Origin of the sequence: Mesorhizobium sp. M1403, assembly GCF_040317695.1 — a bacterium.
Lineage (GTDB): Bacteria > Pseudomonadota > Alphaproteobacteria > Rhizobiales > Rhizobiaceae > Mesorhizobium.
This window is the reverse complement of record NZ_JAMYKY010000028.1, coordinates 1-57,536: the sequence shown is the minus strand read 5'-3', so window position 1 is coordinate 57,536 and position 57,536 is coordinate 1. Positions and strand designations below refer to the sequence as shown.

Annotated in this window: 52 protein-coding genes (1 of these 52 running past the window's edge); 28 read left to right on the top strand and 24 right to left on the bottom strand. The window is 63.1% G+C overall.

Going from position 1 to position 57,536, the window contains the following annotated elements; translation table 11 throughout:
* The 7 genes from NKH01_RS29440 to puuE all read right to left on the bottom strand — a co-directional run.
* Positions 1-487, bottom strand: partial view of an ABC transporter permease gene (locus NKH01_RS29440; RefSeq protein ID WP_353023706.1) — the 5' portion only. Its footprint begins 473 nt before the window's first position; 487 of the gene's 960 nt are visible here — the first part of the coding sequence; the start codon lies at positions 485-487; its stop codon lies off the left edge, out of view.
* A 16-nt stretch (positions 488-503) separates the two neighbouring features.
* Positions 504-2,093 (bottom strand): ABC transporter substrate-binding protein, encoded by a 1,590-nt coding sequence (locus tag NKH01_RS29435; protein ID WP_353023704.1) that lies wholly within the window; start codon positions 2,091-2,093, stop codon positions 504-506.
* A gap of 155 nt (positions 2,094-2,248) precedes the next feature.
* Entirely contained in the window at positions 2,249-4,231 is a 1,983-nt protein-coding gene (locus NKH01_RS29430; protein WP_353023703.1) for a CocE/NonD family hydrolase, read from the bottom strand.
* A gap of 85 nt (positions 4,232-4,316) precedes the next feature.
* The gene (locus tag NKH01_RS29425) at positions 4,317-4,910 is read right to left on the bottom strand and encodes a nucleoside deaminase (RefSeq protein ID WP_023718083.1); all 594 of its coding nucleotides are present in this window, start codon (positions 4,908-4,910) and stop codon (positions 4,317-4,319) included.
* Positions 4,910-5,413 carry an ureidoglycolate lyase gene (locus tag NKH01_RS29420; RefSeq protein WP_023718082.1) on the bottom strand — a complete coding sequence of 168 codons (504 nt, stop codon included), beginning with the start codon at positions 5,411-5,413 and terminating at the stop codon, positions 4,910-4,912. Before NKH01_RS29420 ends, NKH01_RS29425 begins: the two co-directional genes overlap by 1 nt.
* The gene (locus NKH01_RS29415) at positions 5,410-6,258 is read right to left on the bottom strand and encodes a bifunctional allantoicase/(S)-ureidoglycine aminohydrolase (protein WP_502912691.1); all 849 of its coding nucleotides are present in this window, start codon (positions 6,256-6,258) and stop codon (positions 5,410-5,412) included. Before NKH01_RS29415 ends, NKH01_RS29420 begins: the two co-directional genes overlap by 4 nt.
* Positions 6,259-6,321: 63 nt before the next feature.
* Positions 6,322-7,755, bottom strand: coding sequence for an allantoinase PuuE (gene puuE / locus NKH01_RS29410; RefSeq protein ID WP_023718080.1), 1,434 nt, complete (start codon positions 7,753-7,755; stop codon positions 6,322-6,324).
* A 173-nt stretch (positions 7,756-7,928) separates the two neighbouring features.
* Here puuE and uraH point away from each other — a divergent pair, with 173 nt between their 5' ends.
* The 4 genes from uraH to xdhC all read left to right on the top strand — a co-directional run bounded on the left by uraH (position 7,929) and on the right by xdhC (position 13,162).
* Positions 7,929-8,303 carry a hydroxyisourate hydrolase gene (gene uraH, locus NKH01_RS29405; RefSeq protein WP_023676223.1) on the top strand — a complete coding sequence of 125 codons (375 nt, stop codon included), beginning with the start codon at positions 7,929-7,931 and terminating at the stop codon, positions 8,301-8,303.
* Position 8,304: 1 nt separating this feature from the next.
* Positions 8,305-9,786 carry a xanthine dehydrogenase small subunit gene (gene xdhA, locus NKH01_RS29400; RefSeq protein WP_353023700.1) on the top strand — a complete coding sequence of 494 codons (1,482 nt, stop codon included), beginning with the start codon at positions 8,305-8,307 and terminating at the stop codon, positions 9,784-9,786.
* A complete protein-coding gene (xdhB, locus tag NKH01_RS29395; RefSeq protein ID WP_353023699.1) occupies positions 9,786-12,137 on the top strand; it encodes a xanthine dehydrogenase molybdopterin binding subunit in 2,352 nt (783 codons plus the stop codon). The genes xdhA and xdhB overlap by 1 nt, the downstream gene beginning before the upstream one ends.
* 62 nt (positions 12,138-12,199) lie before the next feature.
* Positions 12,200-13,162, top strand: a complete 963-nt coding sequence (gene xdhC, locus NKH01_RS29390; RefSeq protein ID WP_353023697.1) for a xanthine dehydrogenase accessory protein XdhC — start codon at positions 12,200-12,202, stop codon at positions 13,160-13,162.
* Between the two features lie 9 nt (positions 13,163-13,171).
* On the opposite strand, the gene dps is transcribed toward xdhC, so the two are convergent.
* From dps to NKH01_RS29370, 4 genes are all read right to left on the bottom strand, one after another.
* Positions 13,172-13,660 (bottom strand): DNA starvation/stationary phase protection protein Dps, encoded by a 489-nt coding sequence (gene dps / locus NKH01_RS29385; RefSeq protein ID WP_023718076.1) that lies wholly within the window; start codon positions 13,658-13,660, stop codon positions 13,172-13,174.
* A gap of 144 nt (positions 13,661-13,804) precedes the next feature.
* Entirely contained in the window at positions 13,805-15,058 is a 1,254-nt protein-coding gene (locus tag NKH01_RS29380) for an LLM class flavin-dependent oxidoreductase (RefSeq protein WP_023718075.1), read from the bottom strand.
* A complete protein-coding gene (locus tag NKH01_RS29375; RefSeq protein WP_031193704.1) occupies positions 15,055-16,062 on the bottom strand; it encodes an LLM class flavin-dependent oxidoreductase in 1,008 nt (335 codons plus the stop codon). Before NKH01_RS29375 ends, NKH01_RS29380 begins: the two co-directional genes overlap by 4 nt.
* A 76-nt stretch (positions 16,063-16,138) precedes the next feature.
* Positions 16,139-17,059, bottom strand: a complete 921-nt coding sequence (locus NKH01_RS29370) for a LysR family transcriptional regulator (RefSeq protein ID WP_023718073.1) — start codon at positions 17,057-17,059, stop codon at positions 16,139-16,141.
* A gap of 139 nt (positions 17,060-17,198) precedes the next feature.
* On the opposite strand from NKH01_RS29370, the gene NKH01_RS29365 reads away from it, so the two are divergent.
* The 4 genes from NKH01_RS29365 (at position 17,199) to NKH01_RS29350 (ending at position 21,749) form a co-directional block, all read left to right on the top strand.
* On the top strand, positions 17,199-18,416 hold the full coding sequence (locus NKH01_RS29365; RefSeq protein ID WP_023718072.1) for a urate hydroxylase PuuD: 1,218 nt from the start codon (positions 17,199-17,201) through the stop codon (positions 18,414-18,416).
* Complete coding sequence (gene guaD / locus NKH01_RS29360) at positions 18,413-19,726, top strand: guanine deaminase (protein ID WP_353023693.1); 1,314 nt, start codon at positions 18,413-18,415, stop codon at positions 19,724-19,726. The genes NKH01_RS29365 and guaD overlap by 4 nt, the downstream gene beginning before the upstream one ends.
* A gap of 75 nt (positions 19,727-19,801) precedes the next feature.
* Positions 19,802-20,308 carry a heme-degrading domain-containing protein gene (locus NKH01_RS29355; RefSeq protein ID WP_352484371.1) on the top strand — a complete coding sequence of 169 codons (507 nt, stop codon included), beginning with the start codon at positions 19,802-19,804 and terminating at the stop codon, positions 20,306-20,308.
* 175 nt (positions 20,309-20,483) lie between these two features.
* Positions 20,484-21,749, top strand: coding sequence for a glycerate kinase type-2 family protein (locus tag NKH01_RS29350; protein ID WP_352591821.1), 1,266 nt, complete (start codon positions 20,484-20,486; stop codon positions 21,747-21,749).
* A gap of 1 nt (position 21,750) precedes the next feature.
* Here the strand turns inward: NKH01_RS29350 and NKH01_RS29345 are convergent, their stop codons facing one another.
* From NKH01_RS29345 to NKH01_RS29335, 3 genes are all read right to left on the bottom strand, one after another.
* The gene (locus tag NKH01_RS29345; protein WP_353023721.1) at positions 21,751-22,473 is read right to left on the bottom strand and encodes a UdgX family uracil-DNA binding protein; all 723 of its coding nucleotides are present in this window, start codon (positions 22,471-22,473) and stop codon (positions 21,751-21,753) included.
* 86 nt (positions 22,474-22,559) lie between these two features.
* Positions 22,560-23,981, bottom strand: coding sequence for a glutamine synthetase family protein (locus tag NKH01_RS29340; RefSeq protein WP_352547943.1), 1,422 nt, complete (start codon positions 23,979-23,981; stop codon positions 22,560-22,562).
* A 14-nt stretch (positions 23,982-23,995) separates the two neighbouring features.
* Complete coding sequence (locus tag NKH01_RS29335; RefSeq protein ID WP_353023690.1) at positions 23,996-25,378, bottom strand: aspartate aminotransferase family protein; 1,383 nt, start codon at positions 25,376-25,378, stop codon at positions 23,996-23,998.
* Positions 25,379-25,469: 91 nt separating this feature from the next.
* On the opposite strand from NKH01_RS29335, the gene NKH01_RS29330 reads away from it, so the two are divergent.
* Positions 25,470-25,991, top strand: coding sequence for a hypothetical protein (locus tag NKH01_RS29330; RefSeq protein ID WP_353023688.1), 522 nt, complete (start codon positions 25,470-25,472; stop codon positions 25,989-25,991).
* Between the two features lie 4 nt (positions 25,992-25,995).
* On the opposite strand, the gene NKH01_RS29325 is transcribed toward NKH01_RS29330, so the two are convergent.
* Both NKH01_RS29325 and NKH01_RS29320 read right to left on the bottom strand, forming a co-directional pair.
* Entirely contained in the window at positions 25,996-26,970 is a 975-nt protein-coding gene (locus NKH01_RS29325) for a WD40 repeat domain-containing protein (protein WP_353023686.1), read from the bottom strand.
* Positions 26,971-27,122: 152 nt separating this feature from the next.
* Complete coding sequence (locus NKH01_RS29320) at positions 27,123-28,184, bottom strand: CobW family GTP-binding protein (RefSeq protein WP_352591810.1); 1,062 nt, start codon at positions 28,182-28,184, stop codon at positions 27,123-27,125.
* 186 nt (positions 28,185-28,370) lie between these two features.
* Between NKH01_RS29320 and NKH01_RS29315 the strand changes: the two genes are divergently transcribed.
* Together NKH01_RS29315 and NKH01_RS29310 are read left to right on the top strand one after the other, a co-directional pair.
* On the top strand, positions 28,371-29,093 hold the full coding sequence (locus tag NKH01_RS29315; RefSeq protein WP_352591807.1) for an intradiol ring-cleavage dioxygenase: 723 nt from the start codon (positions 28,371-28,373) through the stop codon (positions 29,091-29,093).
* A 203-nt stretch (positions 29,094-29,296) separates the two neighbouring features.
* On the top strand, positions 29,297-29,779 hold the full coding sequence (locus tag NKH01_RS29310; protein WP_023718061.1) for a MarR family winged helix-turn-helix transcriptional regulator: 483 nt from the start codon (positions 29,297-29,299) through the stop codon (positions 29,777-29,779).
* Between the two features lies 1 nt (position 29,780).
* Here the strand turns inward: NKH01_RS29310 and NKH01_RS29305 are convergent, their stop codons facing one another.
* Entirely contained in the window at positions 29,781-30,653 is an 873-nt protein-coding gene (locus NKH01_RS29305) for an AraC family transcriptional regulator (protein WP_023718060.1), read from the bottom strand.
* A 51-nt stretch (positions 30,654-30,704) separates the two neighbouring features.
* On the opposite strand from NKH01_RS29305, the gene NKH01_RS29300 reads away from it, so the two are divergent.
* The 5 genes from NKH01_RS29300 (at position 30,705) to NKH01_RS29280 (ending at position 34,800) form a co-directional block, all read left to right on the top strand.
* Positions 30,705-31,112: a DUF2000 family protein gene (locus tag NKH01_RS29300; protein WP_023718059.1), complete on the top strand. Its 408-nt coding sequence runs from the start codon at positions 30,705-30,707 to the stop codon at positions 31,110-31,112.
* A 185-nt stretch (positions 31,113-31,297) separates the two neighbouring features.
* Positions 31,298-32,182, top strand: coding sequence for a DMT family transporter (locus tag NKH01_RS29295; RefSeq protein ID WP_352484377.1), 885 nt, complete (start codon positions 31,298-31,300; stop codon positions 32,180-32,182).
* A 68-nt stretch (positions 32,183-32,250) separates the two neighbouring features.
* Positions 32,251-33,273, top strand: a complete 1,023-nt coding sequence (locus NKH01_RS29290; RefSeq protein ID WP_023676245.1) for a LacI family DNA-binding transcriptional regulator — start codon at positions 32,251-32,253, stop codon at positions 33,271-33,273.
* Entirely contained in the window at positions 33,270-34,250 is a 981-nt protein-coding gene (locus NKH01_RS29285; RefSeq protein WP_353023682.1) for a 2-hydroxyacid dehydrogenase, read from the top strand. The genes NKH01_RS29290 and NKH01_RS29285 overlap by 4 nt, the downstream gene beginning before the upstream one ends.
* A 154-nt stretch (positions 34,251-34,404) precedes the next feature.
* The gene (locus NKH01_RS29280; protein ID WP_352484378.1) at positions 34,405-34,800 is read left to right on the top strand and encodes a hypothetical protein; all 396 of its coding nucleotides are present in this window, start codon (positions 34,405-34,407) and stop codon (positions 34,798-34,800) included.
* A 6-nt stretch (positions 34,801-34,806) separates the two neighbouring features.
* Here the strand turns inward: NKH01_RS29280 and NKH01_RS29275 are convergent, their stop codons facing one another.
* Complete coding sequence (locus NKH01_RS29275; RefSeq protein ID WP_352484379.1) at positions 34,807-35,580, bottom strand: gamma-glutamyl-gamma-aminobutyrate hydrolase family protein; 774 nt, start codon at positions 35,578-35,580, stop codon at positions 34,807-34,809.
* Between the two features lie 285 nt (positions 35,581-35,865).
* Between NKH01_RS29275 and NKH01_RS29270 the strand changes: the two genes are divergently transcribed.
* Positions 35,866-36,975, top strand: a complete 1,110-nt coding sequence (locus NKH01_RS29270; protein WP_353023680.1) for a TRAP transporter substrate-binding protein — start codon at positions 35,866-35,868, stop codon at positions 36,973-36,975.
* Positions 36,976-37,125: 150 nt separating this feature from the next.
* Here the strand turns inward: NKH01_RS29270 and NKH01_RS29265 are convergent, their stop codons facing one another.
* The 5 genes from NKH01_RS29265 to NKH01_RS29245 all read right to left on the bottom strand — a co-directional run bounded on the left by NKH01_RS29265 (position 37,126) and on the right by NKH01_RS29245 (position 42,283).
* Positions 37,126-37,500, bottom strand: a complete 375-nt coding sequence (locus tag NKH01_RS29265; protein ID WP_353023678.1) for a VOC family protein — start codon at positions 37,498-37,500, stop codon at positions 37,126-37,128.
* Positions 37,501-37,774: 274 nt separating this feature from the next.
* Entirely contained in the window at positions 37,775-38,800 is a 1,026-nt protein-coding gene (locus NKH01_RS29260) for a zinc-dependent alcohol dehydrogenase family protein (protein WP_023718053.1), read from the bottom strand.
* A 16-nt stretch (positions 38,801-38,816) separates the two neighbouring features.
* Positions 38,817-40,589, bottom strand: coding sequence for a TRAP transporter large permease (locus tag NKH01_RS29255; RefSeq protein WP_031193698.1), 1,773 nt, complete (start codon positions 40,587-40,589; stop codon positions 38,817-38,819).
* Entirely contained in the window at positions 40,589-41,173 is a 585-nt protein-coding gene (locus NKH01_RS29250) for a TRAP transporter small permease subunit (RefSeq protein WP_023718051.1), read from the bottom strand. Before NKH01_RS29250 ends, NKH01_RS29255 begins: the two co-directional genes overlap by 1 nt.
* Before the next feature lie 204 nt (positions 41,174-41,377).
* The gene (locus NKH01_RS29245; RefSeq protein WP_023718050.1) at positions 41,378-42,283 is read right to left on the bottom strand and encodes a branched-chain amino acid ABC transporter permease; all 906 of its coding nucleotides are present in this window, start codon (positions 42,281-42,283) and stop codon (positions 41,378-41,380) included.
* A 160-nt stretch (positions 42,284-42,443) separates the two neighbouring features.
* Here NKH01_RS29245 and NKH01_RS29240 point away from each other — a divergent pair, with 160 nt between their 5' ends.
* From NKH01_RS29240 to NKH01_RS29190, 11 genes are all read left to right on the top strand, one after another.
* Entirely contained in the window at positions 42,444-43,067 is a 624-nt protein-coding gene (locus NKH01_RS29240; RefSeq protein WP_353023675.1) for a CGNR zinc finger domain-containing protein, read from the top strand.
* Positions 43,060-43,605, top strand: coding sequence for a hypothetical protein (locus NKH01_RS29235; RefSeq protein ID WP_352859854.1), 546 nt, complete (start codon positions 43,060-43,062; stop codon positions 43,603-43,605). Before NKH01_RS29240 ends, NKH01_RS29235 begins: the two co-directional genes overlap by 8 nt.
* A gap of 225 nt (positions 43,606-43,830) precedes the next feature.
* The gene (locus NKH01_RS29230) at positions 43,831-47,310 is read left to right on the top strand and encodes an indolepyruvate ferredoxin oxidoreductase family protein (protein WP_353023673.1); all 3,480 of its coding nucleotides are present in this window, start codon (positions 43,831-43,833) and stop codon (positions 47,308-47,310) included.
* A gap of 152 nt (positions 47,311-47,462) precedes the next feature.
* Entirely contained in the window at positions 47,463-49,775 is a 2,313-nt protein-coding gene (locus NKH01_RS29225) for a putative bifunctional diguanylate cyclase/phosphodiesterase (protein ID WP_353023671.1), read from the top strand.
* A 152-nt stretch (positions 49,776-49,927) separates the two neighbouring features.
* Positions 49,928-50,707 carry an N-acyl amino acid synthase FeeM domain-containing protein gene (locus NKH01_RS29220; RefSeq protein ID WP_353023669.1) on the top strand — a complete coding sequence of 260 codons (780 nt, stop codon included), beginning with the start codon at positions 49,928-49,930 and terminating at the stop codon, positions 50,705-50,707.
* Positions 50,708-50,832: 125 nt separating this feature from the next.
* Positions 50,833-50,982, top strand: a complete 150-nt coding sequence (locus tag NKH01_RS29215; RefSeq protein ID WP_023718043.1) for a DUF3096 domain-containing protein — start codon at positions 50,833-50,835, stop codon at positions 50,980-50,982.
* 236 nt (positions 50,983-51,218) lie between these two features.
* Complete coding sequence (locus NKH01_RS29210; RefSeq protein WP_023718042.1) at positions 51,219-51,443, top strand: aa3-type cytochrome c oxidase subunit IV; 225 nt, start codon at positions 51,219-51,221, stop codon at positions 51,441-51,443.
* Positions 51,444-51,524: 81 nt separating this feature from the next.
* Positions 51,525-52,799: a Re/Si-specific NAD(P)(+) transhydrogenase subunit alpha gene (locus NKH01_RS29205; RefSeq protein WP_352484384.1), complete on the top strand. Its 1,275-nt coding sequence runs from the start codon at positions 51,525-51,527 to the stop codon at positions 52,797-52,799.
* Positions 52,799-53,221 carry an NAD(P) transhydrogenase subunit alpha part 2 gene (locus tag NKH01_RS29200; RefSeq protein WP_036244434.1) on the top strand — a complete coding sequence of 141 codons (423 nt, stop codon included), beginning with the start codon at positions 52,799-52,801 and terminating at the stop codon, positions 53,219-53,221. Before NKH01_RS29205 ends, NKH01_RS29200 begins: the two co-directional genes overlap by 1 nt.
* Before the next feature lie 6 nt (positions 53,222-53,227).
* On the top strand, positions 53,228-54,625 hold the full coding sequence (locus NKH01_RS29195) for an NAD(P)(+) transhydrogenase (Re/Si-specific) subunit beta (protein WP_353023666.1): 1,398 nt from the start codon (positions 53,228-53,230) through the stop codon (positions 54,623-54,625).
* 141 nt (positions 54,626-54,766) lie between these two features.
* A complete protein-coding gene (locus NKH01_RS29190; protein WP_036244458.1) occupies positions 54,767-56,233 on the top strand; it encodes a hypothetical protein in 1,467 nt (488 codons plus the stop codon).
* 102 nt (positions 56,234-56,335) lie between these two features.
* On the opposite strand, the gene NKH01_RS29185 is transcribed toward NKH01_RS29190, so the two are convergent.
* Entirely contained in the window at positions 56,336-57,253 is a 918-nt protein-coding gene (locus NKH01_RS29185) for a hypothetical protein (RefSeq protein WP_353023664.1), read from the bottom strand.
* Positions 57,254-57,536: the final 283 nt, after the last annotated feature.

Sequence of the window (57,536 nt, the reverse complement as noted above, 5' to 3'; positions counted from 1 at the left end):
ATTTCACGGCAAAGAAATAAACGAGCACATAGCCGATGAAGAATTCCGGAAACGATGTCGAGGCGAGCGCCAGTCCGGAGATCAGTTTGTCGACCCAGCCATTGCGATAACGCACCGCGATCAGCCCGAGGATAATCGCGAGCGGCACCGCCACGACCGCCGCCCAGAAGGCGAGGAACAGCGTGTTCCACAACCGCCCCTTGATCGAGGTCGCAATATCCTGACCGCTCGACATCGCGGTGCCGAGATTGCCAGTCAGCACGCCGCCGAGCCAGCGAAAATACCTGATAAAGGCCGGGTCGTTGAGACCGAGCTGCTCGCGCAGATTGGCGAGCGACTCCGGCGTCGCCGATTGTCCGAGGATGGCTTGCGCGACGTCGCCGGGCAGGATCTGGGTGCCGGCGAAGATCAGGACCGATACGGCCAACAGCAGGAGAATGCCCAGCGCAATGCGCTGGGCCACCAGTTTCACGATGGGTGAGGACATATCCGCAAGGCCGGGCTCAGGCTTCGAGCCAGCACTTTGCCAGAGCGTATCCGTTCATCAGCTCCTGATGCGGATCGTCCACCCAGCCGGCAACCTTGGCGCCCGTCGCGTCGATGAACTGGTTGAACATCGGCAGGATGAGGCCGCCCTCGTCGCGAACGAGCATCGCCATGTCGCGATACATCGCCTTGCGCTTGGTGTTGTCGAGCTCGGCGCGTGCCGCCAGCACCATCTTGTCGAAATCCGGACGCTTGAACCGTGTGTCGTTCCAGTCGGCCGTCGACAGGTAGGCGGTCGAATACATCTGGTCCTGGGTCGAGCGTCCGCCCCAGTAGGAAGCGCAGAAGGGCTGCTTGTTCCAGACTTCGTTCCAGTAGCCGTCGCCCGGCTCGCGCTTGATCTCCAGCGTGATGCCGGCCTTGGCCGCGCTCTGCTGATAGAGCTGCGCGGCGTCGACGGCGCCCGGGAAGGCGACGTCCGATGTTCTGAGTAAGATTGAGCCGTCATGGCCCGACTTCTTGAAGTGGAACTTTGCCTTGTCGGGATCGTATTTGCGCTGCTCGATATCGTCGGAAAACAGCGGGTATGCCGCATTGATCGGGAAGTCGTTGCCCAGCGTGCCATAGCCTCTGAGGATCTTGTCGAGCATCTCCTCGCGGTCGATCGCCAGCTTCAGCGCCATGCGCAGATCGTTGTTGTCGAACGGGGCCGTGTTGCAGTGCATGATGAAGACGTAGTGGCCAGGGCCGGCATGGTTGCGGATGGTGACGCCGGGTAGACGCTTGATCAGGTCGACGATCTTCGGCTCGACGCGGTTGATCATGTTGACCTGGCCGCCCTGCAGGGCGGCCGTTCGCGCCGTGGCGTCGTTGATGACGATGACCTCGACCTGGTCGGCATGGCCCATCTTGTCGCCCTGCCAGTAGTTGGCGAAACGCTCGCCGCCATGACGCACGCCGGGCTCGTTGGTGGTGATCTTGTAAGGCCCGGCCGAGATGCCGGCGTCGGCCTTGTCCTTGCCGCCATTGGGCTGGACGATCAGATGGTAGTCGCTGAGCAGATAGGGAAGGTCGGCATTGGCTTCCTTCAGCGTCAGCACCACTTCCTTGCCGCTGGCCTTGATGCTCTCGATGCCCTTCATGTAACCGAGCGCGCCCGACTTCGACTTCTCGTCCGAATGGCGTTCGAGGGTGGCGGCCACGTCCTCGGCGGTCACCGTCTTGCCATTGTGGAATTCGACGCCGTCGCGGATCTTCAGCGTCCAGGTCTTGGCGTCGTCCGACGAGCCGATCTCCTCGGCAATGCGGTTCTCGAGCTTGCCTTCGGGAGACAGCTCGACGATCAGTTCGCCCCACATCTTGCCGAAGGCGAACGGCACCTGGGTCATGAACAGCGCCGGATCGAGGCTGTCGGCTGAAGAGCCGCCGACGAGGCCGGCCTTGAGCGTGCCGCCCTTGACCGGACCCGCCGCGCGGGAAGCGCTGGAAAGCAGCGAATTGGCGAAGGTTGCGGTGACGCCGAGCGCTGCCGCCCGGCCGAGAAAATCGCGACGGCTCAGCTTGCCGGACGCAACGCGCCGGCTCAGATATTCCAGTTCGTTCGACATGTTGAGTTCCTCACTCTGTTGGTCCGACCTTATGGTCGTTTTTTCTCATTTCAATCGGGAGAATAATGACCGTAAGGGAAAGCAGTAAGCAAGACCGAATGCGACATGCCGTGGCGTAAATCGTGCGTCGCAATTGGACCAATCGCTATAAGCGCTCAAAGCAGTACCCGCGGGATTTTCTCCTCGAAGTTGCGCTCGAAGACCAGCTTCTCGCCGTCATAGGCTTCAATTCTGGCGCTAACCATGAAGCTTTGCGCGTCGGAGCGCATTTCGCCGAAGGTTTCGGTGCGCACCGACCATTCATTTCGCGACAGCGTCTGGGTCCAATGCGTCTTGCCCAAGGCTGACAGCGGATTGTCAGGATGGATCGCCCATGTCTCTCTGGCGATGCTCCCGTGGACGAGGCCATGCTCCAGGTCGCGCACCTCACCAAAATCGTCGACGATAGAAAGCGTGATCATTCCGGTCTTTTCGTCGCGATCGACATGACGCTCGGAATTGGCGGCGCGGACCGTTTCGGTTGCCCAGGGCGTGGCGCCCACGGGAGCGGGGAAGACCACTTCGTCACCTGGCGCCAGCGGGCGCAGCGGCAGCATCAATGTCGCGGCCGACAATTCCAGCCGGACCGGCTCCGGCGACGGCCAGATCATCGGCCAATAGCTGTTGGAAATGGCCACACGCAAGCGGTGACCGGCCGGCACGCGATAGGCGCATTGGTCGAGCACCACCCGGGCGTTGACGATTTCGCCGGGCACCAGCGCTTCGGGAAATTCGTGCGAGTTGCGATGCGTCAGGTTGAGCACGCCGTAGGAGATCAGCTCCGACGCTCCGTCCGGATGGACGTCGCACAGCCGAACCGCGATGTTCGCCTGGCGCCGGTCCGCCGAGACCCTGACCGCAACTTCGGGAGCACCGACGATGTCGATCGCTTCGTTCAGCACCGGCTGGTCGAAACACACCGACAGCGCATCGTCGGGGCGCTGGTCACCCGGCAGTTCCGGTCCAAAGGTGAAGGGGAAATATTCGCCACCGGCAAGGCCGCAGTTTTGCGGCGAAGCGACGATAGCGTGGTTGCCTTCAGCCATAAGCTCAACCTCTTGCGTCTTGATGTTGGGTGACGGCCATTCCGATTCAGCGACCCAGCGGCCGGGCCGCTCGGGATGCCAGCGCGCCGGACGCACGCTGTCCATCACATAGGCTCGGTAGGCCGGGTCGGCCTCTACGCCGGTGTCGAGGTCCTTCAGCCAGCGGTCCCACCAGCGCAACGCCTCCTGCAGGAAGCCGATGCGCGGTTCGGGCGTGGCGTAGTGCGGGTATTTGTGGATCCACGGGCCGACGATGCCCTTGACCGGCGCCTCGATATTGGCGGCGAGATGGGAAATCGTATTGCGATAACCATCATGCCAGCCGCCGATCGACAGCACCGCGGCATGGATGGCCGGATAGTCCTCGCAGATCGAGCCGCGCTTCCAATAGGCGTCGCGATGCTGGTGCTTCAACCACAGCGGCGCCAGGAAGGGCTGGTTCTCCAGCCGGGTCAGCCACAGGTCGCGCCATCTGTTGTCGCCGGCCAGCAACGGATCCGGCGGCCGCGACGAATAGGACAGCATGGTCGAAGCCCAGCCGAAATTCTCGATCAGCAGGCAGCCGCCCTTGTAGTGGATGTCGTCGGCGTAGCGGTCGACTGTCGAACAGAGACTGATGACTGCCTTCAGCGCCGCCGGCTGCTTGGCTGCTACCTGCAGGCAGTTGAAGCCGCCCCACGAAATGCCCATCATGCCGACATTGCCGTTGCACCAGGGCTGCGCCGCCGCCCAGGCGATGACGTCGCAAGCGTCCTGCAATTCCTGCTCGGAATATTCGTCGTCCATCAGCCCTTCGGAATCGCCATTGCCGCGCATGTCGACGCGGATCGAGGCGTAGCCGTGGCCTGCGAAATAGGGATGCGTCAGCTGATCACGATAGATCGTGCCGTCGCGCTTGCGATAGGGGAGATGTTCGAGGATTGCCGGCACCGGATCGTCGGCGGCATCGGCCGGCATCCACACCCGCGCCGACAGCCGGCAGCCGTCCGGCATGACGATCCCCATATCCGGAAATTCGACGATCTTTCGTGGGAATTCAGTGACGATTTTCATGCCGGCAGACTCCAGGAGCGCCAGATGATGGAGTCCGCAGGATGTCGTCGTGGGCCAGCCAACGAATTCGGCTGGTCAATCCGCGTCAATTCAACGGGATGTCGTTTTCGGCCTTGCTCGCCTGGTAAGCGCCGGACAGTTCGTCGTAGATTGCCGAGATGGCGCTGATCCGCGCCTCCAGCCGCTCGCGCTCAGGCCCCGACAGCGATCGTACCAGTCTGCGGATCGAAAAGCTCTTCCAATAGGCATTCTCGGCATTGTAGCCGCCGGGATCGAGGGTGAAGACCTCTTTCAGGATCTTCAAATCGTGCGGGATAGCGAAACTGTCGCGCGAATCCTCGTGGCTGAACAGATAGTAGAAATTGTCGAAGCCGGTCCAGGTGATCGCCGACAGGCAGAGCGAGCAAGGTTCGTGCGTGGCGAGAAAGATGGCATCCGCGGTGTCGACGCGCTCGGCCTTCGGCATTTCGTAGAAGCGCTTCAGGCAATGCACCTCGCCGTGCCACAGCGGGTTTTCCGTCTCATTGTTGGTTTCGGCAAGCACCAGCGAGCTGTCGTCCTTGCGCAGGATCGCCGCGCCGAACAGCTTGTTGCCATGCGCGACACCCTTCGCCGTCTTCGGCACGATGTCGTGCTCGATGACGTCGAGCAGGCGGTCGATCAGCGAAATGTCAGCCATCACCGGCTCCCGTCGGGAAGATGAATCTCATAGGCGTGCGAGAAGTGGCACTCTTCGAGGTTGGAGCCGTCGCCGCCCCGGTCGACGACCAGGAAGTCCTGGGGCTCGCCGATCGGCGTCAGCACGCCGTGCCACAAATTGCGCGGATAGTTGACGCCTTGCCCGGGCGCGGTGATGAACGCATGCGGCTCGCCCGGGCCTTCCTCGCCGTCATGGCAGACGATGACCAGGAACGGCCGTGGTGACAGCGGAATGAAGGCCTGGCTGCCAAACGGATGGCGCTCGACCATGGTAAGCTTCAACGGCAGCTCATAGGGCGTGCCACGCACCATCGAGATCAGCACGTGCGCATTCGGCCCTCGTGCTTCAGCGGTGGCGAGATCGTGATAGCGCTCGGCCTTGCCGCCATTGATCGGATAATGGTTGTCGCCGCCCATATCGATGACGTCGCCGAATTCGGCGAAATTCTCGCGGGTCAGCGGCCGCGCGACGATGCGGATCACCGCGCGCGACCCTCGATGCCCACACCGCCGAGCTTGGCGTGGCGGTTCACGTCCTTGTAGAGGAGGTAGCGGAATTTGCCTGGCCCGCCGGCATAACAAGCCTGCGGGCAGAAGGCGCGCAGCCACATATAGTCGCCGGCCTCGACTTCGACCCAGTCCTGGTTGAGACGGTAGACCGCCTTGCCCTCCAGCACATAAAGCCCGTGCTCCATGACATGCGTCTCGGCGAAGGGAATGACCGCGCCAGGCTCGAGCGTCACGATGGTGACATGCATGTCGTGGCGGATGTCTTCAGGATCGACGAAGCGCGTTGTTGCCCAGCGGCCTTCGGTACCTGGCATCGGCGTCGGTACGATATCCTGTTCGTTGGCGAAGAACGCTTGCGGCAGCTCGATGCCGTCGACCGCATCGTAACCCTTTCGGATCCAGTGGAAGCGGACGGCAGCGCCGCTTTCGTTGCGCACCGTCCACCCGCTCGCTGGCGGCAGAAACGCGAACCCGCCCGGCCTGAGCACATGCTTCTTTCCGGCTAGCGACACGCTCAGCTCGCCTTCAACCACGAATATCGCGCCCTCGGCATCATCATCCGGTTCTGGCCGGTCGCTGCCGCCGCCGGGCGCGAGCTCGACGATGTATTGCGAAAACGTCTCGGCAAAACCCGACAGCGGCCGCGACAGCACCCAGACCCGTGTCCCATCCCAGAACGGCAAGGCGCTGGTGACGATGTCCTGCATCACGCCTTTGGGGATTACGGCATAGGCCTGTGTGAACACGGCGCGTCCGGTCAGCAATTCACTCTGGCCGGGATGTCCGCCCTGCGGCGCATAATAGGTTCGCTCGGCCATTTTCATCATATCCATAAATTCAAGCCTGTTGCGGAAGCCAGGGCCCATCGCGGCAGCCAAAGCCTATTGTGGAAGCATGTCCTTGAGACGAAGCAGCGCGATGCGCTCGACCTGTCTGCAGGCGGTTTCGAATTCGACATCGCGGCTGTTGCCGATACGCGTTTCGAACTCGGCCAGGATGTCCTCCTTGGTCTTGCCCTTCACTGCAATGATGAACGGGAAACCGAAACCGGTGACGTAGGCGGCATTGAGCTTTGCGAACAGCTCGCGCTCGTTGTCGGTCAGCGCGTCTAGCCCGGCCGAAGCCTGTTCCCTGGAGGATTCCGCGGTTAGCCGCTTGGCCTGCGCCAGTTTTCCGGCAAGGTCGGGGTGGGCATTGAGCACGGAAAGCCGCTCGGCCTCGCTGGCCGCGCGAAAGACGCGGCAGAGCGCGTTGTGCAGGCCGCCGGCACTGTCATGCGCCGGGCCGAGTTCCAACTCGTAGGCGCGCTCGGCAATCCACGGCGAATGTTCGAAGACGCCGCCGAATGCGTGGACGAAGGCCTCGAATTCCATTTTCGACGGGCGCAATGCCGGCAACCGGAACGGATGCGTCTCCTGCCAATGTTTTGCAATGTCGATGCGCCGTGCCAGCCAGACCTTGTCGTGTGATTTGACGTAGTCGATGAAGCGCTTCAGTGCCGCGACCCGGCCCGGCCGCCCAACCAGGCGGCAGTGCAGGCCGATATTCATCATGCGCGGCCGCCCTGCCTTGCCCTCGGCATAGAGCGTGTCGAAACTATCCCTGAGATAGGCAAAGAACTGGTCGCCGGAGTTGAAGCCCTGCGGCGTGGCAAAGCGCATGTCGTTGGCGTCGAGCGTATAGGGGATGACCAGCTGCGGCTTCGCCGACCCGTTCGGTGTCACATGCTCGAACCAGTAGGGCAGTTCGTCGTCATAGGTGTCCGACACATAGTCGAAGCCGCCTTCTTCCGCCGCCAGACGCACCGTGTTGATCGACGTGCGGCCGGTGTACCAGCCGGTCGGCCGCGCGCCTGTCACCTCATAATGCAGCCGTATCGCCGCTTCCATGTCGCGGCGCTCGTCTTCTGGCGCGTGGTCGCGGTAGTCGATCCATTTCAGCCCGTGCGAGGCGATCTCCCAGCCGGCCTCCTGCATCGCTGCGACCTGGTCGGGCGAGCGCGCCAGGGCCGTGGCGACGCCGTAGCAGGTGACCGGCACCTGTGCCGCGCTGAACAGGCGCAGCAATCGCCAGAAGCCGGCGCGGGCGCCGTATTCGTAGATCGATTCCATGTTCCAGTGGCGCTGGCCGGGCCAGGGCGCGGCGCCGACGATCTCCGACAGGAAAGCCTCCGAGGCCTTGTCGCCGTGCAGGACGCAATTCTCGCCGCCCTCTTCGTAATTGACGACGAACTGGACCGCGACATGCGCCCCGCCGGGCCATTTCGGATCCGGCGGATTGGCTCCGTAGCCGCGCATGTCTCGTTCGTAACGCATTCTCGCTCCTGCCGGAAATTGTGATCAGGATAGTCGAAAGGAGTGCCTGCGCATTCCCCCGAAATTTTTGAAAGTGTTTTTGTCGCGCTCCGCTCGACCGGGACTTATGCATCGCCTTTAATTGGCGCACAATTCATGAATAGTGTTCGACTGTGCAGGGAATGGAGCAGCCAGTGGCGGAAACGTCGAAAGCCGAAGGCGGGCGCCTGACGACCCATGTCCTCGACACCGCGGCCGGCAAACCGGCGGCCGGTCTGTCGATTGAGCTCTATCATCTTGACGGCCAGGCCCGGACGCATCTGAAAACGGTCGTCACCAATGATGACGGCCGTTGCGATGCTCCGTTGCTTGCCGGCGCGGAGTTCCGTACCGGCGAATACGAATTGGTCTTTGCGGCCGGCGATTATCTGCGCCGGCAGGGGACAAAACTGCCGGAACCGGCCTTCCTCGACCATGTGCCCATCCGCTTCGGTATGGCCGAGCCGATGCACTATCATGTGCCGCTGCTTCTGTCGCCGTACGGCTATTCGACCTACCGGGGAAGCTGAGATGGCCGGGATCAAGACACGCAACGAAATCCGGTTCATCCTCAATGGCGAGGACGTCGCGCTCGGCACGGTTGCACCCGACCAGACACTGCTCGACTGGCTGCGGCTCGACCGCTCGCTGCGCGGCACCAAGGAAGGTTGCGCCGAGGGCGACTGCGGCGCCTGCACGGTGCTGGTCGGCAGGCTCTCCGGTGGAACACTGGTCTATGAAAGCGTCAATGCCTGTATCCGCTTCCTTGGCTCGCTAGACGGCACGCATGTCGTGACCATCGAGCATCTGCGCGGCGACGCAGGAAAACTGCACCCCGTGCAGCAGGCGATGATCGATTTCCACGGCTCGCAATGCGGCTTCTGCACGCCGGGTTTCGTCATGTCGCTTTATGCGCTGTGGATGCGGTCGCCGGAGCCGTCGGACGCCGCCATCGAAAAGGCACTGCAAGGCAATCTCTGCCGCTGCACCGGCTACGAGGCGATCATGCGCGCCGCACGTGCCATCTCCAGCTACGGCAAGGCGGCAAAGGATCCGTTGGTGGCGGAGCGCAAGGCAGTCACGGCCAAGCTAGAAGCGATGAAGGACGGTTCGCGCATCGAGATCGGCTCCGGCAACAAGCGGCTGATCGTGCCGGCCAATGCCGACGATCTGGCCAGCGTGCTGGTCAAGGAGCCGGGCGCCACTATCGTCGCCGGTTCGACCGATGTCGGCCTTTGGGTGACCAAGCACATGCGCGATATTGCGCCGGCGGTTTTCATCGGCAATCTCGGTGGATTGTGCGAGATGTCCGAGGACAAGGGCGTCATCTCGATCGGCGCCGGTGTCACCTATAGCGAAGCCTTCTCGATGCTGGCGAAACGCATCCCGGCGCTAGGCCCGCTGTTCGACCGCATCGGCGGCGACCAGGTGCGCAACATGGGCACCATCGGCGGCAATATCGCCAACGGTTCGCCGATCGGCGACACGCCGCCGCCGCTGATCGCACTCGGTGCCCGCCTGACGCTGCGCCGCGGCGACAAGCGGCGGACGATCCCGCTCGAGGATTTTTTCATTGCTTATGGCCGACAGGACCGGCAGCCCGGCGAATTCGTCGAGGCCGTGCATGTTCCGCTGCCGGGCAGCGAGACGAAATTTGCCGTCTACAAGATCACCAAGCGCCGCGACGAAGACATCACCGCAGCGCTAGGCGCGTTTTTCCTGACGCTGGCCGCGGACGGCACGGTGGCGGAGATACGCATCGCCTATGGCGGCATGGCGGCAACGCCGAAGCGCGCCTTTGGCGTAGAAAAGGCATTGCTTGGCAAGCCCTGGACGGAAGCGACGGTCGAGGCGGCGATGGCCGCGTACGCCGGCGATTTCACCCCGCTGACCGACATGCGGGCAAGCGCCGAATACCGGGCGCTGGCGGCGCGCAACCTGCTGCTGCGCTTCTTTGCCGAAACCATGGGCACCCGGGCGCCGATCCAGGTATCACGGCACGAGGCGGCATGATGAACAAGCACGCCACTCCGAACTTGAAGGCGCAAAAAATCGCCGGCGGCGTCGCCACCGATCAGCGCCATGATTCCGCGCACAAGCATGTCAGTGGCACGGCCGTCTATATCGACGACATGCCGGAACCGGCCGGCACGCTGCACGGCTGTCTTGGGCTTTCGGCGGCGACGCATGCCACCGTCACCAGCATGGACCTGTCGGGGGTCCGCGCCGCACCCGGCGTCATCGACGTGCTGACGGCGAGCGACGTGCCCGGCGAAAACGATATTTCGCCGACCGGCCGCCACGACGAGCCGGTGCTTGCCGACGGCAAGGTGCAATTCTTCGGCCAGCCGATCTTCTGCGTCATCGCCGAAACCCGCGAGCAGGCGCGCCGGGCGACGAGGCTGGCCAAGGTCGAATACAAGGAATTGCCGTTCGTCGCCGATATTGGCGAGCTCGATCCCCGGAAAGACAAGCTGGTCACGCCGCCGCTGACCCTGAAGCGCGGTGATGCAGCGGCTGCGATCAAGGCAGCGCCACGCCGGCTGAAAGGGCAGATGCGCATCGGCGGCCAGGAGCATTTCTATCTCGAGGGTCATATCGCCTTGGCCATCCCTGGCGAGGACCACGACGTCACCATCTATTCCTCGACCCAGCACCCGAGCGAAATCCAGCACATGGTCAGCCATGCGCTCGGTGTTCCGAGCCACGCGGTGACGGTGGAAATCCGCCGGATGGGGGGCGCTTTCGGCGGCAAGGAAACGCAAGGCAATCAGTTTGCGGCATTGGCCGCTATCGCCGCGAAGAAACATCATCGGGCCGTGAAAATCCGGCCCGACCGCGACGACGACATGATCGCCACCGGCAAACGCCACGATTTCCTCGTCGACTACGAGGTCGGCTTCGACGATGAGGGCAATATTCTCGGCGTAGATTTCATGTTCGCGGCGCGCTGCGGCTTCTCGGCCGACCTCTCCGGCCCGGTCACCGACCGCGCGCTGTTCCATTGCGACAACACCTATTTCTGGCCGGCGGTGCACGCGCAATCGGCGCCGCTCTACACCAATACGGTATCGAACACCGCCTTTCGCGGCTTCGGCGGCCCGCAAGGCATGGTCGGCGCCGAGCGCGTCATCGACGAAGTCGCGTTTGCCGTCGGCAAGGACCCGCTCGAAATCCGCAAGAAGAATTTCTACGGCACCAGCGACCGCAACATCACGCCCTACCACCAGACGGTCGAGGACAACATCATCCACCGCATCGTCGCCGAGCTGGAGGCGAGTTCCGACTATGCAAGGCGCCGCCGCACCATCGATGCTTTCAATGCCAACAGCCGCCTCATCAAGCGGGGACTGGCGCTGACGCCGGTCAAGTTTGGCATCTCGTTCACCGCCACCCATTACAACCAGGCCGGCGCGCTGGTGCATGTCTATACCGATGGTTCAGTGCACCTGAACCACGGCGGCACCGAGATGGGGCAGGGCCTCTATGTCAAGGTGGCGCAGGTTGTGGCGGAAGAGTTCCAGATCGACCTCGATCAGGTCAAGATCACCGCGACGACGACCGGCAAGGTGCCGAACACCTCGGCCACTGCCGCGTCTTCCGGCTCCGACCTCAACGGCATGGCGGCGCAGAACGCCGCCCGCCAGATCAAGGACCGGCTGACCAATTTCGCCGCCGAGAAATTCCAGGTGCCGCGCGACCAGGTGCTGTTCCTGCCAAACCGGGTGCGCATCGGTAACCAGGAGATCGCCTTCGCCGATCTCGTCAGGCAGGCCTATATGGCGCGCATCCAGCTTTCGGCGGCTGGCTTTTACAAGACGCCGAAAATCCATTGGGACCGCGACAAGGGCGAGGGTCGCCCCTTCTATTATTTCGCCTATGGCGCGGCTTGCTCGGAAGTTTCGGTCGACACGCTGACCGGCGAATATGTCGTCGAGCGCACCGATATTCTGCACGAAACCGGGCGTTCGCTGAACCGCGCCATCGACCTCGGCCAGATCGAGGGCGGCTTCATCCAGGGCATGGGCTGGCTGACCACGGAGGAACTGTGGTGGGACGACAAGGGGCGGCTGCGCACCCATGCGCCGTCGACCTACAAGATCCCGCTCGCTTCGGACCGGCCGAAGATTTTCAACATCACGTTGGCCGACTGGGCGGAAGCAGGCGAGCCGACGGTGCACCGCTCCAAGGCGGTCGGCGAGCCGCCCTTTCCGCTCGCAATGTCGGTGCTGCATGCGCTGTCGGATGCGGTGGCGAGCGTTGCTGGCCACAAGATCTGCCCGCGCCTTGACCCGCCTGCCACGCCGGAACGGGTGCTGATGGCGATCGAACGGCTGAAGCGAGAAGCCAGGACCGGCACTTGAATCCCGGAAAACGTGCAATTCAGGCCGAAAAACTCTATATTTCCCAACAGGGAACGCGAATGATGAACGCGAAAATGCAGAGCCTGAAAGCCTTTCTTGCCGGTGCCTGCCGGGTCGCCTTGGTTGAGGTGGCCGGGACAAAAGGCTCGACGCCGCGCGAGAGGGGTGCCTTCATGCTCGTCTCAGGATCGGCCACTTTCGGCACGATCGGCGGCGGCCAGCTCGAATATATGGCGATCGACAAAGCGCGGCAGATGCTTGGTCGATCGGCCTCAGGTTCTGGCGAATCTGTCGAGGCTGGCGCCGCCCCTCATCCGCCTGCCGGCCCCTTCTCCCCGTATAGTTACGGGGAGAAGGGGGCTGGCCGCAACGCTGTCGCGACGCTCGACGTCGCGCTCGGCCCGGAGATCGGGCAGTGCTGCGGCGGCAGGGTCGAGGTGCTGATCCGGCTGGTTGACGCCGGGCTTGAGGCCAAGTTGGTCGCGGCGGCGGAAGCCGAGGAGGCGCAGCTGCCGCATGTCTACATCTTCGGCGGCGGCCATGTCGGCCATGCGCTGGCCTCGGCGGTGGCTTTGCTGCCGGTGCATGTCGTCATTGCCGAGACGCGAGCCGAAGCGCTGGAGGGCATGCCAGACACGGTCGAAACCTGTTTGACGCCGATGCCTGAGGCGATGGTGCGCGAAGCCCCGGCTGGATCCGCCTTCGTCGTCCTTACCCATGACCACGCGCTGGATTTCCTGATCGTCGCCGAGGCGCTGAAACGCCGGGATGCCGCCTATGTCGGCATGATAGGCTCCAGAACCAAGAAGGCGACGTTTCGGAACTGGTTCCTTAAGTCGGCGGACGGAAGCGAGGCGGAATTTGACCGCCTCGTCTCGCCGATCGGCGGCGATGCCGTCAAGGACAAGCGCCCGCAAGTGATCGCCGCACTCGCCGCAGCCGAGATCATGACGGCGTTGGCCGCCCACGCGATAGAACCGGCAGCTCCGTCCAAAGCACGTCGTGGCAAGGCGATGGCGGGCTGACGTTTCCTTCTATTCCTGTTCCTGCGTGTGTGCCTCGAGGAACCACAGCAATTTGTCGAGCGAGCGTGAATAGGCGGTGAAGATGTCGGCGGTGTCGGCGTCGCCCGCTCCCGCCGCTTCGTCGATCGCCGCGCGTGCCCGCTTGGCGGTCGCGGCATAGCGGTCGATCAGCGCCGCCAGATGATCTCGGGTCTTGTGGATGTCGGTCGGATAGGCCTCGAGCATAGTCGCCTTCGACACCTCCTGCGATGTGCCGAGCGCCGTGCCGCCGAGCTGTACGGCGCGCTCGGCAATGGTGTCGACATGTCCGTCGATCTCCTCGCGGAACGTGTCGAGCATCTCATGGATGGCGATGAATTGTGGCCCCTTGACGTTCCAGTGCGCCTGCTTAGTGATCAAGGCCAGATCTATGGCGTCGGCGAGGCGGGCGTTGAGAAGATCGATACACTCTTTCTTGGCATTGGATTGCAGGTCGTTGCGGGTGGCGATGGCATCCATGATCGGCTCCTGTGGCGGTTGCGTCCGCGTGGTTTGAAGAGGGCGAAGTTTGTGGAAGGTCAATCGAACATGCGCGCAGACGCCCTCATCGCCGCGGCACAGCATCCCAAAACGGCGATCTCCGACTTTCGTTCCGCTCGTCGTTTACGCTGGCCTTTTCAAGCCCAGATGGTCGCGCAGCGTGCTGCCGTCATAATCCGTACGGAACAGACCGCGCCGCTGCAGCTCCGGCACGACAAGCGTGGCAAAGGCATCGAGTTCGCCGGGAAAATAGGATGGCATCAGGTTGAAACCGTCTGCCGCGCCGCCCTCGAAGCGTGCTGCGAGCTGGTCGGCGATCTGGGCCGGAGTTCCGACGACGCGCCAATGGCCGCGCGCGCCGGCGAAATGACGGGCAAGCTGGCGAATGGACAGGTTGTCGCGGCGCGATTGCTCGATGACGAGCGCCTGCCGGCTCTGCATGCCTTCGCTGGCCGGCAGCTGCGGCAGCGGTCCGTCGATGGGATAGCGCGAGAGATCGGATATGCTGAGATAGCTGGAAAGCAGCGCAACGCCGACATCGTCCGGTATCAGCTCCTGCAGTTCATCATGTTTTGCCCGGGCTTCCGCTTCGCTTGCCGCGACGACCGGCGCCACCCCAGGCATGATCTTGAGGTCGTCCGGCTTGCGCCCATAGGCAGCCAGCCGTCCCTTGAGGTCGTCGTAGAAGGCCTTCGCTTCCTCGAATGTCTGCGCCGCCGTAAAGACCACGTCGGCGGTCCGGGCGGCGAGGTCACGACCCTCGTCCGACGCTCCCGCTTGCACCATGACCGGTGCACCTTGTGGCGAGCGCGGCAGATCGAGCGGGTCACGCACCGAAAAACTTCTGCCTTCGTGTCCACCCTGGCCTCGCCAAAGGCCGGCAACCACGGCAGCGAATTCGCGCGCCCGCCCGTAACGGTCCGCATGCGGGCGCAGACCGGTCGAGCCGAAATTGGCGGCCTCGATCTGGCTGGCCGAAGTGACAAGGTTCCAGCCGGCACGCCCGCCGCTCAGATGGTCGAGCGACAGGAAGGTCCGCGCCAGCCCGTAAGGCTCGTTGTAACTCGTCGATGCCGTGGAGACGAGGCCGATGCGCTCCGTCTGCACCGCGAGCGCCGCAAGCAGGCTGATCGGCTCGAAGCCAATCGAGCGCGACGTTTGGCTGGCGATGTCGACATTGGCCTCGCGCACACCGGCGGCGTCCTCGCAGAAGATCATGTCGAACTTCGCCGCTTCCGCCGTCCGCGCCAGCTGGATGTAATGATCGATGTCGATGCCAGCCGTGACATGCGCCTGCGGATGGCGCCAGGCGGCGATGTGGTGGCCTGTCGCCCATAGGAAGGCGCCGAGCTTCATCTGGCCTCGACCGGCGCTCATTGCCGATCCTCCCCTGCAAGCCCGAGATGGGCCCGCAGTGTCGCCGCGCTGTAGCCGGACCGGACAAGGCCGCGGCGGCGAAGCTCCGGCAGCACGAGACCGATGAAATCGTCGAGCGCCGACGTGAGCGGCACGGCGATGTTGAAACCGTCGCAGGCTTTCGAGCGAAAGCACTCTTCGAGCCTATCCGCAAACATATCCGGCATGGCGGCCATCTCGCCATCCGTGACAACATTCATCAGCACCTTCAGCCCCTCCGGCCTGCGCCCGAAGGCAAGCGCACGGCGCTTCAGATCGTCAGCCCAGTCGATCGATCGCTGGTCTAGCAGGACAACATCGGCGGTGCGGGCGGCGATATCCATGTCGGGCTCGGACAGGCCGGACATGACCAGCACCGGCGTGTCCTGCGGCGACCGCGCCACGTTGAGCGGCCCGCGCACAGAAAAATATTCGCCCCTGTGGTCGAGAAGGTGCATCTTCTCGGGATCGAAGAAGCGGCCGCCACTTTTGTCGAACAGAAGCGCGTCTGCGTCCCAGCCTTTCCACAAGCCTTGCACGATGCCGACGAATTCCTCGGCGCGCAGGCGGAATGCGTCGCCGGAAAACCCTTCCGGTCGGCTGAAATTGGCCGCCTCGCGCGGGTCGGGCATCATGCTGGCGTTCCAGCCGGCGCGGCCATGGCTGATAATGTCGAGCGAAGCGAAACGGCGCGCGAGATTATAGGGCTGGTGGGCGACCATTGACGCCGCGGCGATGAGACCGATCCTGCTTGTCACCGTCGCCAGCGCTGCCAGCAAGGTCGTTGCTTCGAAGCGCATTTGCCGGTTCGGTCCGCCTGCAACCGGCGCGGAATCGGCGAGCAACACCATATCCAGGCCGGCCGCTTCGGCTTTTTGCACGGACCGCGTCAGCAGACTGAAATCCGGAACGACGTCGGACGGAGAGGAGGGAGCAGTTTCCGGAGCTAGTGAAACGGCTAGATGCATTGTGGCGCCGCTGGCCATCGGTCTTCCCTGGTGAGTGAGATTCCATAAGAAATATCTTCGCCGGCTGGACGGAAAGCAACCGGCCAGCCGGCGATCATTTGCCGGCCAGAATATCCCTGATCAGCCGCTGGCAGCGCTCGGCCATGAAGTCGAGCAGCAGCCGCACCTTCGGATCCTGCAGCTTCTTATGCGGGTAGACGGCGGCGAATTGCACCGGCGTCGGCGGCGTTTTGCTCAGGATCACCTTCAGCCGCTGGTCGCGGATAAACGGCTCGACCTCGAAGCGCGGCTTGTTGATGATGCCGCGGCCGGACAGCGCCCAGCCGGTCAGCACGTCGCCGTCATCGGTATCGTAGGGGCCGTGCACCTCGAACTTTTGCGGCCCGTTCCGCGTCTGCAGGGTCCAGACATATTCGCGCGCGCCGGAATAGCGCAGCATCAGGCAATCGTGCTTCTTGCCGATCAACTCGCTCGGCTCGCTCGGCTCGCCGCGCGCCTCCAGATATTGCGGAGCCGCCACCAGCACTCGCTCGCAGTCCATGATGCCGCGCATCCTGAGGCTGGAATCCTCGATGATGCCCAGCCGGAACGCAACGTCGATGCCTTCCTTCATGATATCGACATTGTGGTCGGAAAGCCGGAGCCGCACCTCGATATCTGGGTATCTGTCGTGGAAATCCGGGATGCCGGATGCCACCAGTCTCCGCCCGAGGCCGAGCGGCGCTGTCACCTTTATGGTGCCGCGCGGCTGGCCGGATAACGCGCTGACCGCAGCTTCGGCCTCGGTGACCGCCTCGAGCACCTGCTTGGCGCCGGAATAGAACACCGTGCCGTGCTCGGTCGGCATCAACTGCCGCGTCGTGCGGTTGAACAGCCTGACACCGAGATGCTTCTCGAGCTCCTTGATCCGGTTGGAAGCGACCGCCGGCGAAATGCGCATGTCGCGCCCAGCCGCCGACAAATTGCCGAGTTCGACGACGCGAACAAAAACGGCGATGTTATCGAGATAGGCCATGCGGCTTTCGGGGCTCTCATGTGGCTGCGTATGATCAGCCTAGTATTTTCCAATTTTTTTTGAAAGTCATCGTGCACCTCAGCCCTTTCCGTTTGCGCTCCAGTCCGTAAAGTCAGTCGATCGGCAGGGACGATTTTTCATGATGGATTTCGCGATATTCTGGGATTGGCTGAGTTTCGCCGTGCGCTGGCTGCACGTCGTCACCGGCATCGCCTGGATCGGCTCGTCCTTTTATTTCGTCGCGCTCGACCTCGGCCTGCGCCAACGCCCGGGCATGCCTGCAGGCGCTTTCGGCGAGGAATGGCAGGTGCATGGCGGCGGCTTCTACCACGTGCAGAAATATCTGGTGGCACCGGCCGAAATGCCCGAGCACCTGACCTGGTTCAAGTGGGAATCCTACGCCACCTGGCTGTCAGGCTTCGCGATGCTGTGCGTGGTCTATTATGCCGGGGCGGACCTGTTCCTGATCGATCCGAATGTGCTTGCCATGTCGGTGCCTACAGGCATCTTGCTGTCGCTGGCGACGATCGGCGTCGGCTGGGTGGTCTACGATCTCCTGTGCCGTTCGCCGCTCGGCAACAGCGACACCGGCCTGATGCTGGTGCTGTATGGGGTGCTGGTATTCATGGCCTGGGGACTGACCCACCTGTTCACCGGCCGCGCCGCCTTCCTGCATCTTGGCGCCATCACCGCGACGATCATGTCGGCCAACGTCTTCATGGTCATCATCCCCAACCAGAAGATCGTCGTCGCCGACCTGATCGCCGGCCGTAAGCCCGATCCGAAATACGGCAAGATCGCCAAGCAGCGCTCGCTGCACAACAACTACCTGACGCTGCCCGTTTTGTTCCTGATGCTGTCGAACCATTATCCGCTGGCGTTCGGGACAGAGTTCAACTGGGTCATCGCCTCGCTGGTGTTCATCATCGGCGTGCTGATCCGGCACTATTTCAACACCAGGCATGCGCGCAAAGGCAATCCGACCTGGACCTGGCTGGCGGCGGCCGTGCTGTTCTTGGTCATCATCTGGCTGTCGACGGTGCCGAAGTTGCTGACCGGCGAGGCGAAGGCGTCGGCGGCGGCCCAGGTCTACGTTGCCTCGGCGCATTTCCCTGCCGTGCGCGATACGGTGCTTGGCCGCTGTTCGATGTGCCACGCCGCGGAGCCGTCCTACGAGGGCATCTACCACGCGCCGAAGGGCGTGATGCTCGACACCGATGCCGGCATCGCCGAGCACGCCGGCGAGATCTACCTGCAGGCCGGCCGCAGCCACGCCATGCCGCCCGCCAACGTCACCCAGATCACCGACAAGGAACGGGCGCTGCTGGTGGCATGGTTCGAAGGCGCAAGGAAATGACCAGCACGCTCCTGCGCGGCCGCACGCTGTCGTTTTTGCGCTGGCCCGAAACCGTCGACGACCATTCCGCCTGGCGCTACGAGCAAGATGGCGGCCTGCTGCTCCGCGATGGTAGGATCATTGCCGCCGGCGCCTATGCCGAGGTCGAGAAAAAGGCGGGCGAGGGAACAAGAAAGGTCGACCATCGGGCGCATCTGCTGCTGCCCGGGTTTATCGATGCGCACGCGCATTTTCCGCAGATGCAGGTCATCGCTTCCTTCGGCGCCGAGCTGCTCGACTGGCTGAACACCTACACTTTTCCGGAAGAGACAAAATTCGGGAACGCTCAGCATGGCCGCCGTATCGCCAGGCTGTTCCTGGATGAAGTATTGCGTCATGGCACGACGACTGTCGCCGCCTATTGCTCGGTACACAAGGAATCGGCCGAGGCGTTCTTTGCCGAGTCGCATGACCGCAACATGCTCAACATCGCCGGCAAGGTGATGATGGACCGCAACGCGCCGGACGGCGTGCTCGACACGCCGCAATCGGGTTATGACGACAGCAAGGCGCTGATCGAGGAGTGGCACGGCAAGGGGCGCCAGCACTATGCCATCACCCCGCGCTTCGCCATCACCTCGTCACCCGAGCAATTGGAAACGGCGGGCGCGCTCTGCCGCGAATATCCGCAATTGCATATGCAGACGCATCTGTCGGAAAACCACGCCGAGATCGCCTTCACGCAGCAGCTTCATCCGCAGGCGCGCGACTATACCGATGTTTATGAGCATTACGGGCTGCTCGGGCGCAGAAGCCTGTTCGGCCATTGCATCCATCTGTCGGAACGCGAGGCGGATGCGCTTTCCGATAGCGGCTCGGTGGCGGTGTTCTGCCCGACCTCCAACCTGTTTCTCGGCTCGGGCCTGTTCGATTATCAGCGCTATCGCCGCCGCGAGAAGCCGCTCCGCATCGCCGCCGCCACCGATGTCGGCGGTGGCACCAACTATTCGATGCTGCGCACCATGGACGAGGGCTACAAGGTGATCGCGCTGAATGGCGAGAAGCTCAATCCGTTTCAGTCATTCTGGCAACTGACCCGCGGCAATGCTGAGGCGCTGTCGCTTGTGGAAAAGATCGGCACTCTGGAGGAAGGCAGCGACGCCGATATCGTCGTGCTCGACGCCCGCGCCACGCCGGCGATGCGGCTGCGGGTGGAGACGGCGGACACGCTCGCCGAGGAATTGTTTCTGCTGCAGACGCTCGGCGACGACCGCGCCGTGCACGAGGTCTATGTCGCCGGTCGGGCAGCTAAGGCGGACATGGCGACCTAGCTGGTCCCGGCGTCCCGGCTTGACCGAACGGCAGCCATCGGCCAAAGCGTGCGGCGAGATTGACAGGGGAACGACATGGCCGTTGCGGACGACATCGCTCTGATCAAGAAACAGGAAGCCGCGCTTGTTTTCTCCGCCTTCGACGAGGCTGTCGCTTTCGAGATCGGCTCGGCGATCCGCGACCGGGCTTTGACCGAGAACCTGCCGATCATCATCGATATCAGAACCTTCGATCGGCCGCTGTTCTATGCGGCAATGCCCGGCTCGAACGCTTCCAATCCGGACTGGGCGCGGCGCAAGATCAACGTCGTGCGGCGGTTCCTGAAAAGCACCTACCGCATGGTGCTGGAGCAGCAGCGCCCCGACCGCAGCTTCAAGCCTGGCGAGGGGCTGGACATTGTCGACTACGTGCTGGCCGGCGGCGGCTTTCCCATCACTGTCAAGGGCGCCGGTGTCATCGGCGTGATCGCCGTCTCGGGCCTGCCGGAGCGTGAGGACCATGGTGTGGTCGTCGATGCGCTCTGTGCCTATTTGGGCGTCGATAACCAGGAGTTGGTCCTGCCGCCGGAAGCAACATCGTGACGTTGGCGCCGCCCCTCATCCGCCTGCCGGCACCTTCTCCCCGTCTAGCGACTGGGAGAAGGGAAGCGCTCCAACGCTGGCTACCCCCTCTCCCCGTCTCTAGACGGGGAGAGGGTAAGGGTGAGGGGCAGCGCAAACGCCGCAGAAGTTCGCAGAACGTCGGTGGCAGCTCAGTATGACCATTCTCGACCCGAAATCCTTCCTTATATCCATCTTCAACGCCGCCGTTGCCGCCGCCGATCCCCAGAGGACGATCAAGAATCATTTGCCGGCAAGGCCGAAGGGCCGCACGATCGTCATCGGTGCAGGAAAAGGCTCGGCGCAGATAGCGGCGGCTTTCGAGAAAGTGTGGGACCGGCCGATCGAAGGTTTGGTCGTCACCCGCTACGGCTATGGCGCGGCCTGCCGGCGCATCGAGATCATCGAGGCGGCGCATCCGGTGCCGGATGCCGCCGGGCTGGAAGCTTCGCGACGGCTGCTCGAAAAAGTCCAGGGACTGACTGCGGACGACCTGGTCGTAGCGCTCATTTCCGGCGGTGGCTCGGCGCTGCTGCCGTCACCCGCCGAAGGTCTGACGCTGGCCGATGAGATCGCCGTCAACGAGGCGCTGCTCGCCTCCGGCGCGCCGATCGCCGCGATGAACACGATCCGTAAGCACCTTTCCACCATCAAGGGCGGCAGGCTGGCGGCCGCCGCATATCCGGCCAAGGTGGTCTCGCTGGTGGTATCAGACATTCCGGGCGACAATCCGGCTCTGGTCGCTTCTGGTCCGACCGTGCCGGACATAGGCAGCCGTGAGGACGCACTGGCGTCGATCGCTGCCTATGGCATGAAGCTGCCGGCTTCGGTCATGGCGCATATCAAGTCGCCGGCGGCCGATGCGCCACGTCCGGACGATCCGCGTTTTATCCGCAACGAGGTGCATCTGATCGCTTCGGCCGGCGTCTCGCTGGAAGCAGCAGCGGCCGAAGCGAAGCGCCGAGGTATTCAGGCCGTCATTCTCTCCGATTCCATCGAGGGCGAGGCACGCGAGGTCGGTGGCATCCACGCCGCAATCGCGCGCGAGGTGGCGACGCGCAGCCGGCCATTTGCAAAGCCGGTGCTGATCCTGTCGGGCGGCGAGACGACGGTGACCCTGCGCGCGAAAGGCAAAGGCGGCCGTAACTCGGAATTCCTGCTCGCCTTCGCCATCGGCATCACCGGCATGGCGGGCGTGCACGCACTGGCCGCCGACACCGACGGCATTGACGGTTCGGAAGACAATGCCGGCGCCTTCGCCGACGGCTCGACAGTTTCGCGGATGCGCGCGGCGGGCGTCGATGCCAAGGCCATGCTTGCCGGCAACAACGCCTGGACGGCATTCAATGCCGTAGATGACCTTTTCGTACCCGGTCCGACCGGCACAAACATCAACGATCTCCGGGCGATATTGATCAAATAGCTCAGGCCGCCATCAGCCTTTTCACCGCTCTCATATCCTGCAGGAACCGCTCGCGTTCGGCCCGCTTGTCCGCCGGCTCGCGAATGCGCAGAATGAAGGACGGGTGGATGGTGACGAAGACACGCAAGCCATCGTCGCGCTCCACTACCGCCCCGCGCATCTTCATGATCGGCACCACCTTGCCGAGCAGCGCCTGCGCTGCAGTGGCGCCGAGTGCCACCGCCAGGTTGGGCTTGATCAGATCGATCTCTTTGTCCAGCCACCAGCGGCAAGCCTGCACCTCGCCGGCATTCGGCTTGGCGTGGATGCGCCGCTTGCCGCGCGGCTCGAACTTGAAATGCTTAACCGCGTTGGTGACGTAGACTTTCAGCCGATCGACGCCGGCATCATCCAGGATCGCGTCGAACACCTTGCCGGCCGGACCGACGAAAGGCTTGCCCGCCAGGTCCTCCTGGTCGCCCGGCTGTTCGCCGACGAAGATCACCTTGGCTTTATCAGGACCCTCACCGAACACGGTCTGCGTGGCATCGCGCCATAGCGGACAGCGGCGGCAGATCTTGGCCGTTTCGCGCAGTTCAGGAATCGTCCTGGCGTCGATTTCTGTCGTGTCCGGGGACTTGCTTGCAGGCAAGCCTCTCGACTGCACCTTGGCATGGTGCGGCGTCGGGGTTGTCTGCATCCTGGCGATCATGACTAAGGCGGCCTTGTTCGCTCCTGCAATCAGACACGCAATGAGCAAAGCCCGCCGAAGGTTCCGCTGAAATTATTCCGCATGGGCCTTCACCGGTAGATGGCCGACGATGTGAAGCCCTAAACCTCGTGCAGATAGAGGTGATAATCCAGTTCGCTGACCGTACGCGCCACGCGCAGATATTCCGACTGCTTGATCGCCACGAATGTCCGGTGCAGGTCTTCGCCCAATGCGCCCTTGAGGAAGGTCGACGCCCTTGCCGCCTCGATCGCGGCACGCCAGTCGACCGGCATCGTCGTGCGCGTGACGGCGGATTCGTAGCCATTGCCGGTGGTTTCAGGGCCGGGGTCAAGACCTTCGTCGAGACCCCTAGTGATGCCGGCCAGCACCGTTGCCGCGACTAGATAAGGGTTGGCGTCGACGCCCGATGGCCGGTGCTCGATGCGGCGGTTCTTGGCATCGCCGGCTGGCACACGCAGCGCCACCGAACGGTTGTTGACGCCCCAGGTCGGCGCCACCGGCGCATAGGATTGCGATACGAAGCGCCGCCATGAATTGGCGTGCGGCGCGAACACCAGCATCGATTCCGCCATCGTCTGGATCAGTCCGCCGAGACCGCGCAGCAGCGGAAGCGACCAGCTTTCGCCGCCGGCTTCGGCAAAGACGTTCTTGCCGGCATCATCCAGCAGCGAGACATGAAAATGCATGCCAGAGCCGGCATACTTCTCGATCGGCTTGGCCATGAAGCAAGCGGTGACACCATGACGGCGTGCCTGCGCCCGCACCAGCCGCTTGAGCATGACGAGATCGTCGGCCGCCCGCATCACGTCCTTGCGGTAATTGAGCGTCAGTTCGTACTGGCCGGGCGCATATTCCGAGATGACCGTCTCGGCCGGGATGCCTTGCACCTTGGCCGCGGCATAGATGTCGGAAAACAGCGGCTCCATGCCGTGCAGATGGTCGACGGAATAGACCTCTGTCTTGGCCGAGCGGCGGCCGTCGAGCACCGCATGCGCCGGCTGCACCTTGCCTTCGGCATCGCGCTCATTGGCGAGCAGGAAGAACTCGAGCTCGAAGGCGCCGGCCGGATGCAGGCCCTTGGCCGCGAGGATATCTACCTGGCGGGCGAGCGCCAGCCGCGGGTCGGACGACATTGGCTGGCCATCGAGATGGTACATCGCCATCAACACCTGGCCGCGCGGCGGCTGGGTGCCGAACAGCGGCACCAGCGTGCCGGGGATCGGCCACGCCCGCAGGTCGCCGTCGCCGGTCGTCCAGATCAGCCCGGTCTCGTGAACATCCTCGCCGGTGATGTCGAGGCCGAGGATCGAGATCGGCATGTGCCGGCCGCCCTCGAAGATGCTCATCAACTCATGTCGGCGCACGATCTTGCCGCGCCCCACGCCATTGGCGTCGGTCAGCACGATGTCGAACGCTTCGATCTCCGGATGGGCGTCGAGAAAGGCCTGCGCCTCGGCGGGCGTCGAGCCCGAAGGGGATGCCGTGACCAGGTTCAAACTTTGCTTGGGCGCTTGTTTCATGCTGCCAGCTTGTCTCATGCCGTAAGCTTTGCCGCAACCGCGCCGAAGGCGGTGATCAGCCGGTTCACCTGGGCGGCGCGAGTTGCCGGCGAGATCAGCATCATATTGTGGAACGGTGCGATCAGCACGCCGCGATTGACCAGCGCGACATGCATCGCCGCTTCGAGCTCCGGCGCATGCGCCCTCTCGGCTTCGCCGCCATTCCTCAGCGGGCCTGGCGCGCAGATGAACTCGACGCGGGCGCCGACCCGAGCAACATGCCAGGGCAGGCGATAGCGATCGATAACGGCAGTCAGCCCGGCGTCGAGCCGCCGCGCCAGATGGTCCATATGGCTGTAGTTCTCGTCGGTCATGACGTCTTCGAGCGTGGCACGCATCGCCGCGAATTGCAGCGGATTGGCCGACAGCGTTGTCCCCATGCCGGAATAGCCGGGCTCTTTCCGGCTGATATAAGCGGCATAGCGCGCCGCAACGCCTTCGCTCATGCCCCACACACTCGCCGGTATGCCGCCGGCAATCGGCTTGCCGAGCACGAACAGGTCCGGCTCCAGCCCGTATTTGCTTGTATAGCCGCCGGGACCGGTCGAGATCGTATGCGTCTCGTCGATTAGAAGCAGCGTGCCGGTCGCACGGGTGAGACGCCGCAAGCCGTCATGAAAGCCGGCTTCGGGCAGCACCATGCAGGAATTGGTCAGCACCGGCTCGGCGATGACGCAGGCGACATCGTTGCCCTGAAGTGCGGCCTCAAGCGCCGGCAGATCGTTGAACTCGACGATATCAGTTGCCCGCGTCAGGTCGCGGAATTCGCCGGCCAGTCCCGGTCGGTTCACCGCTTTGCCGTCGACCAGCCGGACCATCGTCTCGTCGACCGAGCCATGATAGCAGCCGTTGAAGACCAGGATCTTCTCCCGGCCGGTAACGGCACGGGCAACCCGCAGCGCGAAGCGGTTGGCGTCGGTTGCCGTCGTCGCGATCTGCCACAACGGCAGACCGAAGCGCTGTTGCAGCAGCGGGCCGATGGCGAGCGCGTCCTCGGCAGGCAGCATGTAGGTCAGACCGCGTCCGGCCTGCCGGCGGATGGCGCGGGCGACCGGCGGCGGCGAATGACCGAACATCGAGCCGGTGTCGCCGAGGCAGAAATCGTCGAGCCGGTTGCCGTCGATATCTCTGATGGTGGTGCCTTTGGCCTTATCAACGAGGATCGGGAACGGCGTCGGCCAGTCGTTCATCCAGTGCATCGGCACGCCGCCGAAGAAGCCGGGCAGGCCATTGCCGATTTTCGCCATCGATTTCGGCCGCGCCTGGCGGAAGGCTTCTGCCTCGGTCTCGCGCAACTCGGCAATCCGGGCCGGGCCGATGCCGCCGATGGAAGTCTTTGAATGGTTGATGACGTTCATGGCGGGCCCTCTCCGCCGCACTTTAGACAATCGGCATCCGCCACCGCAATTGGCCGGGCGGCTGCCCTGTGTTGGGTCAGCGGTCATTTGAATGGAACAGGCGCTTGACCGCGAGCCGCCTTCGGGCGCCAATGGCACTTCGGTTGGAGGGGACACGATGGTGCGGGCGATCATCTGCGCGGCAACGCTGCTGTCGTCGGTTGGTGCGGCTTTGGCATCCGGCGGCATCTGGTGTTCCGCCGAGGATGCAGCCGTCAAATTTGAGGTCGATGCCGGGGTCACCAGAGGCATGGGTGGGCCGACCTTCAATTTTCGCGGCGAGCTCGAAATTCTGGGCAGGCCAGCCGGCGACAGTCTGCGCAAGACTGTGTTCGAGGATCAGAACCTCACGCAATATTGGCTCGACAACAAGGAATTGCGGCTGCTCGTCTATCGCGAACGGCAGGTCGAAAACGCCTACGGCTATGTCGAACTGGCGATCCTGACCAAGGCCAGCGACGAAGGCGTCTTTGACGGCCGCTATTTGCTCTCAATCTATGATGTAACGGCCGATGCCGAAAAGGACGGCAAGCCGGCTGAATTGACCGGCAAAGTATCTTGCGGAGCCGACTAACGGGCTAGGCGGAAATGTCGATGACGCCGCAATCGCCGGCGGCGCTGCCGAACGCGACACGGCGCTCTTCCTTGTCCCACATCATCGATGTGATGGCGCCCTTGCCTGGTCGGCGCAACAGCACTTCCCTGGCGTCGGCGAAGCGCACCGCCATCACCATGCCGTCATCATACCCTACGGCCACTACATCTTGGCTCGGATGGCAGGCGACGGAGGTGACCATCGCATTGCCGCGCGTGCCGAGTTCCAGCGGCGCCTTGCCCATCGGCCCATCCTTGCCCGAAAACGGCCAGACGATCGCCGCCGGCGCGCCGGAACTCGCCAGCCATTTGCCCTTGGCGCTCCACGACAGGCTTTTGACCTTGCCGGGATAGCCGGACATCCGCATGTGCTTGCCGTCGGCGAGTTTCCAGCCATGCAGCGCGTTTTCCTGCATTGTGGTGACGACGAAGCCGCCGTCCGGCGAAAACGTGATGCCGGTGTGGGCGCCGGCCCATTCGAGCTCGACCGGCTTGCCGTCGGCGGCCGGGAAATGGAGCGTCGCGCCATTGTAGCGGGCAACGCCGAAGCGCATGCCCTTGGGCGAGAAGGCCAGCCCCTCGACCGAGCGCGGATGCGAGAATTCCCTGGTCTTGCCGTCGGCAAAACGCACATAGGCAATCTTGCCCGAAGCATAGGCAACAGCGCCTTGCGGCCCGGCGGCGACGCTGGTGATCCATTTTTTTCCTGCGGTCGCCAATTCCGCAGTATTGCCGCCTGCGGTCACGGCAAAGATCTTGCCGTCCTCACCGCCGGTGATCAGCCGGTCGTTTGCGGCATCGTGAAGGGCGGCGAGCAGCCCGTCATTGGCCTGCACCGTCTTGTGGCCATGGTCGAGCCGATGGATTGTGCCGTCGGCCAGCGCGAAATGCGGCACGTCGCCAAGGAACACGGCGGCGAGGCAGTGGCCTTCGAGATCGAGCGGGGCGACTGTCGGCATGAGAGACCATTCCGTTCGAGATTTCTGCTGCCCCACCCTTAAGGGGTTGAGCTGCGGGTCTCAACCCGTGCTTCGGATCGTCGTGAGGAGAGAGCGCCAGCGTTGCGGGCGCCCCTTCTCCACAAGGGGAGAAGGGGGAAAGGGCAGCTAAATCAAGCGGCCTGGCAGGCCTGGAAGCTTGTCTTCAGCCGCTCGGCGTCGAGTTCGCGGCCGATGAACACCAGCCGGCTCTCGTGCTTCTCGCCGTCCTTCCAGGCGCGTTGGTGGTCGCCTTCGATGATCATGTGCACGCCCTGGATGACATAGCGCTCGTCATCGCCTTTCAGCGCGATGATACCTTTCAGCCGCAGGATGTTCGGGCCTTCCATTTGGGTGACCTTCTCGATCCACGGGAAGAACTTTTTCGGGTCCATCTCGCCGCCGCGCAGCGACACCGACTGCACCGTCACATCATGGATGTCGGAAGGGTGCGCGTGATGATGGTCATGCCCGTCATGATCGTGATGATCGTGGCCCTCGTGATCATGGTGATCATGATCATGATGGTCATGATCGTCATGCGCCTCGAGGAAGTGCGGATCGTTCTCCAGCGCCCGGGACAGGTCGAACGCACCGCGATCGAGCACCTCGGACAGCGCCACGCCGGCGCGTGTGGTGCGATGGATGCGTGCCGCCGGGTTGATGGCGCGGATCGTCGCCTCCACCTTGCTCAGCTCTTCGGGGGTGACCAGGTCGGTCTTGTTGAGCACGACGACATCGGCAAAGGCGATCTGGTCCTCGGCCTCGCGGGAATCCTTGAGGCGCAGCGGCAGGTGCTTGGCGTCGACCAGCGCCACCACCGCATCGAGCCTGGTCTTGGAACGCACATCGTCGTCCATGAAGAAGGTTTGCGCTACCGGCACGGGATCGGCGAGGCCTGTGGTCTCGACGACGATGGCGTCGAAGCGGCCGGGCCTGCGCATCAGGCCTTCGACGACGCGGATCAGGTCGCCGCGCACGGTGCAGCAGATGCAGCCATTGTTCATCTCGTAGATTTCCTCGTCGGATTCCACGATCAACTCGTTGTCGATGCCGATCTCGCCGAACTCATTGACGATGACGGCGTAGCGCTTGCCATGGTTTTCCGAAAGGATGCGGTTGAGCAGTGTCGTCTTGCCGGCGCCGAGATAGCCGGTAAGGACGGTAACGGGGATCTGCGTCTGTGCGTCGCTCATATTGTGCCTCGAATAGGGATTGTCGGCTCCATATAGGATGTGTGCTCCGCTTTTGCACGAGGCAAACCGATGGGCCAAAGAGGCCGGTATTGCCGAACTTTCCTCACATTGCCGAACGTTCATTGGCGCGGGCTGGCGGTGGGGCCTAGATAGGGCGAGGGGTTGTTCGCACTGAGGAGGCGCCAGATGTCCGACAAGTCCTTGCCACTAAGCCGGCGGCAGGCTCTCGGTCTTGTAGCGGTCACCACGGGCGGCATATTCCTGCCCGCCGGCGTAAGGGCCGGGCAGGTCTCGCCCTATGCCGGGCTTGCTTTGTTCAAAGCCGGTGCCGGCGTCTGCGCCATCACGCCCGAGGTCACAGAAGGACCGTTCTATTTCGACCCGAAGCTCGAACGCGCCGATATCACCGAGGGCAAGAAGGGCGTCGCCCTCAATGTGCGGCTGCAAATCGTCGACGCCGCCTGCCGGCCGCTTCCCGGCGCACGCGTCGATATCTGGCATTGCGACGCCCAGGGCGCCTATTCCGGCTATCCCGGACAGGGCGACGGGCAGGATATCGACACGTCCGGCCAGAGCTTTCTGCGCGGCTGGCAGAGAGCCGATGAAAGCGGCATCGCTTCTTTCGCCACCATCTATCCCGGCTGGTATCGCGGCCGCACCACCCACATCCATTTCAAGATCTTCCCCGACGACCGCTCGGCGATGACCGGCCAGATGTTCTTCCCCGACAGCTTGAGCGAGCAGATATTCGCCACCGTCGCGCCCTATAACGATCGCCCCGGCAAACGCGATACATCGAACACGCGGGACGGCATTGCCCGCCAGGCCGGGCCGCTGTCACAGGCAGCGCTGCGGGAAATGGCGGACGCCTATCAGGCCTTGATGGTGGTCGCGGTGAAGGCCGGTTGAGGGCGCCTCGTCACGTCGCCATCCAGCCGTCGCGGAAAGTCGTTTGTCATCTAACTGAAATAAACATCTGGCATTAGCCACGGCGAACACCGCGATGCTTGCCGGCAAAGCTATTTTCCGAGCCGGAATGTTTTCGATCGTCATTGCCAATCGGCGGCCTGCTTCTATGCTGTCCGCACCGGTTCGGCCGAGGAGGGATGAGCATGGCCAAGGCGGACAAGACTGCAACAATGAGCCGGCTGCATTCGGCGGCGCGGCTGGCGCGCACGGCGCTCGCCGCCCGGCTTCTGGCGCATGGCTTCTATGCCGGTCAGGACCAGATCATGCTGGCGCTCGACCGCGAGGACGGGCAGACGCCCGGCAATCTTGCCGGCCGCCTCGGCGTGCGTCCGCCGACCATCACCAAGACCATCAACCGGCTGCAGGCGCAGGGTTTTCTGGAAAAGCGGGCCTCCTCCGCCGATGCCCGCCAGGCGCATATTTTCCTCACCGACACCGGCCGCGAAATTATCCACGCCATCGAGAAATCGGTGAAGAAGACCGAAAAGCAGGCATTGAAGGGTCTCGACAAGAAGGATCAGAAATCGCTGTTCAAGCTGCTTGCCCGTGTCGAAGCGAATCTTTCGAACGGCGAAATGGTGCTCCCCGATGACGAACTGGATATCGAGGACAAGATCCTTGAATAGGTCACGCGTTCGCCGCTGACGGCCGCCGCGTCAGTGCCGACCAGCGTCCGGGTGTGACGCCGAACGCCTTCTTGAAATGCCGATTGAAATGGCTTTGGTCACTGAAGCCGGCTGCGATGGCGATTTGCGCCAGCGGCTCGTCGCATTCGATCATCCGACGGGCTCGTTGAAGCCGGCGCATCAACAGGAACCGGTGCGGGCTGGTGGAGAAGGTGGCGCGGAAATGCCGCGACAGGGCATAACGGTCCAATCCGGTGATCGCCTCCAATTCATCCGAACGTACAATCCGCGCGACATTTTCCTCCAGATAGTCGCGCGCCAGACTGGCGGCACGCCACGCAGTTTTCGCTATCGGTTTCGCCGGCTGACCGGCGTGCCGGGCCAGGCTTTGCATCAGCTGCGTCATGAAATCGACCACAAACAGCTCGTCCAGTTCCTGATCCAGCGGCCCGAGCGCCGAAAGCAGCGTCGCGCGGAAATCGCGGTCTGTCATCACGGCATCCCCGACAAACGGCAGTGACCCGCCGCCGAGGCAATCGAGCATCAGGGATGGCTCCAAATACAGCATTCTGTATCGCAAGCCGTCTTCGGTGCCGGCGCCGCCATCGTGCATTTCGTCGGGATGAAGGATAATGATCTGGCCAGGCAGGCTCTGATGCGTCGCGCCGCGATAGCGGAAGCTCTGTATGCCATAAAGCGTCACCCCGATTGCATAGGTGTCGTGGCGATGGAGATCGAAGGCGTTGCCGTGGAACCGGGCCTCGATGCGTTCCATGCCGGCAGTACCGGGTGCCGATACGATGCAGTTCTCGGCTGCATCCACGCACAAACGTCCAAGACCCTGAAAGGCTTCCCCGTCTAGACCGTGCGGCATCGCTTCACTCGCAGCCTCGGATTGGCCCCCTTTCGGATTGGAAACTGTCGCATGTTCGATACGAAATTTGCAATCGTGCTCAGGGACGATCTTCCCGTCTGGCAGAAGCTCAACGTCACCGCCTTTCTGACCAGCGGCATCGTCGCGCAGTTTCCCGACCTCATCGGCGAGCCCTACCGTGACCGCGCCGGCAATATCTACAACCCGCTATCGATCCAGCCGGTCATCGTGCTTTCGGCAGACGGCCAGGCGCTCGGAACGATCCAGCGGCGGGCGCTGGAGCGTGGTGTGACGGTTTCGCTCTATGTCGAGGAAATGTTTTCGACTGGGTACGATCTGGCCAACCGTGCCGTCTTTGCCGAATTTGCGCCGGAGGATGCCAAGGTGGTCGGCATCGCGCTTCGCGCCGAAAAGAAGCTCGTCGACAAGATCACCAAGGGTGCCCGCATGCACACCTGACTCTCCGGCCACCAGGAACAAAACTGAGCCTGTCGTCGCCTGTCGGTGTGCCAGCCTCTTTTGGCTTGCCCGCTGGCGACAATTCCCGCATTGGTGAGGGACTGCCTTGCTTCCCGTCCGGCCTGAAATTGAATGCTCCCCCAAGACAAGACGAAAGCGCGACGTCGCCGGCGGCGATCCTGTGCATGCTTTCCGTCTATGTGTTTTTCACCTTCCTCGACACCAGCAGCAAGTACCTTGTGCTGGCTGGCGTCTCGGCGCTGATCGTCGCCTGGACCCGCTTCGCGGTCCATGTCCTGCTTGTCGGCGTCTTTCTGCGCGGATGGCGTGAGCCGTTGCGTTTTCGTCCCGCCAACCTGCCGGCGCATCTCACGCGCGGTCTGCTCCTGTTCGGATCGACCATGTTCAACATTCTGGCGCTGCGGACGCTGCAGCTGGCGGAAACCACCTCGATCTACTTCTTCGGCCCGATGGTGATCACCGCGCTTGCCGGTCCGTTGCTCGGCGAATGGGCCGGCTGGCGGCGCTGGCTGGCGATCATGAGCGGCTTTGTCGGCGTCCTCATCATCACCCGGCCGGGCATCGGGGTTTTTGGCGTCGGCCATCTCTTTGCGCTCGGCTCGATGCTATCGAACAGTTTCTACGTCATCATGACGCGCCGTATGTCGGCGACGGAAACCTCGGAAAGTCTCATCCTGTTTTCGGCGCTGGCGCCGGCCGTGCTGCTGCTGCCGACACTGCCGTTTTCGCTTTCGCTGCCACAGGATGGCTGGCACTGGTTCATATTGCTGATGCTTGGCGTCTTCGGCGCCATCGGCCATTGGCTTCTTGTGCAGGCCTATCGCCTTGCCACCACCACGGCCCTGGCTCCCTATCCCTATTCGCAGATGATCTGGATGATTATCTCCGGCCTGATCGTCTTCAACCAGTTTCCCGACCGCTGGACGCTGGTCGGTGCCACCGTCATCGTCGCCAGCGGCCTCTACATCGTCCACCGCGAGCACCGGCTTCGCTTGCACAACCGCGCGACGCTGGACGCGGAGGCGGAAGCGCTGGCAAAAAAACTTTGATTTGCTCGGGATCGATGGCATAAGAGCCGGCCTTTAAACAGTTTAAATTGCTTCGGGAGCGCAGGGCGCTGGCACAGAAGATCAAGCTTTCGACCATCGCGGATGCGCTCGGCGTGTCCACGGCCACGGTCTCGCTGGCCTTGCGCGACAGCCCGCTGGTCGCCGGCGGCACCCGCGACCGTATCAAGGAACATGCACGCGCCATCGGCTATATCTACAACCGCCGCGCCGCCAGCCTTCGCACCTCACGCTCGGGCATTGTCGGCGTCGTCGTCCACGACATCATGAACCCGTTCTTTGCCGAGATACTGCGTTCGATCGAGAGCGAACTCGACCGCAGCCGGCAGACCTTCATCCTGTCGAACCACTACGACCAACTCGAGAAACAGCGCACCTTCATCGACACGCTTCTGCAGCTCGGCGCTGACGGCGTCATCATGTCGCCGGCCATCGGCACGCCGCCCGAAGACATAATCATGGCCGAGGAGAACGGTCTCCCGGCAGTGCTGATTGCACGCACCGTCGAAGGTGCCGACGTGCCGGTGTTTCGCGGCGACGATGCCTATGGCACCGGGCTTGCTACCAATCATCTGATCTCGCTTGGCCACAAGCGCATCGCCATGATCGGCGGTACCGACCAGACGTCGACCGGCCGCGACCGTTATCAGGGATATGTCAACGCCATGGAGGCGGCAGGGCTCGAGGTCAGGCCGTCATGGCGTATCGCCGGCCCGCGCACCAAGCAGGCCGGCTTCGAGGCTGCCGGGCAGTTCTTGGCGCTGAAAGACAGGCCTACCGCGGCCTGCTGCTGGAACGACCTCGTCGCCATCGGCCTGATGAACGGCATTGCGCGCGCGGGGCTGGTGCCGGGCATCGACATCTCCGTTACCGGCTATGACGACCTCGAGGAAGCGGCGATCGCGACGCCGGCACTGACCACGGTCTGGAACGGCCAGCGCGAGGTTGGCCGCCGCGCCGCCAGCGCGCTGCTCGACAAACTCAACGGACAGACGGTGCGGCCGTCGCAGGAACTGATCAAGCCGGAACTGCATGTGCGCCAGTCGACCGGCAAACCGGTGGAACGTGCATGACAAAAACCGAACAGCAAGCTGTCGCCATTCTGGTGCCGGGCCAGTTTAACGACCATGCGGTCGGCCGCATCGACGGGGCGTTCAGCCGCGTCCGGATCGAAGGCGCCGATCCGTCGCTGGTCACCGACGACATGGGCCGTACGGTGCGCGGCATAGCCGCCTTCGGCGGCATAAGCGCCGCGTTGATGGACGCGCTGCCAAAGCTCGAGATCATCGCCAATTTCGGCGTCGGCTATGATTCTGTCGATGTCCGCCACGCCGTACAGCGCGGCATCATGGTCACCAACACCCCGGATGTGCTGACCGAAGAGGTCGCCGATACGGCGCTCGGCTTGCTGATCAACACCATCCGCGAACTGCCGCGCGCCGAGGCCTGGCTGCGCGACGGAAGTTGGCTGCGCAAAGGCAACTATCCGCTGAGCCGGCTGACCCTGCGCGGGCGCCATGTCGGTATCTTTGGCATGGGCCGCATCGGCCTCGCCATTGCCCGCCGGCTCGACGCTTTCGGGCTGCCCATCGCCTACCACAACCGGCGCCGCGTCGAAGGCCTGTCCTATGACTATCACCCGACGCTGAAAGGTCTCGCCGAGGCGGTCGACACACTGATCTCGGTGGCGCCCGGCGGGGCCGCGACGGAAAGGGCAGTCAATGCCGAAATCCTCTCGGCTCTTGGGCCGAACGGCGTCTTCGTCAATATCGGCCGGGGCAGCACGGTCGATGAGCCAGCCCTTGCCGCCGCACTTGCCAGCGGCAGCATCGCCGCTGCCGGGCTAGACGTCTTTGCCGACGAGCCGAATGTGCCAGCGGCGTTGCTTGCCGCGCCCAACACCTCGCTTTTGCCACATGTCGGCTCCGCCTCGCAGCACACCCGCCGCGCCATGGCGGACCTATGCGTCGACAATCTGGTCTCGTGGTTTTCGCAGCGCAAGGCACTGACGCCGGTGCCGGAGACGGCAAATGTCAAGGCAAGGCCGTAAGCGGGCTGCCATATCTATTAACTTCAGCTTAACCCTTCGGAATCATTCTGGTCCCTTCCTAGTGTCTGTCCGCCTGACAGCACATGACAGCAAGATGAAGCGCGCCTCCTGATCTCTTCGAACGCGGCGCGCTTGAAATGCGCGGAGAAACAGGATGAAAACGCTTCCTGCATTGATGGCGGTTGCTGTGCTGTTCGGCAGCGTCCAGCTGTTTTATGCCGGTAGCGGTGAAAGCCGTGCAGCCAGTGAGTCACCACCTTCATCCGGCAACTACCGGCTGGTAGCCCATGGTGACGAGGCGTCTTGTGCGGTCAGCCGTGGCGCCGAGATTTCGCAAGGCTTGTCGCTGTTGACGGTCGCCGCGAATTGCCGCCGGGTGTTGCCCGGTGTCGAGCAGGCGAAGTTCTGGCGAGAGCAGAATGACGGTACGGTCACATTCAGCGCCAACGGCACCGATCCAATCGTCATGTTCTCAGTCGCCGATGGCGACGGTTACGAATCCTACGCGCCGGCGCTGCCGCTGCTATCGCTGGCGTCGGCCGGCAACTGACGAGCGCTATTCTGCCGCTGCGCGCGCGCCCGATTTCGCCGCCTGATGCAGACGTACAGCGTCGCCGAAGGCGCGGAAAATCTTTGCCGAGATGTTGTCAGATTCGACCCAGTACTCTGGATGCCACTGCACGCCAACAGCGAAGGCGCGGGCGTCCTTGACCGAAACCGCCTCGACAGTGCCGTCGGCGGCGACCGCTTCGACCTGCAGCTTCGGGCCAAGCCGATCGATGGCCTGGCGATGCACCGAATTGACCAGGATGTCGCCGGCGCCGAAGACCCCGGCCAGGCAGCTGCCGGGTTTTATCGACACGCTCTGGCGGATGGCGAAGCGTTCGTCCTGATTGTCGCTTGCCGGCGCACGATGGTCGAGCGAACCGACGCGTTCCTGGATTTCGGTCGCCAGCGTGCCGCCCAGTGCCACATTCATCTCCTGGATTCCGCGGCAGATGGCGAGCAGCGGTACCCCGCGCTCCACCGCCCGGCGGATCAGTGGCAACGTCGTCGCGTCGCGGGCGGAGTCGTAAGGACCATTGGCTTCGCTGGCGTCACCGCCATAGAGCGAGGGATGAACGTTGGACTTCGAACCGGTGACCATGACGCCGTCGACGGCGGAAAGCAGTTCATCGAAGTCGAGCCGGTCGCCGAAGGACGGTACCAGCAGCGGGAACACGCCTGCACCCGAAAGCGCCGCTTCAAGATATTGCTGTGGCGCGGCATGCCAGATGTAATTGTCGAACTGGCGGACGTCGGTCGATATGGCGACGAGCGGCTGGTGCATTTGGTCCGGATCCCATCGGGTGCAACGAATTATCTGCCTGCAAAATAGGCGATCCGAAGGCGCATTTCCATGGCAAGTTTCGGCGCGTCGCGTAGGCCAGTTAATCGACCTTAGACTATAGTTGCAAGATCTGCCCGAACGCCGTGAATTTCCCCGAAATGCGCCACTCAAACCGGGCTGCCACGCTGGACTCGACTCCTTGCCTGTGTATTGTCGGGCTCGAAGCCGATCCGGGCCCCGAAGCGTCCCGAATGTCGGTCAGTTGATCCAAAAGGGAGGAACTTCATGGATCGTCGTTCGTTCATCCGCAAGGCCGGCACCACCGGTTTCGGCGCCGTGGCCGCTGCCGCGACACTTGCTGCGCCGGCCATCGCCCAGTCCAACCCGAAAGTGACCTGGCGGCTGGCGTCGTCCTTCCCGAAGTCGCTCGATACGATCTATGGTGGCGCCGAAGTGTTTTCCAAGATGCTGTCGGAGGCGACCGACGGCAACTTCCAGGTCCAGGTCTTCGCCGCCGGCGAACTCGTTCCCGGCCTGCAGGCCGCCGACGCCACCACTGCCGGCACCGTCGAGGCCTGCCATACGGTGGCATACTATTACTGGGGCAAGGACCCGACTTGGGCGCTGGGGGCGGCGGTTCCGTTTTCGCTCAACGCGCGCGGCATAAACGCCTGGCACTATCATGGCGGCGGCATCGATCTGTTCAACGAGTTCCTGGCGACGCAGGGTCTGTTCGGGCTGCCGGGCGGCAATACCGGCGTGCAGATGGGCGGCTGGTTCCGCAAGGAGATCAAAACGGTCGCCGACCTTTCCGGCCTCAAGATGCGTATCGGTGGTTTTGCCGGCAAAGTGGTGCAAAGGCTCGGCGTAGTTCCGCAGCAGATCGCCGGTGGCGACATTTATCCGGCGCTGGAAAAAGGCACGATCGACGCCGCCGAATGGGTTGGCCCCTACGACGACGAGAAGCTCGGCTTCTACAAGGTTGCGCCCTATTACTACTATCCCGGCTGGTGGGAAGGTGGACCGACCGTCCATCTGATGTTCAACAAGGCGAAATACGACGAACTTTCGCCGGCTTACAAGTCGCTGGTGCACACTGCCGCCCAAGCGGCCGACGCCAACATGCTGCAGAAATACGACTACCTCAACCCGGCGGCGGTGAAGCGGCTGGTTGCCGGCGGCGCCAAGTTGAGCCCGTTCAGCCAGGAGATCATGGCCGCCTGTTTCGAAAAGGCCAACGAAGTCTATGCCGAGATGGAAGCCTCGAACGCGCCGTTCAAGAAGATCTGGGACTCGATCAAGGCGTTCCGCAAGGAGCATTATCTCTGGGCGCAGGTGGCCGAGTACAATTACGACACCTTCATGATGGTCCAGCAGCGCAACGGCAAGCTCTAGAATATTCTGCGACGCCGAGTGGCTCCACTCGGCGTCGCAGAAAAGGGCTAAAACAAAGCGGATGTCCCGTTTGGTTTGAATGCATTCCGCTCCAGGCGTTTGATGGATCTCGTCAAAGGACCGCGAGCCACGCCCCGCGGTCCTTCCCTGTCAGCCTTCGGACGCACTGACTTCGACCAGTACTCCACCCGGCGCATGGCAATAGAACGTCGTCGACTGGATGCGGCCGCGCATTAGCTGCTGGACCTCGCCCGGTTGCAGGCCGGCATCGGCAAGCCCGGCTCGCTTTGCATGCACAAACTCCGGCTTGCCGACGAAGAAGCCAACGTGAAAGCCGTCCGGATAGCTGGCGGGCTCGCCTTTCCCCGGCTTCATCAGATTGAGGATGAAGCCATCGATGCCACGCAGAACCGCGGAGGCGTCCTTGCCGCGCACGGCGACAAATTCAAAGCCGAAATGGCTGGTGAAGAAGCGGGCAAGGCCGGCAACTTCGGTGGTGACGAGATTTATGTGGTTCAGTTTCATGATGCGTCTCCTGCCACGGGTTGAATGCGGACAGGCTTCGACCGAGAGCGCAAACCGGCGGGACCGCTACATCCGAAAATCCGGACGTGACCCGACCGGCTCGCGAGTTTCGCCTCGCTTGCCGGCCGCGGGTTCTCCCACAAGTAATGTGGCGAACAGGCTTCCCCGAGCATCGTGCTCAGGACGGGAAGAGCCGGACTACCGAACCGGCAATGTCTTTTTCGGCGTAGTTTCTGTAACCGGTCGCCCCGCCGGTGGCAACTGGCCCGATCGATCAGCCCTGAGGCACTACCAGGACCTTGACCTCACCTGGTGCCGACGGGTTGGCAATGATCGCCACCGCCTCGTCGAGGTCGACTTGTCGCGATATCAGCCGGTCTACCTCGATCGCACCCGAGGCGATGAGATCGGCGGCCCGGCGATGGGTAAAGGGATTGAGGAAGGAGCCCAGGACCTTCAACTCGCGGAACAGCAGGTCGAACGGTTCGAACGCCGCTTTCATGCCTTGCGGCATGACGCCGACGACGACAATTGTGCCGCCCGCCTTGGCCAGCCGCATCGCCTGCTCGACGGTGTCTTTCACGCCGGCGCATTCGAACACCACGTCGACGCCGCCCGGCATCAAACCCGACCGGCCGACGATCGCGTCGGTGATGTCGGAAGCGCTGGGATCGACCGTCGCCGTTGCGCCAAGTTCCTCGGCAAGGGCGCGCCGCGAGGCCTGGCGCGTCGACAGGATGATGGTCGTCGCACCGGCGAGCTTTGCCAGTTGAACGGTGAGCAGGCCGATCACGCCGCCGCCGAGCACGGCAACCGACGAACCTGGTCTGATCGCGGCAAGGTCCACGCCATGCAGGCAGCAGCCGAGCGGCTCGCAGAACGCACCATGCGTCGGCGTCAGATCGCCTGGCAGGACGAAAGCCTGTTTCTGCGGCAGGGCAAGATATTCGGCAAAGCCGCCATCGCGATGGATGCCGATGGCACGCAGATTGCCGCAGAGGTTGACCCGGCCGGCCTGGCAATGCGCGCACCGGCCGCAGGCGATGTTGGGATCGCCGGTGACGCGGTCGCCGACGGCAAAGCCGGATACGGCAGGTCCGATCGCCTCGACGATGCCGGAGAATTCATGGCCGAGAGTCACCGGCGGCGTGCACGGGAATTCGCCATGGAAAAGATGCCGGTCGGTGCCGCAGACGCCGCACGCCTCGATCCGCACCAGCAGCTCGTCCGGTCCGGCAGTCGGTTTCTCGACCTCGCACACGGCGAGGCCGCCCACTCGCTCCAGTCGCACCGCCTTCATGGCTGCCGGGCCTTCGTCAATTGAAACTCGGTGGTTGCGACAGATCGGTTGCCGGTGCCGCCGGTTTCGCGGGCGGCTTTTCGTCGAAGCTTGGCGGCTGCGACAGGTCCTGCGCGCCGGGCGCAGCGGGTGCCGTGCTGCCACCGGCCGGCGGCGTGCCGAGCGGCGACAGGCTGGGCATCTCCGGCACCTTGATGTCGATCGTCGCTGGATCGACGACGGCGCCTTTGTAGTGCATCACCATCTGCGGGAAGGCGATGGTCAGGCCGATCATGATCACCTGGATACAGACGAACGGCACTGCGCCCCAATAGATCTGCCCGGTGGTGACGGGCGCAATCTGTTTGCCGGTGAGCCGGTCGAGATAGGGCACGCGTGCGGCGACCGAGCGCAGATAAAACAGCGCGAAGCCGAACGGTGGATGCATGAAGCTGGTCTGCATGTTAACCCCGAGCAGCACGCCGAACCAGATCAGGTCGATGCCGAGCTTGTCGGCCGCCGGCGCCAAAAGCGGCACGATGATGAAGGCGAGCTCGAAGAAATCGAGGAAGAAGGCGAGCACGAAGACGAGGATGTTGACGCCAATCAGGAAACCGACTTCACCGCCCGGCAGCGACGTCAACAGGTGCTCGACCCAGATGTGGCCATTGACGCCGTAGAAGGTCAGCGAGAACACCCGCGCGCCGATCAGGATGAACAGCACGAAGGACGACAGCCGCGTCGTTGAGGCCAGCGCCTGCTTGACCACGTCGAGCGACAGCCGCCCTTTCATCGCCGCCATCGCCAGCGCGCCGACGGCGCCCATGGCGCCGCCTTCCGTCGGCGTGGCGATGCCGAGGAAAATGGTACCCAGCACCAGGAAGATCAGCGCCAGCGGCGGGATCAGCACGATGATCACCTGCTGTGCCAACCTCGACATCAGGTTGATCTTCAGGCGCTGGTCGATGATCGCCACGACATAGATGAAGATCACGCCGATGGTGGCGCCGAGGATATCGGCATTGCCGCCATGGTTTGGCGCGAGGTAGCGATACGCGGCATAGGAAACCACCACCGCCGCCAGGAGCGCCGCCAGCAGCGACAGCACACCGTGGCCGAGCGTGCGGGCCTCCAGCGGCAGTGCCGGCATCGACTTCGGCCGGACGATCGACATGAGCAGGATGTAGAGCATGTAGATGCCGGTCAAAATGAGCCCGGGGATCAGCGCCCCCTTGTACATATCGCCGACCGAGCGGCCGAGCTGGTCGGCCAGCACGATCAGCACCAGTGACGGCGGGATGATCTGGGCGAGCGTGCCCGATGCTGCGATGACGCCGGATGCCAGCCGCCGGTCGTAGCCGTAGCGCAGCATGATCGGCAGCGAAATCAGCCCCATGGCAATGACGGAAGCCGCCACCACGCCGGTCGTCGCGGCCAGCAGCGCGCCGACGAAAATCACGGCATAGGCCAGGCCACCACGAACCGGTCCGAACAACTGGCCGATCGTGTCGAGCAGGTCTTCGGCCATGCCGGATCGTTCGAGCACGATGCCCATGAAGGTGAAGAACGGGATCGCCAGCAGCGTGTCGTTCGACATCACCCGGCTGCCGTAGAAATTGTCCGGCAACGCGTGCAGCAACGGCCAGGCGAGGTTGATCGAGCCGCCCGAATATGGCGACAGCAGCACGCCGATGAAGAAGAACATCAGGCCGTTGGCGGCAAGCGAGAAGGCGACGGGGTAGCCGATCAGCAGGAAGAAGATCAGCGAGGCGAACATGATCGGCGCCATGTTCTGGGCGATGAACTCGATCACGAGCGCACCTCTTCGACGAGCGCCTTGGCTTCTAGCTCGGCCTGTTCATGCACCGATATGAATGGAGTGGGATCGTCCATATGACCGCGCATGATGGCGATTTTCTTGATGATTTCGGAAATGCCCTGCAGCGCAAGCAGGAAAAAGCCGACCAGCAGGATCGCCTTCGCCGGCCAGATGATCAGCCCGCCGGAATTGTTCGACATCTCGCCGCTGCGATACGACAGCGACACATAGGGAACGAAATAGACCACCATCAATGTCACGAACGGCATCAGGAAGAAGACGTGACCGAAAAGGTCGATCCAGTGCTGCACGCGGCGCGAGAACATGCCGTAGACGATATCGATGCGGATATGGTCGTTCTGCTTCAGCGTGTAGGCGGCGGCCAGCATGAAGGCGGCGCCGAACAGATACCACTGCAATTCCAGCCAGGCGTTCGAGGACATGTCGAACAGCTTGCGGATGACGGCGTTAGCGGCGCTTACCAGAATTGCGAGCAGGATCAGCCACGATACCCATTTGCCGATGAATTCGTTCAAACGGTCAATGGTTCTGGAAAGAGCGAGAAGCCCTGCCATGCATTCCTCCCTTGTGTCAGAGCGCGGCGGTTCCCTGTCCGTTGCGCCGCTGTGGACCAACGGTATGCAGTGCGTGGTTCGGCGGGTCAACACGGGCCTGCCCGCATAAACACAGTTGTGAGGTGACGACCGGCAAAAAAGCTGCCGCGTCCTTTGCATGTCCAAGGACATGCGGCTCTTTCACCAACCAAAGTCGGGTGCGGCTCAGGCGATCTTCTGTTGGTCGCGGCCGGCGCCGATCAGCACAAGCATGGCGACGAGGAACAGGTACATCCAGGCATCGCGCCATTCGAGCGGGAAATAGCCGGCCCATAGCGATTCGGCCATGCCGAAAGCGGCGGCGCCCAGTGCCGCCCGCAGCGGCGAAAGATAGCCGCCCACTGCCGTCACGAACAGGATCTTCAACCCGTAGACCAGGCCGGTGCCGAAGCTGATGTTGCCGTAGTAGAAGCCGGCGAGCACGCCGGCCAGCGCAGCGCAAAGGCCGCCGAAAAGCACCGCACGCCGAAACACCGCGCGGACATCGACGCCGCACATCGCGGCAGCCTTGGGATCGTCGGAAACGGCGCGCCAACTGCGGCCGAAGCTCGAATGTGTGAACCCCCACGCAGCCAGCGCAATGGCCGCCAGCACGGCAGCGCAATCGAGCAACTGGATCAGCGTCAACGTCGCCTTGAAGCTGGCACTCTGCGCGAAGACGATGGTCTGGGCCAGCATCGGTGGCAACCACAGATCGTGGGTGTTGGCGGCGATGCGGCTGGCTTCCGACAAGACCAGCAATATACCGAGCGTTGTCACCACGATCGCATTGGGCGAGCGGTCGGCCAAGGGTTCGAAGATGCTTCGGGACAGAACGTGGCTGATCAGCGCCGCGTAGAGAAACGCCGCAACTATGCCGAGCGCGACCGATGCAAGCAGCGTCAGCCACAGTGCCTGATAGCCGAATGCCGCGGTGAGGATCATCGTTTGCCCGCAAAAGGCGAACAGCGCGCCATAGGCAAGATTGGTGCGGTGCAGGATGCCGTTAGTCAGCACATAGCCGAAGGCAAGCAGTGCGTAGAGCGCGCCCGAATGCAGCCCGTTCAGAACCTGCTGGAAGAAATAGAGCATGCAAAATCCTCGGTGCATGGCTCCGAATAATCGGAAATCGACTTTCGCTGGGATCATGCACAAAATCAAAGTGCTACAAGCCGCGGCGCTCGCAGCCGTGAAGAGCGTTGCACTCGGAATCTAACTTGTCAAATGCGATTTATCGGTTAGATTTCATCGCATGACGGTATCCTGGACTCCGCACCGCTTCACCGGCGGCATGCTTGCGCTCGACACGGCGAACACCGTTGTGCTGCGGCACCATCCGGAGAAAACCTTCGACCGTTTCGACGATCCCGCCGAGATTGCCCGCTTTGCCGAAGCCGCCAGCGGCTTTCGCGCCGCCGAGCTCGGCGGCAGGCGGCTGGAGGCCCCGTCGCCGGACAAGATCGCGCCGGTGGTACTGTCGATCCGCGAAACCACCGATCGGCTGTTTCGCCGCGCGGTGTCGAAAGGTGCGATCGCCACCGCCGACATGCCTGAATTCCTGGAAGCCTGCGCCGACGGCCTCGCCCATGGCCGCACCGAAATCGGGACGCTTGGAAAACCGTTCGGCGACCCGGCGACGCCTATCGCCTTTGAGGTGGCGCTGGCCGTCTCGGCGCTGTCGCTGCTGCGCGGCGACACCATCGCCAGGCTGAGGATATGTCCGAACTGCAGCTGGCTGTTTGTCGACCGAAGCCGCAATTCCAGCCGCCTTTGGTGCGACATGGCGGTATGCGGCAACCGCCAGAAGGCAAACCGTCACTATCGCCGCCGGACGGCGGCGAACGGGGTCCAGAATGGCGAGGTCCAGAATGGCTAGGCTGTTTTCGCGTTCGATCGTTGTCGGGGTTGCGCTGATTGTGGCTGCAGCGCTCGGCGCCTGTCGCGAGACGGGCACGGACGACAACGGCGATGGCAAATTGTTCGAGATTTCAGGCAAGATATTCGTGTTCAACTATCGCCTCGCCAGGGCGACCTACCTCGTTACGCTGCGGCCGTTGCGGCCGATGGGGGAGGGGCAGGTCGCGGTCGCCAGCTTCCAAAACCCGGCCGGCGGCGAGCCGCTGGCAGTCGAGCAGAAAATCTGGCCGAAGCTCGACAAGGTGACGCTGGAGAGTCCGGCGCTTCAATGCGTCGTCAAGGACAAGCCTTACGCGATCGCGATCAACATCAAGGACGCTGACGGCACGATCCTCCAGAAGATCGACACCACTCTGATGTCGACGGAGGACCAGTCCGTCCTGCCCGACCGGCCGCTGGTCATCGATCAGCTTTATACGCCCAATCCGGACCTTGCCGGCCACCCGGACGGCAAGTTGCCGAACGAACCTAAGCCCGACTGTTCGAAAGGTCTCTGACGCATTTTTCGACGGCATCGGATGGCGCCGGAATTTTATTGCTGTCGAAAACAGCCGACGCGCGGTTTCTTACGCCGGCGGGCGCGGCGTTGATGATTTGTTGCGGACCGCCTGGCGGCTTCGATTTTGTTTGACCTCCCCGGCAAGGGAAGAAAGACTATAGGTACTTGACTCCGACGTTGGCCGCGCACCCTCCAGGTGCGGCTTCCGCACAGGAAATGCCTGATGACGCTGCACAATGTCGCGCTCGACGACAAGTTCGACCTGGCAAAGGAGCGCATCTTCCTGTCGGGTGCCCAAGCAGTCATCCGCATGCTTCTGATGCAACGCGAGCGCGACCGCCGGGCTGGCCTGAACGCCGCCGGTTTCGTCTCCGGCTATCGCGGCTCGCCGCTCGGCGGGCTCGACATGCAGCTGTGGAAGGCCCGGGACCAGCTCGCGCAGTCGGACATCGTCTTCCAGCCCGGTCTCAACGAGGAGCTCGCCGCCACCGCCTGCTGGGGCTCGCAGCAGGCCGAATTGCTGGGCGAGGGCACTCGTGACGGCGTTTTTTCGGTCTGGTACGGCAAGGGTCCGGGCGTCGACCGCTCCGGCGACGTGTTCCGTCACGCCAATCTCGCCGGCTCGTCGAAACATGGCGGCGTGCTGGCCCTGATGGGTGACGACCACATGGCCGAATCCTCGACCAACGCGCATGCCACCGAGTTCCTGTTTGTCGACACCATGGTGCCGATCCTCAATCCGGCCGGTGTCCAGGAGATCATCGACTACGGCCTCTACGGCTTTGCCATGTCGCGTTTTGCCGGCACCTGGGCGGCGATCAAATGCGTCAAGGACAACATCGAATCGACGGCCTCGGTCGATGCCGCGCTCGACCGGCTAGATATCGTCATCCCGGACTTCGACATGCCGCCCGGCGGCCTCAACATCCGTAACGAGATCGACATGCTCGGCCAGGAGGAGCGGTTGCATGAATACAAGCGCGCCGCTGCTTCGGCCTTCATCCACGCCAACGGGCTGAACCGGATCGTCTATTCAGGCGGCAGCAGCCCGAAGCTTGGCATCGTCACCATCGGCAAGAGTTATCTCGACGTTCGGCAGGCGCTCGAAGACATAGGCATCGACGAAGTGGCCGCCAATCGTATCGGTATCAGGCTGTTCAAGGTCGGCTGCCCGTGGCCGCTCGACCTGCAGCACATCGCCGACTTTGCTCGCGGCCTAGACACCATCGTTGTCGTCGAGGAGAAACGCTCGCTGATCGAGGTGCAACTGCGCGAGAACCTTTACGGCACCGCCACGCAGCCGGTCATCGTCGGCAAGAAAAACGAACGCGGCGACTGGCTGTTCCCGGCCAAGGGCGCGCTCGACCCCAACGACATTGCCATCGCACTCGGCGAGAGGATCTTGCTAACGATCGGCCCGTCGGAAGAAATTGCCGCGCGGGTGGCGAAATTGCGCCAGTTCCAGGCGATGCTGGCCGACACGTCAGACATCGCCTCGCGCACGCCCTTCTTCTGCTCCGGCTGCCCACACAATTCCTCGACCAAGGTGCCGGACGGCTCGCTCGCCGCCGCCGGAATCGGGTGTCATTTCATGGCGCTGTGGATGGACCGCAACACCGTCGGCTTCACTGCCATGGGCGGCGAGGGCGCGCAGTGGGTCGGCCAGGCGCCGTTCTCGAAGCGCGAGCACATCTTCCAGAATCTGGGCGATGGGACCTACAACCACTCGGGTGTGCTGGCGATCCGCTTCGCGCTGTCGACCGACGCCAACCTCACCTACAAAATCCTCTACAATGACGCCGTCGCGATGACCGGCGGGCAGCCGCACGAGGGCGGCCTGACGGTGGACATGATCGCCAGGCAGGTGCGCGCCGAGGGCGTCGAGCGCATCGCCATCGTCACCGACGAGCCGGACAAATATACCGGCAAGGTGGAATTTCCCGCCGGCGCCACCATCCACCACCGCGACGACCTCGATCTCGTCCAGCGCGAGTTGCGTTCGGTCAAGGGCGTCTCGGTGCTGCTCTACGACCAGACCTGCGCCGCCGAGAAGCGCCGCCGCCGCAAACGCGGCACCTTCCCCGATCCCGACAAGCGCATCTTCATCAACGAGCTGGTCTGCGAAGGTTGCGGCGATTGCGGCGTGCAGTCGAATTGCGTCTCGATCCAGCCGGTCGAGACCGAATTCGGCCGCAAGCGCAAGATCGACCAGTCGAGCTGCAACAAGGACTTCTCTTGCGTCAATGGTTTCTGCCCGTCCTTCGTCACCGTCCACGGCGCCAAAATCAGGAAAGCCGAAGGCATAGCCGGCGCGGCCGACCCGCTCGCGGGGGTGCCGGCGCCGGCGCAATTTACGCTCGGTGAACAAGGCTGGGCGGCAATCATAGACGGTGTCGGCGGCACCGGCGTCGTCACCATAGGCGCGGTGCTCGGCATGGCAGCCCACCTCGAAGGCAAGGGCTGCGGCATGATCGACATGGCCGGCCTCGCCCAGAAGGGCGGCTCCGTGTTCACCCATGTCCGTATTGCCCGCACGCCGGACGACATCCACGCCATTCGCGTATCGGCCGGCAAGGCCGATCTCGTGCTTGGCTGCGATCTCGTCGTTTCGGGTGCAAAGAAGGTGCTGGCCGCGGTGCGCGAAGGCTATACCATCTTCCTCGCCAACACCGCCGAGATCATGCCGGGCGAGTTCGCCCGTTCGGCCGATTTCTCGCTGCCTATCGAGCGGCTGAAGAAAGCGATAAGAACTGCCGCGGGCGACGACAAGGCGCATTTCTTCGACGCCACCCGCACCGCCACCGCGCTGTTCGGCAGTTCGCTCGGCGCCAACATGTTTATGCTCGGCTTTGCCTTCCAGCATGGCGGCTTGCCGCTGTCGGACGAGGCGGTCGAGAAGGCAATCGAGCTCAACGGCGAGGCGGTGGCGATGAATATCGCGGCATTTCGCTGGGGTCGCCGCGCCGCCCACCAGCCGGATTTCGTGCGCGGCCTTCTCACCCAGCCGGGCAAGGCCACGCAGCCTGTCGCGATTGCCGAGACGCTGGACGACATCATTGCCCGCCGCGTCGCCTTCCTGACCGCCTATCAGAACGCCGCCTATGGTAAGCGCTATGCCGACAGACTGGCAGCGCTGCGTAAGGCCGAAACCAAGGTCGTGCCCGGTTCGACCGTGGTGACCGAAGCTGCCGCAAAGAACCTGTTCAAGCTGATGGCTATCAAGGACGAATACGAGGTGGCGCGGCTCTATACCGACGGCTCCTTTGCCGCAGATCTCGCAAAGCAGTTCCAGAGTTACGACAGGCTCGAATTCCATCTCGCACCGCCGATCATGGGCAGGCGCGGCAGTGACGGCAAGCCGAAGAAATCGAGCTTTGGTCCGTGGATGATGAACGGGTTCCGCCTGCTGGCGGCGATGAAGGGCCTGCGCGGCACCGCTTTCGACCTGTTCGGCTACAGCGCCGAGAGGCGTATGGAGCGGCAGCTTCTTGCCATCTATGAAGCCGACCTGGAGCTTGTCGCCGGCGCGCTGGCACCGGGCAAGATCGAGGCCGCTGCCGCGCTTGTCTCGGTGCCGGCGCTCATCCGCGGCTATGGCCACGTCAAGCGGGCCAGTGCCGAAAAGGCCGCCGGCGAACGCCAGCGTCTGCTCGACCGCCTTTCGACGGCGCCGCTCCGGCCGCAGCTTCAAGCCGCCGAATGATTCAGCGCTGCGATACCCGTTGTTTACCTGAACTGTAGTTTCCCTGTTTCCGCAGCGTCAACGATGGACGCCGGCAGGGCTCGAACCGCCTCTCTAAACCTTTCTTAAGGCGAATGTGACACTGCTGGGTTCCCCAGGGTTGGGATCCAGGCGTGAATCTGAGACGAAAAAACGAGATTCCGGTCGACGTTTACATTCCGTTCGTGGAAACCCTGTTTCGCGACGGCGTGACGCTTTCGATCGGCATTGTCGCGCAAAGCTTCCTGATTGCCCTAGTCTGGTGGAAGAACGGCGACCCGCTTTATCTGCTTGTCGCGATCGTGATGGTTCTCGTCGGCATCTTCCGCATGAGAAACTTCCGGAAATACAACAGCTTGCCCCCGCCGACGACCTGGGAAGAGGCGCACAAGCGCGAGAACGACTATATCCTCTACGGCTCCTTACACGGGCTCACGCTTGGCGCCTTCTGCCTGCTTGGCATCTATTTTGCGCGCGATAATTTCGCCGAGATCGCCTCCGTCTGCCTGACGCTGGCCACGGCGACCTCCATTGCCGGGCGCAACTACGGCTCTCCGCGCATGGTCACTATTCTCACGCTTGCCTTGACATGGCCGATCTCGTTGGGGTTCCTTTTACGTGGCGATATCTACCACATCCTTCTCGGCCTCCTGTCCGCGCCATTCCTGTTTGCGATTCGCAAATTCGCCGACACGGTCCGCGATGTGCTTTTTGCCGCCGTCTCGGAGGAAAAAAAGGCGAACCGCATCGCTCAGCGTTTCAACCGTGCGCTCAACACCATGTCGCATGGTCTTGTCATGCTCGGTCCCGACGGCCGTGTAGCGGTGGCCAATGCCGAAGCCGCGCACCTGATGTCCCTCAAATCGCCCGACGCGCTGCTTGGCCGCTCGATCCACGGTCTGCTGATGCGCGGCGTTGCCGGCGGCATGCTGGCACCGAAGGATTGCCGCTACATCGAAGCCCAACTGACGCGCGCGTTGCGCGAGGGTCGTGACCGAAAGGTTCTGGTCTCGCTCGCCAACGGCCAGCACTATGAATTTTCGGCGCGCGAGGGCAGCCAGGAACTGGGCGTCGTCACTTTCGAGGACGTGACCGCCCGCGTCGAGGCGGAAGACAAGATCCGCTTCATGGCGCGTTACGACAACCTCACTGGTCTGCCCAACCGCGCCTATTTCCATGAGCTGGTGGTGGAGGCGATGGCCTCGGGCGATCCAGACCGTCTCTGCGGGCTGGTCGTTCTCGACCTCGACGATTTCAAGAGCGTCAACGATACGCTCGGCCATCCGGTCGGCGACGGTTTGATCTACGCCGTTGCCGAGCGGCTGGCGGCAGTCGCCGGGCCAGGCATCACCGTCAGCCGCTTCGGCGGCGACGAGTTCATGATCTTCTTCGAGCGCATCGAGGATGAAAGCCACCTGACCGGCCAGGTCGACGAGATCTTCGTCGACCTGCAGGGCGAGGTCGATGTCGCCGGCCACGGGTTGCGCATCCAGGCCAGCGGCGGCGCGGTGCTGTCGCGGGTCAAGGACACCGATGTCGACGCCATGATCGTCAAAGCCGACCTTGCACTCTACAAGGCCAAGGAGCTTGGCAAGAATGGTTGGCGGCTGTTCGAGGCCTCCATGGACGCTGCCTTCCGCAGCCGTCAGCTGATGAAGGCGGACCTGCGCAGCGCAGTGGAAAACAACGAATTGCGGGTTGTCTATCAGCCGATCGTGGCGATGAGCACGATGCGTATCGCCAGTTGCGAGGCGCTGTGCCGCTGGGATCATCCAGATCTGGGACCGATCTCGCCCAGCATCTTCATTCCGCTGGCGGAGGAAATGGGGATCATTTCCGACATCAGCACCTTCGTCCTGCATGCGGCGTGCACGGAATGCGCCAAATGGCCATCCCAGACCAGCGTCTCGGTCAATCTCTCCGCTAAGGATTTTCGTAACCGTGACGTTATCCAGAAGGTTCGCGAGGCACTTGCCGGTTCCGGTCTGCCGGCCGGCCGCCTCGAGATCGAGGTCACCGAGACGGCGCTGCTCGACGACAAGTCGCTGACACGCCAATATATCGAGGAATTGAAGCGGCTCGGCGTGCGTATTGCACTCGACGATTTCGGTACCGGCTATTCGAGCCTGAGCTATCTCCATAAACTGCCGCTCGACAAGATCAAGATCGATCGCTCGTTCCTGATCGACGTCACCCAGAACAGCCGGTCGCTCGAATTGCTCAAGGGCATCGTCAACCTGTCACGGCCGCTGGGACTTTCTGTCACCGTCGAAGGCGTCGAAACCTTCGAACAGCTCAAGATCCTGGCATTGCAGGTCAAGCCCGACCTGGTCCAGGGCTTTCTGTTCGGGTCGGCGCTCAGCGCGTCCGGCATCGAGACGATGTCGAGCACGGTCTGGCCCTTTGCCAAGGACATCAAAACAGCGAGGAAGGCGACGCGGCGTTGATTTTTATGTCGAAAAACCGCGCAAATTTAGTACAATTTGGTCGATTGTTAACCTTAACGAGCGGTAAACAACCTCCTGCTTATTTTCATCTTTACATCTCAGGACCCTGCCTTAGTGTCGGCTGGTGGCGGTAATTCGCGGGGATAGAGTTCATGTGTGCCCAGTTGACTTCGCTCGGCCATGCGGCGAGCGCGGGCGGGGAAAATTCGTCCGAAACCATGTCCAGTTTCGCCAGGAATGTTTCGGCGATGCTAGAGCGGACGGAATACCGCCGTTGCGACAAGGGCGAGGATCTCGAGGACATCTATCGCCTACGCTACAAGTCGTACCGTTCCAACGATATGGTTCCCGACAACGAGAACCACACCATTCACGACGAACTCGACGAAGTGCCTAACGTCTTCCGGTTCGGTGTCTACATCGACCAGGAACTCGTCAGCACGCTGCGTATTCATCACGTCACGCTGTCGACGCCAAGATCGCCTTCCACCAAGGCTTTCGGTGACATCGTCAGGCCGATGCTGGGGGAGGGCATGAGCTTCATCTGCCCCAGTCGGTTCGCCTCCGACCCGGAATGGTCGCGCGTCTATCCGCAGATACCTTATCTCACGCTGCGGCTCGCCGGCATGGCATGTTTTCACTTCAACGCGCCCTATTGCCTTTCGACCATCCGTGAGGATCACGCCGGCTTCTACAAGCGGATCTACTACGCCGAGAAGATCAGTGAGCCCCGTGCCTATCCTGGCGTCTATAACAAGGTCGTGCTCTACCGCGCCGATGTCGGCGCCATTCGCGAGCGGTCGCTGTCGCGCTTTCCGTTCTTCCGTTCGACGCCGATGGAGCAGCGCATGTTGTTCGATACGCCCGGTGCCGGCGAACTCGCCCCGCTGACCATCCTGCCCACCGCCAAGTATTTTCGCGAAGCCGCCTGAACGAGCCCATGGAGCCTTGCGGTCGCTTCGGCGTTCTGGATAACGGCAAGGGTGCTGGTGGTAGGTCGGCACGGCCGATATCCGCCACGTATCGCTTCGACAGCCATCCGATCAAAGGAACCGATATGACCATTTCCACGCTCGCCCTCACCCCGCTTATCTCACTGATTGCAGGCGTGCTGATCCTGGTGATGCCGCGGCTGCTCAATTATATCGTCGCCCTTTATCTGATCGTTGTCGGCCTGCTCGGGCTGTTCCCGCATCTCGCCAGCTAACGACATCGGCAATAGCGGACCTGCCATCCATTGTGATTGGTATCGCCGCGCTCCGACCTGCCTCGTTTCAGGGGTTGGGTCAGTCATAGCCGCTGCGCACGTTGCGCCACATCATTGACGCAGCGATTTCAAGTTTCGCTTGAGACTGTTGGCTGCGGCGATGCGGCAATAGCGCCATTGCCCTTAACGCGGCTTTTCGCTATGTGCCTGAAAGATGTCTTCGAAGGGGTATTCCTATGGCTGAACACACGCCGACCGGTCCTGTCGAACTGGGCGCGAAGATGGACTATGCCGAGCACGACCGCACCTATGCCGGCTTCCTGATGCTGGCCAAATACGGGTCGCTGTTTTGCGCCGCAGTGCTTCTGGCCATGGCGTTCGGCTTCTTTGTGGGCGGCTTCTTCTCGGGGACCATCCTGTTCGTTCTGATCCTGGCCGTCGGCGCCTTTATTCTCCGATAACTCCTCCAATTTTTGTCGAGGACGCCGCCGGGGGCCGGCCGGCGTCTTGCGGTAACGGGTTGCGGCCGAAAGGATCATGCGGTGGGACAGACGGTTTTCATCCCTCGTGAGCTCGACGCGAACGAGCCGCGCGTCGCGGCCTCGCCCGACACGGTGAAGCGGCTGGCGGCGCTGGGTTTCGACGTGGTCGTCGAAGCTGGCGCCGGCGCGGCGTCGCGCATTCCCGACGAGGAGTTTGCCAAGGCCGGCGCCGCGATCGGCAAGGCTGGCGATGTTTCCAGGGCTGATGTCGTGCTGAAGGTGCGCCGGCCGAGCGATGCCGAGCTGAAAGTCTATCGGCCGGGCACTGCCGTGATCGCCATCATGGATCCCTATGGCAACGATGCCGGCGTCGCCGCGTTGGCCAGGGCCGGTGCTACTGCTTTTTCCATGGAGTTCATGCCGCGCATCACCCGCGCCCAGTCGATGGACGTTCTATCCAGCCAGGCGAACCTCGCCGGCTATCAGGCGGTGATCGACGCGGCTGCCGAATATGACCGGGCGTTGCCGATGATGATGACGGCGGCTGGCACGGTACCGGCGGCGAAGGCCTTCATCATGGGCGTCGGCGTCGCCGGTCTGCAGGCCATCGCCACCGCGCGCCGCCTCGGCGCCGTGGTCACCGCCACCGATGTGCGCCCGGCTGCCAAGGAGCAGGTTGCTTCGCTCGGCGCAAAGTTCCTGGCGGTCGAGGACGAGGAATTCAAGGCGGCCGAGACGGCCGGCGGCTACGCCAAGGAAATGTCCAGGGAGTATCAGGCCAAGCAGGCGGCCCTGACCGCCGAGCACATCGCCAAGCAGGACATCGTCATCACCACCGCGCTGATACCGGGCCGGCCGGCGCCGAAGCTGGTTTCTGCGGCAATGGTCGCCTCGATGAAACCCGGCTCGGTGATCGTCGACCTTGCGGTCGAGCGTGGCGGCAACGTCGAGGGCGCCGTTCCGGGGCAGGTGGTGACCACCGCCAACGGGGTAAAGATCGTCGGCCATCTCAACGTTCCCGGTCGCGTCGCCGCCTCCGCCTCGCTGCTCTATGCGAGAAACCTCTATGCCTTCCTCGAGACGCTGGTTGACAAGGCGACGAAGACGCTTGCCATCAACCGCGACGACGAGCTGGTCAAGGCAACCATGCTGACCGATGCCGGCAAGGTCGTGCATCCCGCCTTCGTCAGGGCTGAGCAGGAGCCGCCAAAGGGCCAACATGTCGAACCGCCGGCCATTCCGGCCAAGACGATGGTTGCCGAGGCTTCGGCGAAGCCGGCTGCGAAGAGGCCGGCCGCTTCGAGGAAGCCCAAGACCACCGGAGGGATCGCGTGATGGATCAGACCCTGCAGAAAGCCCTCGACCAGCTCGACCAGGCCACAGCTGCCGTCCGCCTTGCGGTACAGAACCTGGCCACCGCGCCCGGCACCGAGGCCGCTGGTGACGCCGCGCACGCGCTGTCCGGCGGCGCGATCGATCCCTTCGTCTTCCGCTTCGCCATCTTCGTGCTGGCGATCTTCGTCGGCTACTACGTCGTCTGGTCGGTCACGCCGGCGCTGCACACGCCATTAATGGCGGTCACCAACGCCATTTCCTCCGTCATCGTCGTCGGCGCGTTGCTTGCCGTCGGCATCTCGGCCTCGGGCATCGCCACCGGCTTCGGCTTTGTTGCGCTGATGCTGGTATCGGTCAACATCTTCGGCGGCTTCCTCGTCACCCAGCGCATGCTGGCCATGTACAAGAAGAAGGAAAAGTAGGCCGCTATGAACGCCAACTTCGCCTCCTTCCTCTATCTGGTCTCCGGCATCCTGTTCATCCTGGCATTGCGCGGCCTGTCGCATCCGACCACCAGCCGCCAGGGCAACATGTACGGCATGATCGGCATGGGCATCGCCATTGTCACGACGCTGGCGCTGGCCACCCCTTCCGCCGGCCGCTTTGCGCTGATCGTGCTCGGCCTCGCCATCGGCGGCTCGGTCGGTGCGGTCACGGCACGGCGCATTGCCATGACCTCGATGCCGCAGCTGGTCGCCGCCTTCCACTCGCTGGTCGGTCTTGCCGCGGTCATGGTGGCGGCCGCCGCCATCTATGCGCCGGAAAGTTTCGGCATCGGCACCGTCGCCGATATCCATGCCCAGGCGCTGATCGAGATGAGCCTCGGCGTTGCCATCGGCGCCATCACCTTCACCGGCTCGGTCATCGCCTTCTTGAAGCTCGACGGCCGCATGTCGGGCAAGCCGATCATGATCGGCGGCCGTCACTTCATCAACGCAGCCCTGGGCATAGCGCTCATTGTGCTGATCGTGCTGCTCGTCACCACCGAGTCCAAGCTGGTGTTCTGGCTGATCGTTGCCGCCTCGCTCGTGCTCGGCGTCCTTCTCATCATCCCGATCGGCGGCGCCGACATGCCGGTGGTCGTATCGATGCTCAATTCCTATTCGGGCTGGGCAGCGGCGGCACTCGGTTTCACGCTCGGCAATCTGGCGCTGATCATCACCGGCGCGCTGGTCGGCTCATCGGGCGCCATCCTGTCCTACATCATGTGCAAAGGCATGAACCGAAGCTTCATCTCGGTCATCCTCGGCGGCTTCGGCGGCGAGACATCAGCCGCTGCCGACGACGGCATCGAGCGCACCGTCAAGCAGGGCTCTGCCGAGGATGCCGCCTATCTGATGATGAATGCGCAAAAGGTCATCATCGTGCCGGGTTACGGCATGGCCGTCGCCCAGGCGCAGCACGCGCTGCGCGAAATGGCCGACAAGCTCAAGGCCAACGGCGTCGACGTCAAATACGCCATCCATCCGGTGGCCGGCCGCATGCCCGGCCACATGAATGTGCTCTTGGCGGAAGCCAACGTGCCTTACGACGAAGTGTTCGAGCTGGAGGACATCAACTCTGAGTTCGCGCAGGCCGATGTCGCCTATGTCATCGGCGCCAACGACGTCACCAATCCGTCCGCCCGCGACGACAAATCGTCGCCGATCTATGGCATGCCGATCCTCGACGTCGACAAGGCGCGCACCTGCCTGTTCGTCAAGCGCTCGCTCGGGTCCGGCTATGCCGGCATCGACAACACGCTGTTCTACAAGGACGGCACCATGATGCTGCTCGGCGACGCCAAGAAGATGACCGAGGAGATCGTCAAGGCGATTGATCACTGAAACGGCGTCGTTGCCAACTCACTGCCGGTCGTCGAAATACAGCCCTGGCTCCGCGCCGGGCTTTTTCTTGGCTGTTACCGGTTCTGAAGCTACGATAGCGACCCGTCGTCTTGTCTAACGGCGTCATCGGTGGAGGTGCTGGTGCCCGACCCTGGTTCTGCCGCGTCGCCGGCCGCCGATCTGACCGCAGCAGAGAAGGTGCCGCGCAAGCGCAGCCAGGCGGTGGTGGTCGTGCACGGTATGGGCGAACAGCGGCCCATGGACACGTTGAGGGGATTTGTCCAGGCCGTTTGGAGCCACGATCCGGCCCGTGCTCCGTTCTATGCCCATGTCGCTGATCCGGCCGACCCAATGGGTGCGAAGATCAACCAGAGCTGGATCACGCCCGACAGCCGGACCAATTCGCACGAGCTTCGCCGGATCACCACACCGTATGATGTCGATGGCCGCCGCACCGATTTCTACGAGCTTTACTGGGCCGACATCACCCAGGGCACGACCCGGAGCCGCCTTGCTGCCTGGGTGACGACCCTGCTCTGGCGCAAGCCCGCCGATATTCCGCGCGATGTGCGCAAACTCTATGTCGTCACGCTTTTGGCCACCATCGTCGTCCTTGGCGCGGCGCTGGCGCTCGCAACGTCGGCCTGGCAAGGCTATATCTCCTGGACGACCGGCGTGCTTGTCACCGTCCTGGCGTCGTTCGTTATCTGGTCGGTGGACCAGTTTGGCCTGCCCTATTTCGGCGATGTCGCCGCCTATGTGCGGGCCGAAGCGGCGACGGTCGAGAAGCGCGCGCTGGTCCGCGAGCGTGGCCTCAAGCTGCTGAAGCGCCTTATGGTGGACGACGCCTACGACCGCATCGTGCTGGTCTCGCACAGCCTGGGGTCGATCATAGCCTATGATCTGTTGCAGATATTATGGGCCGATTTCAGGCCTCGAAAGCTGGAAGCCATTCGCGACAGAGCGAGGCTGAAGGCGATCCACGCCGTCGATAAGGCGACGCTGGCCGCCGATGCTTCCGCCTGGCCCGACCGCCTCGATGACCTCCCCGCATTCCGGCGCGGCCAATGGGAACTCTACCGGCAGCTTCGCGACAGTGACGCCGATCATCCGCTGCCGTGGAAGATCAGCGATTTCGTCACGCTGGGCAGTCCGCTGACCCACAGCGAGTTTCTGGTGACCTACAATCTTGCCGAGTTCAGGCGCGGCATCGCCGAGCGGCTGTTCTCGGCATGCCCGCCGATCGCCGACAGGGCGGCGGGCGGGACTATGCTCTATCAGGAAGGCCGCAGCCATTCGGGCAAGCCACAGCGGGCGGTGCATCATGGCGCGATGTTTGCCGCGATGCGCTGGACCAACATTTTCGACAGAGGCAATGGCTGGTTGACCGGCGACCCGATCTCCGGGCCGATGACGGAGAACTTTGGTCCGGGCGTGGAAAACATCCAGGTCGAGCTGCGCGGCTCGCTCGGCCGCGTCTTCACGCACACTCTCTACTGGTCGTTGACGGCGAGCGGCGTCGAGGCCAACGCACCGTCCGGCGTGCCGCGCTCGCACCTTGCCGTGCTGCGCGATGCGGTCGATCTCGGCCGCAAGCTGGGGGACTGAGCTGTCGGTGGCGAGCAACGCACGACAATGCTGCGCCGACAGCCCAAAGCAAGGTCCGCTCGGAGTAATCTTCGAAGCGGACCGAGTTCGCTTAGGCGCCGATCAGCGATTGGTCAGGAAAATCGCTTCCTCGTCGTCGCGCTGCCTGCCGCCAAGTGCCGCAGCCGCACTGGCAATGAAAGCCCCGACGACCAGCGACAGCGCGCCAATCAGCGAGAAGGTGGCGCCGGCCTTTCTGGCGGTGTCGGCCGCCTGCTGGGCCTTGACCTTGGCGTCCTGCGCTCTGGCGATTACCGCATCGAGGCGAGCGGTGGCATCGGCTTCGGACAGGCCTGTCCGGGCGGCCACCAGCCGCGACAGATAGGTCTTGTCGTCGGCCGATATTTCGCCTGCTGCGGCACTCGCGATCAGAATGCGCGATGCCTGCGCCGTTGCCGCGGCGTCGCTCTCCGGATTGGCGGCAGCGAGCCTTGCCGGATCGGCCGGGCGGAACAGCATATCGACGAAATACGATGTGGCGTTGTCAGTCGAGGCGCCACCAGCGTTTGCAGCAGCACCTGTCGAAGCGCCCATTGCCGCGCCGGATGCCACAGTCGAAGCAGCCTGGACACCGGTGCCTATCGCGGCCGACAGCGCCGTGCCGAGTATACCGGCGACGAGCAGCGTCGCCAGCGCCCAGGCCAGGAAGCCATGCGCGGTATCGCGGAAGAAGACTTCATCGGTGTGGATGCCGACCCATTTGGTGCGCAGGCGCCCGGCAAGATAGCCGCCGAGGGCCGACGACAGCCACTGCACGACGATCAGCCAGACGGCGGTGGAAACGGCGAAAGTTGTGACTGACGCACCCGAGCCGGACCATGGCGAGACCATACTCAGCCCAAGCCCGGAGCCGAGCAGCATCAAGATGAAGGTAAGCGTCGACGCAGCAAACGCGCCGGCGACGATTGGCCCCCAGCTGACAGCAGTGGAAGCGGATTCCGTCGGTGCGGAAACGTCGACAGCCGTTACGGTTGACTGCATCGAAGCCTCCCTACCGTGCGAACAGCATGATCAGAATAATGATCGGAATTGGGACTCCGAGAAGCCAGAGCAAAATGCCACGTCCCATGGATGCCTCCTGCGGCGATTGTGATCGATTACAATGCCTTGGAAGCCTTTCCGTTCCGGGTGATCCTCGGAGATATTGTTGCGATGCAGCAGGCGCATTGGTTCGCTAAGTGTGAGCTTTCAGAGGGTTGTCCATTCGGACCGCACCGAGGAGACTGGAGTTACCAAGCTTCAGCATCCATCGGAGGGTCCGAAT

Bases quoted from the DNA above. Each gene is read 5' to 3' on its own strand.
- NKH01_RS29435 (WP_353023704.1), bottom strand. From the start codon at position 2,093: ATGTCGAACGAACTGGAATATCTGAGCCGGCGCGTTGCGTCCGGCAAG.
- NKH01_RS29430 (WP_353023703.1), bottom strand. From the start codon at position 4,231: ATGAAAATCGTCACTGAATTCCCACGAAAGATCGTCGAATTTCCGGAT.
- NKH01_RS29425 (WP_023718083.1), bottom strand. From the start codon at position 4,910: ATGGCTGACATTTCGCTGATCGACCGCCTGCTCGACGTCATCGAGCAC.
- NKH01_RS29415 (WP_502912691.1), bottom strand. From the start codon at position 6,258: ATGGCCGAGCGAACCTATTATGCGCCGCAGGGCGGACATCCCGGCCAG.
- puuE (WP_023718080.1), bottom strand. From the start codon at position 7,755: ATGCGTTACGAACGAGACATGCGCGGCTACGGAGCCAATCCGCCGGAT.
- xdhA (WP_353023700.1), top strand. From the start codon at position 8,305: ATGGCCGGGATCAAGACACGCAACGAAATCCGGTTCATCCTCAATGGC.
- xdhB (WP_353023699.1), top strand. From the start codon at position 9,786: ATGAACAAGCACGCCACTCCGAACTTGAAGGCGCAAAAAATCGCCGGC.
- xdhC (WP_353023697.1), top strand. From the start codon at position 12,200: ATGAACGCGAAAATGCAGAGCCTGAAAGCCTTTCTTGCCGGTGCCTGC.
- dps (WP_023718076.1), bottom strand. From the start codon at position 13,660: ATGGATGCCATCGCCACCCGCAACGACCTGCAATCCAATGCCAAGAAA.
- NKH01_RS29380 (WP_023718075.1), bottom strand. From the start codon at position 15,058: ATGAGCGCCGGTCGAGGCCAGATGAAGCTCGGCGCCTTCCTATGGGCG.
- NKH01_RS29375 (WP_031193704.1), bottom strand. From the start codon at position 16,062: ATGGCCAGCGGCGCCACAATGCATCTAGCCGTTTCACTAGCTCCGGAA.
- NKH01_RS29370 (WP_023718073.1), bottom strand. From the start codon at position 17,059: ATGGCCTATCTCGATAACATCGCCGTTTTTGTTCGCGTCGTCGAACTC.
- NKH01_RS29365 (WP_023718072.1), top strand. From the start codon at position 17,199: ATGATGGATTTCGCGATATTCTGGGATTGGCTGAGTTTCGCCGTGCGC.
- guaD (WP_353023693.1), top strand. From the start codon at position 18,413: ATGACCAGCACGCTCCTGCGCGGCCGCACGCTGTCGTTTTTGCGCTGG.
- NKH01_RS29355 (WP_352484371.1), top strand. From the start codon at position 19,802: ATGGCCGTTGCGGACGACATCGCTCTGATCAAGAAACAGGAAGCCGCG.
- NKH01_RS29350 (WP_352591821.1), top strand. From the start codon at position 20,484: ATGACCATTCTCGACCCGAAATCCTTCCTTATATCCATCTTCAACGCC.
- NKH01_RS29340 (WP_352547943.1), bottom strand. From the start codon at position 23,981: ATGAAACAAGCGCCCAAGCAAAGTTTGAACCTGGTCACGGCATCCCCT.
- NKH01_RS29335 (WP_353023690.1), bottom strand. From the start codon at position 25,378: ATGAACGTCATCAACCATTCAAAGACTTCCATCGGCGGCATCGGCCCG.
- NKH01_RS29330 (WP_353023688.1), top strand. From the start codon at position 25,470: ATGGAACAGGCGCTTGACCGCGAGCCGCCTTCGGGCGCCAATGGCACT.
- NKH01_RS29325 (WP_353023686.1), bottom strand. From the start codon at position 26,970: ATGCCGACAGTCGCCCCGCTCGATCTCGAAGGCCACTGCCTCGCCGCC.
- NKH01_RS29320 (WP_352591810.1), bottom strand. From the start codon at position 28,184: ATGAGCGACGCACAGACGCAGATCCCCGTTACCGTCCTTACCGGCTAT.
- NKH01_RS29315 (WP_352591807.1), top strand. From the start codon at position 28,371: ATGTCCGACAAGTCCTTGCCACTAAGCCGGCGGCAGGCTCTCGGTCTT.
- NKH01_RS29310 (WP_023718061.1), top strand. From the start codon at position 29,297: ATGGCCAAGGCGGACAAGACTGCAACAATGAGCCGGCTGCATTCGGCG.
- NKH01_RS29305 (WP_023718060.1), bottom strand. From the start codon at position 30,653: ATGCCGCACGGTCTAGACGGGGAAGCCTTTCAGGGTCTTGGACGTTTG.
- NKH01_RS29300 (WP_023718059.1), top strand. From the start codon at position 30,705: ATGTTCGATACGAAATTTGCAATCGTGCTCAGGGACGATCTTCCCGTC.
- NKH01_RS29295 (WP_352484377.1), top strand. From the start codon at position 31,298: ATGCTTTCCGTCTATGTGTTTTTCACCTTCCTCGACACCAGCAGCAAG.
- NKH01_RS29285 (WP_353023682.1), top strand. From the start codon at position 33,270: ATGACAAAAACCGAACAGCAAGCTGTCGCCATTCTGGTGCCGGGCCAG.
- NKH01_RS29280 (WP_352484378.1), top strand. From the start codon at position 34,405: ATGAAAACGCTTCCTGCATTGATGGCGGTTGCTGTGCTGTTCGGCAGC.
- NKH01_RS29275 (WP_352484379.1), bottom strand. From the start codon at position 35,580: ATGCACCAGCCGCTCGTCGCCATATCGACCGACGTCCGCCAGTTCGAC.
- NKH01_RS29270 (WP_353023680.1), top strand. From the start codon at position 35,866: ATGGATCGTCGTTCGTTCATCCGCAAGGCCGGCACCACCGGTTTCGGC.
- NKH01_RS29265 (WP_353023678.1), bottom strand. From the start codon at position 37,500: ATGAAACTGAACCACATAAATCTCGTCACCACCGAAGTTGCCGGCCTT.
- NKH01_RS29260 (WP_023718053.1), bottom strand. From the start codon at position 38,800: ATGAAGGCGGTGCGACTGGAGCGAGTGGGCGGCCTCGCCGTGTGCGAG.
- NKH01_RS29250 (WP_023718051.1), bottom strand. From the start codon at position 41,173: ATGGCAGGGCTTCTCGCTCTTTCCAGAACCATTGACCGTTTGAACGAA.
- NKH01_RS29245 (WP_023718050.1), bottom strand. From the start codon at position 42,283: ATGCTCTATTTCTTCCAGCAGGTTCTGAACGGGCTGCATTCGGGCGCG.
- NKH01_RS29240 (WP_353023675.1), top strand. From the start codon at position 42,444: ATGACGGTATCCTGGACTCCGCACCGCTTCACCGGCGGCATGCTTGCG.
- NKH01_RS29235 (WP_352859854.1), top strand. From the start codon at position 43,060: ATGGCTAGGCTGTTTTCGCGTTCGATCGTTGTCGGGGTTGCGCTGATT.
- NKH01_RS29230 (WP_353023673.1), top strand. From the start codon at position 43,831: ATGACGCTGCACAATGTCGCGCTCGACGACAAGTTCGACCTGGCAAAG.
- NKH01_RS29220 (WP_353023669.1), top strand. From the start codon at position 49,928: ATGTGTGCCCAGTTGACTTCGCTCGGCCATGCGGCGAGCGCGGGCGGG.
- NKH01_RS29215 (WP_023718043.1), top strand. From the start codon at position 50,833: ATGACCATTTCCACGCTCGCCCTCACCCCGCTTATCTCACTGATTGCA.
- NKH01_RS29210 (WP_023718042.1), top strand. From the start codon at position 51,219: ATGGCTGAACACACGCCGACCGGTCCTGTCGAACTGGGCGCGAAGATG.
- NKH01_RS29200 (WP_036244434.1), top strand. From the start codon at position 52,799: ATGGATCAGACCCTGCAGAAAGCCCTCGACCAGCTCGACCAGGCCACA.
- NKH01_RS29195 (WP_353023666.1), top strand. From the start codon at position 53,228: ATGAACGCCAACTTCGCCTCCTTCCTCTATCTGGTCTCCGGCATCCTG.
- NKH01_RS29185 (WP_353023664.1), bottom strand. From the start codon at position 57,253: ATGCAGTCAACCGTAACGGCTGTCGACGTTTCCGCACCGACGGAATCC.